Origin of the sequence: Accumulibacter sp., assembly GCF_036625195.1 — a bacterium.
In the GTDB taxonomy this organism is placed as follows: Bacteria; Pseudomonadota; Gammaproteobacteria; order Burkholderiales; family Rhodocyclaceae; genus Accumulibacter.
Genome location: NZ_JAZKUG010000001.1, coordinates 4,003,264 through 4,058,871, shown reverse-complemented (window position 1 = coordinate 4,058,871; position 55,608 = coordinate 4,003,264). Strand labels below are relative to the sequence as shown.

General features: G+C 64.2%; 59 protein-coding genes and 4 pseudogenes (2 of these 63 cut by a window edge). 34 read left to right on the top strand and 29 right to left on the bottom strand.

The features are described from left to right. The 9 genes from nifU to nifE all read right to left on the bottom strand — a co-directional run. Positions 1–859, bottom strand: the 5' portion of a protein-coding gene (gene nifU / locus V5B60_RS17835) for a Fe-S cluster assembly protein NifU (RefSeq protein WP_332348770.1). 26 nt of this gene lie to the left of the window's left edge; the window shows 859 of its 885 coding nt (coding positions 1–859); the start codon lies at positions 857–859; its stop codon lies beyond the left edge, outside the window. Between the two features lie 10 nt (positions 860–869). Further along, a complete protein-coding gene (locus V5B60_RS17830; RefSeq protein WP_332350618.1) occupies positions 870–1,283 on the bottom strand; it encodes a HesB/IscA family protein in 414 nt (137 codons plus the stop codon). A 109-nt stretch (positions 1,284–1,392) separates the two neighbouring features. Further along, positions 1,393–1,689 (bottom strand): ferredoxin III, nif-specific, encoded by a 297-nt coding sequence (gene fdxB / locus V5B60_RS17825; protein WP_332348767.1) that lies wholly within the window; start codon positions 1,687–1,689, stop codon positions 1,393–1,395. A 4-nt stretch (positions 1,690–1,693) separates the two neighbouring features. After that, positions 1,694–1,903, bottom strand: coding sequence for a CCE_0567 family metalloprotein (locus tag V5B60_RS17820; RefSeq protein ID WP_332348765.1), 210 nt, complete (start codon positions 1,901–1,903; stop codon positions 1,694–1,696). Positions 1,904–1,912: 9 nt separating this feature from the next. Beyond that, positions 1,913–2,398 (bottom strand): NifX-associated nitrogen fixation protein, encoded by a 486-nt coding sequence (locus tag V5B60_RS17815; protein WP_332348763.1) that lies wholly within the window; start codon positions 2,396–2,398, stop codon positions 1,913–1,915. Next, positions 2,395–2,817 (bottom strand): SoxR reducing system RseC family protein, encoded by a 423-nt coding sequence (locus V5B60_RS17810; RefSeq protein WP_332348762.1) that lies wholly within the window; start codon positions 2,815–2,817, stop codon positions 2,395–2,397. The genes V5B60_RS17815 and V5B60_RS17810 overlap by 4 nt, the downstream gene beginning before the upstream one ends. An 11-nt stretch (positions 2,818–2,828) precedes the next feature. Next, a complete protein-coding gene (locus V5B60_RS17805; RefSeq protein ID WP_332348761.1) occupies positions 2,829–3,248 on the bottom strand; it encodes a NifB/NifX family molybdenum-iron cluster-binding protein in 420 nt (139 codons plus the stop codon). A gap of 13 nt (positions 3,249–3,261) precedes the next feature. Next, positions 3,262–4,668 carry a nitrogenase iron-molybdenum cofactor biosynthesis protein NifN gene (gene nifN / locus V5B60_RS17800; RefSeq protein WP_332348759.1) on the bottom strand — a complete coding sequence of 469 codons (1,407 nt, stop codon included), beginning with the start codon at positions 4,666–4,668 and terminating at the stop codon, positions 3,262–3,264. Further along, the gene (gene nifE, locus V5B60_RS17795; protein ID WP_332350616.1) at positions 4,661–6,085 is read right to left on the bottom strand and encodes a nitrogenase iron-molybdenum cofactor biosynthesis protein NifE; all 1,425 of its coding nucleotides are present in this window, start codon (positions 6,083–6,085) and stop codon (positions 4,661–4,663) included. The genes nifN and nifE overlap by 8 nt, the downstream gene beginning before the upstream one ends. A gap of 260 nt (positions 6,086–6,345) precedes the next feature. Here nifE and V5B60_RS17790 point away from each other — a divergent pair, with 260 nt between their 5' ends. The 14 genes from V5B60_RS17790 (at position 6,346) to V5B60_RS17730 (ending at position 18,390) form a co-directional block, all read left to right on the top strand. Further along, positions 6,346–6,894, top strand: coding sequence for a nitrogen fixation protein NifQ (locus V5B60_RS17790; RefSeq protein ID WP_332348757.1), 549 nt, complete (start codon positions 6,346–6,348; stop codon positions 6,892–6,894). Between the two features lie 77 nt (positions 6,895–6,971). Further along, positions 6,972–7,712: a molybdate ABC transporter substrate-binding protein gene (gene modA / locus V5B60_RS17785; protein ID WP_332348755.1), complete on the top strand. Its 741-nt coding sequence runs from the start codon at positions 6,972–6,974 to the stop codon at positions 7,710–7,712. A gap of 94 nt (positions 7,713–7,806) precedes the next feature. After that, complete coding sequence (modB, locus tag V5B60_RS17780; RefSeq protein WP_332348753.1) at positions 7,807–8,478, top strand: molybdate ABC transporter permease subunit; 672 nt, start codon at positions 7,807–7,809, stop codon at positions 8,476–8,478. Continuing rightward, entirely contained in the window at positions 8,475–9,545 is a 1,071-nt protein-coding gene (modC, locus tag V5B60_RS17775; RefSeq protein ID WP_332348751.1) for a molybdenum ABC transporter ATP-binding protein, read from the top strand. The genes modB and modC overlap by 4 nt, the downstream gene beginning before the upstream one ends. Positions 9,546–9,843: 298 nt before the next feature. Then, positions 9,844–10,998, top strand: a complete 1,155-nt coding sequence (gene nifV / locus V5B60_RS17770) for a homocitrate synthase (RefSeq protein WP_332348749.1) — start codon at positions 9,844–9,846, stop codon at positions 10,996–10,998. Beyond that, positions 10,991–11,518: a hypothetical protein gene (locus V5B60_RS17765; protein ID WP_332348748.1), complete on the top strand. Its 528-nt coding sequence runs from the start codon at positions 10,991–10,993 to the stop codon at positions 11,516–11,518. The genes nifV and V5B60_RS17765 overlap by 8 nt, the downstream gene beginning before the upstream one ends. Positions 11,519–11,532: 14 nt before the next feature. Continuing rightward, positions 11,533–11,847, top strand: coding sequence for a nitrogenase-stabilizing/protective protein NifW (gene nifW / locus V5B60_RS17760; protein ID WP_034895634.1), 315 nt, complete (start codon positions 11,533–11,535; stop codon positions 11,845–11,847). 4 nt (positions 11,848–11,851) lie between these two features. Then, on the top strand, positions 11,852–12,313 hold the full coding sequence (locus tag V5B60_RS17755; RefSeq protein WP_332348743.1) for a nitrogen fixation protein NifZ: 462 nt from the start codon (positions 11,852–11,854) through the stop codon (positions 12,311–12,313). Next, complete coding sequence (nifM, locus tag V5B60_RS17750; RefSeq protein WP_332348741.1) at positions 12,306–13,229, top strand: nitrogen fixation protein NifM; 924 nt, start codon at positions 12,306–12,308, stop codon at positions 13,227–13,229. Before V5B60_RS17755 ends, nifM begins: the two co-directional genes overlap by 8 nt. Before the next feature lie 262 nt (positions 13,230–13,491). After that, a complete protein-coding gene (gene ntrB / locus V5B60_RS17745) occupies positions 13,492–14,388 on the top strand; it encodes a nitrate ABC transporter permease (protein WP_332348739.1) in 897 nt (298 codons plus the stop codon). An 8-nt stretch (positions 14,389–14,396) separates the two neighbouring features. Beyond that, positions 14,397–15,224 carry an ABC transporter ATP-binding protein gene (locus tag V5B60_RS17740; RefSeq protein ID WP_332348737.1) on the top strand — a complete coding sequence of 276 codons (828 nt, stop codon included), beginning with the start codon at positions 14,397–14,399 and terminating at the stop codon, positions 15,222–15,224. A 1-nt stretch (position 15,225) separates the two neighbouring features. After that, a complete protein-coding gene (locus tag V5B60_RS17735) occupies positions 15,226–16,191 on the top strand; it encodes a GAF domain-containing protein (RefSeq protein WP_332348735.1) in 966 nt (321 codons plus the stop codon). Positions 16,192–16,300: 109 nt separating this feature from the next. Further along, entirely contained in the window at positions 16,301–16,609 is a 309-nt protein-coding gene (locus tag V5B60_RS22295; protein WP_434735344.1) for a (2Fe-2S)-binding protein, read from the top strand. Between the two features lie 515 nt (positions 16,610–17,124). Beyond that, positions 17,125–18,390, top strand: coding sequence for a CmpA/NrtA family ABC transporter substrate-binding protein (locus V5B60_RS17730; protein ID WP_332348733.1), 1,266 nt, complete (start codon positions 17,125–17,127; stop codon positions 18,388–18,390). 110 nt (positions 18,391–18,500) lie between these two features. Here V5B60_RS17730 and V5B60_RS17725 read toward each other — a convergent pair whose 3' ends face one another. Then, entirely contained in the window at positions 18,501–18,926 is a 426-nt protein-coding gene (locus tag V5B60_RS17725) for a GFA family protein (RefSeq protein WP_332348731.1), read from the bottom strand. Between the two features lie 76 nt (positions 18,927–19,002). Next, complete coding sequence (locus tag V5B60_RS17720; protein WP_332348728.1) at positions 19,003–19,941, bottom strand: LysR substrate-binding domain-containing protein; 939 nt, start codon at positions 19,939–19,941, stop codon at positions 19,003–19,005. Positions 19,942–20,077: 136 nt separating this feature from the next. Here V5B60_RS17720 and V5B60_RS17715 point away from each other — a divergent pair, with 136 nt between their 5' ends. From V5B60_RS17715 to hepT, 3 genes are all read left to right on the top strand, one after another. Then, positions 20,078–20,518, top strand: a complete 441-nt coding sequence (locus V5B60_RS17715; RefSeq protein ID WP_332348726.1) for a hypothetical protein — start codon at positions 20,078–20,080, stop codon at positions 20,516–20,518. A 424-nt stretch (positions 20,519–20,942) separates the two neighbouring features. After that, positions 20,943–21,350, top strand: a complete 408-nt coding sequence (gene mntA / locus V5B60_RS17710; protein WP_332348724.1) for a type VII toxin-antitoxin system MntA family adenylyltransferase antitoxin — start codon at positions 20,943–20,945, stop codon at positions 21,348–21,350. Then, a complete protein-coding gene (hepT, locus tag V5B60_RS17705) occupies positions 21,347–21,778 on the top strand; it encodes a type VII toxin-antitoxin system HepT family RNase toxin (RefSeq protein ID WP_332348722.1) in 432 nt (143 codons plus the stop codon). The genes mntA and hepT overlap by 4 nt, the downstream gene beginning before the upstream one ends. Positions 21,779–22,012: 234 nt before the next feature. Here hepT and V5B60_RS17700 read toward each other — a convergent pair whose 3' ends face one another. Genes V5B60_RS17700 through rsxA form a run of 7 tightly spaced genes read right to left on the bottom strand, consistent with a single transcriptional unit; the run spans position 22,013 to position 27,410 of the window. Then, positions 22,013–22,291: an RnfH family protein gene (locus tag V5B60_RS17700; RefSeq protein ID WP_332348720.1), complete on the bottom strand. Its 279-nt coding sequence runs from the start codon at positions 22,289–22,291 to the stop codon at positions 22,013–22,015. 18 nt (positions 22,292–22,309) lie between these two features. Then, positions 22,310–22,999, bottom strand: a complete 690-nt coding sequence (locus tag V5B60_RS17695) for an electron transport complex subunit E (RefSeq protein WP_332348718.1) — start codon at positions 22,997–22,999, stop codon at positions 22,310–22,312. Beyond that, on the bottom strand, positions 22,996–23,625 hold the full coding sequence (rsxG, locus tag V5B60_RS17690) for an electron transport complex subunit RsxG (RefSeq protein WP_332348716.1): 630 nt from the start codon (positions 23,623–23,625) through the stop codon (positions 22,996–22,998). The genes V5B60_RS17695 and rsxG overlap by 4 nt, the downstream gene beginning before the upstream one ends. Further along, entirely contained in the window at positions 23,622–24,704 is a 1,083-nt protein-coding gene (locus V5B60_RS17685) for an RnfABCDGE type electron transport complex subunit D (protein WP_332348714.1), read from the bottom strand. Before V5B60_RS17685 ends, rsxG begins: the two co-directional genes overlap by 4 nt. Beyond that, positions 24,701–26,227, bottom strand: coding sequence for an electron transport complex subunit RsxC (rsxC, locus tag V5B60_RS17680; protein WP_332348712.1), 1,527 nt, complete (start codon positions 26,225–26,227; stop codon positions 24,701–24,703). The genes V5B60_RS17685 and rsxC overlap by 4 nt, the downstream gene beginning before the upstream one ends. Positions 26,228–26,271: 44 nt before the next feature. Continuing rightward, positions 26,272–26,817 (bottom strand): RnfABCDGE type electron transport complex subunit B, encoded by a 546-nt coding sequence (locus V5B60_RS17675; RefSeq protein ID WP_332348710.1) that lies wholly within the window; start codon positions 26,815–26,817, stop codon positions 26,272–26,274. After that, positions 26,793–27,410 carry an electron transport complex subunit RsxA gene (gene rsxA / locus V5B60_RS17670; RefSeq protein ID WP_332348709.1) on the bottom strand — a complete coding sequence of 206 codons (618 nt, stop codon included), beginning with the start codon at positions 27,408–27,410 and terminating at the stop codon, positions 26,793–26,795. Before rsxA ends, V5B60_RS17675 begins: the two co-directional genes overlap by 25 nt. 267 nt (positions 27,411–27,677) lie before the next feature. On the opposite strand from rsxA, the gene nifL reads away from it, so the two are divergent. From nifL to V5B60_RS17630, 8 genes are all read left to right on the top strand, one after another. Beyond that, positions 27,678–29,237, top strand: coding sequence for a nitrogen fixation negative regulator NifL (gene nifL / locus V5B60_RS17665; RefSeq protein ID WP_332348707.1), 1,560 nt, complete (start codon positions 27,678–27,680; stop codon positions 29,235–29,237). After that, a complete protein-coding gene (nifA, locus tag V5B60_RS17660; protein ID WP_332348705.1) occupies positions 29,234–30,841 on the top strand; it encodes a nif-specific transcriptional activator NifA in 1,608 nt (535 codons plus the stop codon). Before nifL ends, nifA begins: the two co-directional genes overlap by 4 nt. 582 nt (positions 30,842–31,423) lie before the next feature. Further along, positions 31,424–32,941: a nitrogenase cofactor biosynthesis protein NifB gene (gene nifB, locus V5B60_RS17655; RefSeq protein ID WP_332348703.1), complete on the top strand. Its 1,518-nt coding sequence runs from the start codon at positions 31,424–31,426 to the stop codon at positions 32,939–32,941. Positions 32,942–32,951: 10 nt separating this feature from the next. Then, a complete protein-coding gene (locus V5B60_RS17650; RefSeq protein WP_332348701.1) occupies positions 32,952–33,230 on the top strand; it encodes a ferredoxin in 279 nt (92 codons plus the stop codon). A gap of 2 nt (positions 33,231–33,232) precedes the next feature. Continuing rightward, positions 33,233–33,724, top strand: a complete 492-nt coding sequence (locus V5B60_RS17645) for an ArsC/Spx/MgsR family protein (protein ID WP_332348699.1) — start codon at positions 33,233–33,235, stop codon at positions 33,722–33,724. Further along, complete coding sequence (locus V5B60_RS17640) at positions 33,702–34,976, top strand: FprA family A-type flavoprotein (protein ID WP_332348698.1); 1,275 nt, start codon at positions 33,702–33,704, stop codon at positions 34,974–34,976. Before V5B60_RS17645 ends, V5B60_RS17640 begins: the two co-directional genes overlap by 23 nt. A 30-nt stretch (positions 34,977–35,006) precedes the next feature. Next, a complete protein-coding gene (locus V5B60_RS17635; protein ID WP_332348696.1) occupies positions 35,007–35,294 on the top strand; it encodes a 2Fe-2S iron-sulfur cluster-binding protein in 288 nt (95 codons plus the stop codon). 38 nt (positions 35,295–35,332) lie between these two features. Then, the gene (locus tag V5B60_RS17630) at positions 35,333–35,707 is read left to right on the top strand and encodes a 2Fe-2S iron-sulfur cluster-binding protein (protein WP_332348694.1); all 375 of its coding nucleotides are present in this window, start codon (positions 35,333–35,335) and stop codon (positions 35,705–35,707) included. A 261-nt stretch (positions 35,708–35,968) separates the two neighbouring features. On the opposite strand, the gene V5B60_RS17625 is transcribed toward V5B60_RS17630, so the two are convergent. Continuing rightward, positions 35,969–36,826 carry an SIR2 family protein gene (locus V5B60_RS17625; RefSeq protein WP_332348692.1) on the bottom strand — a complete coding sequence of 286 codons (858 nt, stop codon included), beginning with the start codon at positions 36,824–36,826 and terminating at the stop codon, positions 35,969–35,971. Positions 36,827–36,980: 154 nt separating this feature from the next. Here V5B60_RS17625 and V5B60_RS17620 point away from each other — a divergent pair. Next, a pseudogene (locus V5B60_RS17620) lies at positions 36,981–37,526 on the top strand (IS3 family transposase); the annotation flags it as partial. Positions 37,527–37,964: 438 nt separating this feature from the next. Here the strand turns inward: V5B60_RS17620 and V5B60_RS17615 are convergent. Further along, a complete protein-coding gene (locus V5B60_RS17615; protein WP_332348690.1) occupies positions 37,965–38,246 on the bottom strand; it encodes a hypothetical protein in 282 nt (93 codons plus the stop codon). 90 nt (positions 38,247–38,336) lie between these two features. Here V5B60_RS17615 and V5B60_RS17610 point away from each other — a divergent pair, with 90 nt between their 5' ends. After that, on the top strand, positions 38,337–39,326 hold the full coding sequence (locus tag V5B60_RS17610) for an IS630 family transposase (protein WP_332350382.1): 990 nt from the start codon (positions 38,337–38,339) through the stop codon (positions 39,324–39,326). A gap of 11 nt (positions 39,327–39,337) precedes the next feature. Here V5B60_RS17610 and V5B60_RS17605 read toward each other — a convergent pair whose 3' ends face one another. From V5B60_RS17605 to V5B60_RS17595, 3 genes are all read right to left on the bottom strand, one after another. Beyond that, positions 39,338–39,739, bottom strand: a complete 402-nt coding sequence (locus V5B60_RS17605) for a hypothetical protein (RefSeq protein WP_332348688.1) — start codon at positions 39,737–39,739, stop codon at positions 39,338–39,340. Between the two features lie 93 nt (positions 39,740–39,832). Beyond that, on the bottom strand, positions 39,833–40,156 hold the full coding sequence (locus V5B60_RS17600; protein WP_332348686.1) for a DUF6794 domain-containing protein: 324 nt from the start codon (positions 40,154–40,156) through the stop codon (positions 39,833–39,835). A gap of 166 nt (positions 40,157–40,322) precedes the next feature. After that, a complete protein-coding gene (locus tag V5B60_RS17595) occupies positions 40,323–41,039 on the bottom strand; it encodes a hypothetical protein (protein ID WP_332348684.1) in 717 nt (238 codons plus the stop codon). A gap of 272 nt (positions 41,040–41,311) precedes the next feature. On the opposite strand from V5B60_RS17595, the gene V5B60_RS17590 reads away from it, so the two are divergent. After that, positions 41,312–42,532: an IS4 family transposase gene (locus tag V5B60_RS17590; protein ID WP_332350614.1), complete on the top strand. Its 1,221-nt coding sequence runs from the start codon at positions 41,312–41,314 to the stop codon at positions 42,530–42,532. A gap of 560 nt (positions 42,533–43,092) precedes the next feature. After that, positions 43,093–43,806: pseudogene (locus tag V5B60_RS17585) on the top strand (IS1634 family transposase); the annotation flags it as partial. A 392-nt stretch (positions 43,807–44,198) separates the two neighbouring features. Here V5B60_RS17585 and V5B60_RS17580 read toward each other — a convergent pair. Then, entirely contained in the window at positions 44,199–44,450 is a 252-nt protein-coding gene (locus tag V5B60_RS17580; RefSeq protein WP_332347471.1) for a hypothetical protein, read from the bottom strand. A 208-nt stretch (positions 44,451–44,658) separates the two neighbouring features. Here V5B60_RS17580 and istA point away from each other — a divergent pair, with 208 nt between their 5' ends. From istA to V5B60_RS17555, 5 genes and pseudogenes are all read left to right on the top strand, one after another. Then, positions 44,659–46,158: an IS21 family transposase gene (gene istA, locus V5B60_RS17575; RefSeq protein WP_332346455.1), complete on the top strand. Its 1,500-nt coding sequence runs from the start codon at positions 44,659–44,661 to the stop codon at positions 46,156–46,158. Next, entirely contained in the window at positions 46,145–46,906 is a 762-nt protein-coding gene (gene istB, locus V5B60_RS17570) for an IS21-like element helper ATPase IstB (RefSeq protein WP_332347472.1), read from the top strand. The genes istA and istB overlap by 14 nt, the downstream gene beginning before the upstream one ends. Then, on the top strand, positions 46,903–47,145 hold the full coding sequence (locus tag V5B60_RS17565) for a hypothetical protein (RefSeq protein ID WP_332346452.1): 243 nt from the start codon (positions 46,903–46,905) through the stop codon (positions 47,143–47,145). Before istB ends, V5B60_RS17565 begins: the two co-directional genes overlap by 4 nt. A gap of 123 nt (positions 47,146–47,268) precedes the next feature. After that, positions 47,269–48,240, top strand: a pseudogene (locus V5B60_RS17560) (IS1634 family transposase); the annotation flags it as partial. Positions 48,241–48,388: 148 nt separating this feature from the next. Beyond that, positions 48,389–48,613 (top strand): annotated as a pseudogene (locus V5B60_RS17555) (AAA family ATPase); the annotation flags it as partial. Here V5B60_RS17555 and V5B60_RS17550 read toward each other — a convergent pair. The 5 genes in view from V5B60_RS17550 to V5B60_RS17530 are tightly spaced (at most 10 nt apart) and all read right to left on the bottom strand, a layout consistent with a single transcriptional unit that may run on beyond the window. Continuing rightward, complete coding sequence (locus V5B60_RS17550; RefSeq protein ID WP_434735343.1) at positions 48,564–48,749, bottom strand: NAD(P)-binding protein; 186 nt, start codon at positions 48,747–48,749, stop codon at positions 48,564–48,566. The pseudogene V5B60_RS17555 and the gene V5B60_RS17550 sit on opposite strands and share 50 nt — an antisense overlap. 10 nt (positions 48,750–48,759) lie before the next feature. Further along, positions 48,760–50,865: a DEAD/DEAH box helicase gene (locus V5B60_RS17545; protein WP_332348682.1), complete on the bottom strand. Its 2,106-nt coding sequence runs from the start codon at positions 50,863–50,865 to the stop codon at positions 48,760–48,762. After that, the gene (gene brxD / locus V5B60_RS17540; RefSeq protein WP_332348681.1) at positions 50,862–52,181 is read right to left on the bottom strand and encodes a BREX system ATP-binding protein BrxD; all 1,320 of its coding nucleotides are present in this window, start codon (positions 52,179–52,181) and stop codon (positions 50,862–50,864) included. Before brxD ends, V5B60_RS17545 begins: the two co-directional genes overlap by 4 nt. Beyond that, on the bottom strand, positions 52,178–55,027 hold the full coding sequence (gene pglZ / locus V5B60_RS17535) for a BREX-2 system phosphatase PglZ (protein ID WP_332348679.1): 2,850 nt from the start codon (positions 55,025–55,027) through the stop codon (positions 52,178–52,180). Before pglZ ends, brxD begins: the two co-directional genes overlap by 4 nt. A 4-nt stretch (positions 55,028–55,031) precedes the next feature. Next, a protein-coding gene (locus V5B60_RS17530) for a phage resistance protein (RefSeq protein WP_332348677.1) crosses the window boundary here: on the bottom strand, positions 55,032–55,608 show its end. It continues 3,104 nt past the right edge of the window; 577 of the gene's 3,681 nt are visible here — the last part of the coding sequence; its start codon lies beyond the right edge, outside the window; its stop codon occupies positions 55,032–55,034.

Here is a 55,608-nt window from a genome sequence, read left to right as displayed (position 1 = left end):
GCAGTACCTGCACCAGTTCGCCCAGCGCTTCGCTGAGTTTCTGTTGTACGCCGCCAAGGGTGGCGGCCTGCATCGCGCATCCCTGGCAGGCACCGCTGAGTTCGACATAGATGTTCCTGCCATCGATCTCGATCAGGGCGACATCGCCGTGGTCACGTTGCAGCAACGGGCGGATCGCCTCCAGAGTCTCCTCGATCCTGCGGATTCGCTGGTAGTTGGTCAGTTTCGGTTTGCCAGGCGATCCGCTGGTTGCCGCAGGCGCCTCGGTTGGCTTCGCCTCCTTGGTGTAGAGCCGACCATTGACCGCAAGCAGGATGTCCTCGATCTGCTCGTGACACGCCGAGCAGCCACCGCCGGCCTTGGTGTAGTTGGCCACCTCCTCGATCGTCCGCAAGCGATTGGCACGCACCGTGTCCTCGATCATCACGGTATCGATGGCGAAGCATTTGCAGACCAGTTCGCCCTCCTCGTGATCATCCGTCCAGCTCTCACCGCGATAGTTGGCAACCGCGGCCTGCAGTGCCTCACGCCCCATCACCGAGCAGTGCATTTTCTCCGGCGGCAGTCCATCGAGATAGTCGGCAATGTCCTGGTTGCTGACCTGCAGCGCTTCATTCAGCGTCTTGCCCTTGATGATCTCGGTGAGCGCCGACGAGGAGGCGATCGCCGAGCCGCAGCCGAAGGTCTGGAATCGTGCATCGTCGATGACCTCGGTCTCCGGATTGACCCTGAGCATCAGGCGCAGCGCGTCACCGCACTTGATCGAACCGAAGTCACCGATGCCGTTGGCGTTGTCGAGGGGCCCGGAGTTTCGCGGGTTGAAAAAATGCTCTCGCACCTTCTCGGAGTAGTCCCACATGGCGGTCTCCTCAGGCGGTGAACGACTGGCCGCAGGCGCAGGCGCCGACGACATTCGGATTGTTGAACTTGAAGCCGGTGCGGGTGAGGCTGTCCACAAAATCGACGCTCAGACCGTCGAGCATCGAGTGGCTTACCGGATCAACGAGCAGCGGGGCAGCGGCACCCACCTCGAGTGCCAGGTCGTCATCGGCCTTGTCCTGCTCGAGACGAAGGCCGTATTGCAGGCCGGCGCAACCACCGCCGGAGACAAAGATGCGCAGGCCGGCAACGGGAGCCTCGGTGGCCTTGATGAAGCGGCCGATTGCCTTCAGCGCGGCAGGGGTCAGGTGGATCATGAGGTGCTCTCCTTGAGAAGGGGTGGGGTTCCCTGGGCTGTTTGCAGCAAGCTTCGTGCCAGCTCGGTAGATAACGCGCAACACCATGAATTTCAACGACTCATTCGATCTCAACCGAGGCCCGGAGGGTGTCGCAAAGCCGACACGCCGAATTGCGACACGACAGCAGGCGACGACACGGGCAGTTGCCCCGAGCTCACCCGCCTGCAGCCTCGTAGGTGTAGCAATCCTTCGGGCAGACGCGACCGCAGGCACCGCAGCCGATGCAGTCGCCGGCGTTGACGATGGTCATCACCATCATTTCGTCATCTTCATCGACATCCTCGTCCGCCTCGGCCAGCAACTGCTCGCTGCGCTCGACCAGATCGAGAACATTGCGCGGACAGACCTTGTAGCAGCGGCCGCAGCCAATGCACTTCTTCCCATCGAGAAAACTGACAAACTGCGGGATCCACTCGTCCCCGCCACGGGTGCGTCCGGTGATGATGCCCATGCGCCTATCCTTTCAGTGCCACCTGCAGGCGGGCATTGGCTTCCGCCCAAGCCTGGCACGCCAGGAGCGTTGCCTGTGAGATTTCCGGAAGCTCCGGCCAGGCGGCCGGCAGCCGTTCCTCGACCAGATCGTGGAGTCGTGCAGCCTGCTCGCCGGCGAGTCGCTTCAGTCTCTTCACTTCCCGATCGAGTTCCCTGAGTTCATCGTTGCTCATGTCCCGCCCTCACATGCCGGCGGCTTCAGGAAAGCTGCCGATGATGCCGAGCGCGACGGCGAGATGCCTGTCGGCTTCGCTCTTCATCTGCGTCAGCGACTCGAAGCCGAAGCGATGCACGTCGCGCAGTGTCCGATCCATGGCCACCAGCTTGCCGACAGTGATCAGCGCACGCCCAAAGCCCTCGTGGGTGATGTGCACAAAGGGCACGGCCATTCGTCCACATTCCTTTTCGATCAACACGGCAATGGCGTTGTGGAACGCCCTGACGCGTGCCAGCGTCAGCTCGTCCGGGTCGCCGACGGTCGGCAGAGCGCGCTTCTGTGCCTTGCTCAGGATGTAGCCGGCGAGGATCGACGGCACCGGCTTGCCGTCCCACTGGCCATAGGTGTCGAGCGCCCGTGTCTGGCGCAGCATTTCCCGGATGAAATCGGTGCCATAGATTGGCGCATCTGCGGGCTCGATGGCGGATGCAAGGGCAACACCGGGGGTCATGGGCTTTCTCCGGAAACAGACTGGCTTGGACAGGTGAGGGAAGCGGTTGGCTGCAGGCGGTCGGCGAGCAGCCTGCGGTGCAGCAGTCGGACCAGCACCAGTCCGATGCTCAGGCCGACGGCGGCACCGAGCGCAGCGGCGGTGTCGCCGGCGAGAGACGACACGGCCGCACCGAGCAGCAGCGTCAGGGCCGGGAGCAGATAGCCGATCGCCACACCAAGCGCAAAATTCGCTTGATCGAGCTCGAGCAACACCGGGTCACCGACTGCCGTGTTCGCCGGTGCGACGATGCGGATGACTTGCGCGCCACGGTCAGCGCAGACGGCGCGTGCCCTGCAGCCATGACAGCTGGGGGCGACGGCAACGCGTACGTCGGCCACGTCGCCGTGCACCTCGACTACCCGGCCGCGGGCTTGCATAGGGCCCGCGATCATTCGTCCCAGCCTTCGTCGAGCATGCGATCGAAGCGCGTGTCGTCGCTGTCGTGCCGGCGGCTCGCCTTGTCGACCCAGCCAATGCCGCCGGCGCGGATTGCCCCGCTGAGCTGCCGCAGCAGCAGCTCGATTTCCGTTTGATCGTCGGTCCGGATCGGCCGTACGCCAGCGGCCAGCAACTGCTTCACGGCCGAAGCACCGGCTGCCAGACAGTACACGGCGGCGCAGCCCACCAGTGCGGCAACCCGTGCCGGCAGTCTGCCTTCGTTTGCCTCCACGGCGGCCGGCGGAAACTCGACGATTTCAATCAGGCGCGCCCGCTCACCGTCCACGGCATAGACGGCAAAGCCCGCGGCGGCGCCGAAGTGCTGATTCACCCTGCTGCGGTCGCTGCTGGCGAAGGCGACTCGGATCATTCCCGGCGCCTTGCTAGTGGTGGACCAGGCCAGCGTCAGACGGCGCCCTCGGCGCTGCGTCGCCGTCGTCGCCGACCCGGTAGATCGATCGATGGACTGGGATGCCATGGTGGTTCCCGAGGAAGAGATTGGCGATGTCGAACAAGGCCTGACGCGCGCCGCGATAGCCGACCCAGGTCCGCGCATAGCCGCCGACCCAGTCGTACTGGGGGAATCCAGCCCGCAACAGCGGCACTTGCAGGCGTAGCGCGATGGGCGCGGCGTGCGAATTGGCGACGATGATCTGGGCGCGTTGCGCTCGTGCCGCACGTTCCAGATCCTCGAGATCGCCGATGCAGACGCAGGCGGCCGGCAGATCGGCCAGCACCTCGGCACGTGTCGACGCCACCGCGGCGACCACTTCGCCGCCGACGCCGGTGAGAAACTGGCCCAGCGCCAGCAGCAGATCGGGGTCAGCGGCGATGCCGATGCGCAGAGAGCCGGTCATGAAATGGGTATCGACCATCGCGTCCTGCAGTTGCGCCCGTTGGCGCTCGATGGCGGGCGGTACCGGCTGCCCCGAGATTTCAGCCAGTGTGACCGTGAAGGCGTCACAGGCATCGAGGCCGAGCAGATGATCGAAACGGAAATCAGGAACGCCACTGCGTGCCTGCAACAGATCGGCGGCCTGGTGCAGCGAGCGGCCAATGACGACGGTGGCAACCGCTCTGCCGAGCGTTGCGATGGCAGCTTTCGACGTCCCCCCGAGGGTCAGTGGCGTGCTCTCCTGATCGATCAGATGGCCATCGAGCGAATCGCCGAGGTCGGGCAGAACCACCGGCTGCAGACCGAAGGCCTCGATCCATTCCTTGATCGCTTCAATGTCTCCCGGCGTCAGCATTGACGACGCGAGGACGTTGAGCTGCCTCCTGACGCCCTCTGCCGGTGCTGGCACGGGGTCGGCGGCGAGCAGCGTGTCGATGATCGCCTCGACGGCGAGAGCAAAGCCGGACTCGAGGCAGCCACTGTAGTCCGGCGTGTTCACCGGCACCACCGCGGTGGTCGAGAACTCCGGATGCCGACGGCGGAACTCGCGCACCAGGCGCAGCATGTCGCAGCCCTGGGTCTCGGAAAGTCCGGTGGTCGGCAGGCCGATGATCTCCGGCCGACTCTTCTCGCAGAGCACGCGCAACCCCTCGATGACGTTCTCGTCCGCACTCATGATGCTCGAGACCTGATCCATGGCCGTCGTCTGCAGCGGGATCGGCTCGCGGAAATGGCGTACCAGGAACACCTTGCCGAAAGCCGTACAGCCCTGCGAGCCGTGCAGCATCGGAATCGTCCGCCGCAAGCCGAGAAAAGCCAAGGCGGCGCCGATCGGCTGACTGGCCTTGAGCGGATTCACCGCCAGTGGCTTGGCGCGCTTGAGGATTTCAGGCATCGGGCGCTCCGGCCACCGCCAGCGCGTCGCCCGCGACCGGCGTGGCATGCCATGGCGCCGGCGCCCGCACCTTTTGCCACACCGGCGATTCCAGCGTCAGCGCGAGCTGGCGCACCAGCTCCAGCATGCCGCCGTAGCCGGCGTAGCCGAACTCCCTTTCCTGATTGATGTCGAGAAAAGGGATGCGGGCCTTCAGGGCAGTGTACAGGTTGCGCCCGCCGGCGATCAGAATGTCCGCCTGATGGTCGCGGTAAGCCTGCAGCAGTGCCTGCGGGCTGCCGTCGGTGATCATCTTCGTCGCCTCGCCCATGATCTCGCGGATGCGCGCCTTGTCCTCCTCGGTCGACTTCTTGGTGCCCGTGGCAACCACCGTCATGCCGAGCTCCTGCAGCGCCGACACCACCGACCAGCTCTTGACGCCGCCGGTGTAGAGCAGCACCCGCTTGCCGGCGAGCCGCGATCGCCAGGGTTCGAGGGCGGCGCGAACGGAGCGCTCCTCGCGGGCAATCATCGCCTCGGTGCGCGCTGCGAGATCGTCATCGCCCAGCAAGCGGGCGAAGTCGCGGAAGGCCTGCGAGGTATCGGTGATGCCGTAGAAGCTGCCCTCGAAGAAGGGCACGCCGAAGTCGCTTTCCAGTTTTCGCGCGACATTGAGCAGCGCCTTGGCGCAGACCACCATCGATGCCTGCGCCCGATGCATGGTCTGCACCTCATGGAAGCGTGCGTCGCCGGAGAGCGTGCACAGAATGCGCAAACCCAGTTCGTCGAACAGCGGCGCCACATGCCAGAACTCCCCGGCGATGTTGTATTCGCCGATGAGGTTCACGTCGTGCACCCGAATACCCGGCCGGTGTGCCGAGGCCGCGACCGGTGCCGGCTCGCGCGTGCCGATGACGTACTTGAACATGGCTTCACCGGCGATGCGATTGCCGAGATTCTTGGTGCCGTAGAAGCCGGCGCAGTCGACCGGCAGCACCGGCACGCCCCAGCGCGCGCTGGCCGCTCTGGCCACGGCCTCGATATCGTCGCCGATCAGCGCCGGAACACAGGTGGCGTAAAGGAACACGGCCTTCGGCGCGTAGTCGTCGATCGCCTGCTTGATGGCCAGGAACAGGCGTTTCTCGCCCCGGCCCATGATCACGTCCTGCTCGGTGAGGTCGGTGGTCATGCCGATGCGATAGAGTGTCGGGCCCGACGAGCGCGCGCCGCGGTTGTCCCAGGAAGCGCCAGCGCAGCCGATCGGCCCGTGCACGATGTGGGCGACGTCGGCAATCGGCAGCAGCGCAATCTGCGCGCCATCGAACGAGCAGCCGCCGGCGGTTGCGCCGGGTTTGGTGCGCGCGCAACCGGATTTTTCATTCCTGTTGTGAGCACAGGCGGGCTCGTTCAGCAGTTCAGCGATTTCGGCTGTCTTCATGGCGTCAGTCCTCTGTTCCCGCTCATGACGCAAGGGCCGTGCCACCGCTAAGCGCCTGATTCCGCATCCTTGTGTCTGGGCCGGGCGTTGTCGGGTTCGCGACATTGTCGCGTCGAACGCAGCGGAGGAGCGCCACCGGCCGGTCCAGGCACGAGCGCGGCTGGCCAGGGCCCGTGGATCGGTCGTGGTTCGGTGTGACTGCCAGGCAGCTTGGCGTGGATCCTGCTTCAAGTCCCTCATTCGCCACTTGGGAGCCCTGCATGCTCGACGCGACCGACAAACTGCCGAGGATGCGGCTCGGCGAAGACCAGCGCACACTCGCCTTGCTTGGCGTCGTCGGTCAATCGCTGCAGGCGGGCCGCTGGCCGTTGATCCGGGGTTTTCCGGAAGAGCGGCTGCAAGCGCTCCTGGCGACTCTTTGCCCCGGCAGCAGGTTCGCGGTGGCCCCCGGCGTGTGGACTCCCGACGATGACGGCGACGAGTTTGCCGATCTCCTCGATCTGTTGCTCGAACACCTGGCGCTGCCCGACGAGTCTGGCATCTGCCTGTGTCATGCCATCGCGACGGCGGCAATGGGCGCGAACCACCTCTGGCAGGACATGGGGCTGCCCGACCGCAAGGCGTTATCGGACTTGCTGTGTGAGAACTTCCCCGTCCTTGCGGCGAAGAACGTCGGCGACATGAAATGGAAGAAGTTCTTCTACCGGCAGCTCTGCGAGCGCGCTGGTGTGCCGATCTGCAAGGCTCCGCACTGTGCCGAGTGTTGCGACCGCGCGCTCTGCTTCGACCCGGAGGAAGACTCGGGGTGATGCTGGCTTCCTTCTTGCTTGAGTTCTCCACTGCGCACAGCATCCCGGCCGCATCGACCTGACCACAAGGACTTGACATGCTCCGTCAGCTTTCTCTCGCCGTTGTCCTGTTGAGCGCGGCATCGGTCCGTTCGGACGAGATCAGCGTCGCCGTCTCGGCAAATTTCGCCTCGCCGATGCAGAAGATCGCCACCGAATTCAAAAAGGACAGCGGTCACACCGTCGTTGCGTCGTTCGGTTCCACCGGCAAGTTCTACGCCCAGATCAAGGCCGGCGCGCCCTTCGAAGTGCTGCTCGCGGCTGACGACGAAACGCCTGCGCGTCTGGAGAAGGAAGGCGACGGCGTTGCCGGCAGCCGCTTCACCTACGCTATCGGCAGACTCGTCCTCTGGAGCCGGAAAGAGGGCTTCGTTGACGCCAATGGTGAAGTGCTGGGCAGGAACGACTTCCAGTACCTCGCGCTGCCCAATCCCAGGCTCGCGCCCTACGGCGCAGCCGGCATCCAGACGCTGCAGGCGCTTGGCCTGCTCGACAGACTGCGGCCGAAATTCGTCATGGCCGAAAACGTTCCGCAAACCTACCAGTTCGTCGCCTCCGGCAACGCCGAACTCGGCTTCGTCGCACTCTCTCAGGTATTCAAGGAGGGTCGCATCGCCGAAGGCTCGGGCTGGATCGTGCCGCAGCAGCTCCACGACCCGATCCGCCAGGATGCGGTACTGCTCGCCACGGGGAAAGGCAGCTCAGGTCCCGCAGCACTGCTGAAGTACCTGCGCGGCGACAAGGCCAGGTCAATCATCAAGTCCTTCGGTTACGAGTGATGCGCATCGCCGATGCAGCGACCGGAGCCCATCTCCCGCTTGCAGGCGCGGCGTTTTCCCAGCCTCGGCGCGCCATTGTGGTGTTTCGAGCCTCATGCTGAACGCGGCCGACCTCGCTGCAGTCTGGCTCACGCTCAAGCTGGCCGGGACGGCGACCGCCGTGCTGCTCCTCATTGGCACGCCGATGGCCTGGTGGCTGGCGCGCACCCGGCACTGGGCGAAAGGAGTGATCGGCGCCCTGGTGACCCTGCCGCTGGTGCTGCCACCAACGGTTCTCGGCTTCTACTTGCTGGTGCTGATGGGGCCGGACGGAATGCTCGGCCGCTTGCTGGCGGCGGGCGGGCTGCAGCCGCTGCCCTTCACCTTCGCTGGCCTCGTCGTCGCCTCGGTGATCTACTCGCTGCCTTTCGTCGTTCAGCCCCTGCAACAGGCCTTCGAAGCCATCGGCGAGCAGCCCCTGGAGGCGGCAGCCACGCTGCGTGCCAATCCCTGGGATACCTTCTTCGCGGTGGTGGTGCCGCTTGCCCGACCGGGGTTCATGACCGCAGGAATCCTCGGCTTCGCGCACACGGTGGGTGAGTTCGGCGTGGTTCTGATGATCGGTGGCAACATCCCGGGCAAGACACAGGTGCTGTCGATGGCCATCTACAACCATGTCGAAGCGCTCGAGTACGCGGCCGCACATCGGCTCGCTGCCGGCATGCTGGCTTTCTCGTTCACCGTCCTGCTGCTGCTCAACGCGCTGAAACCGGATCGGGTCCGGTGAGCGTCCGGGCGCGCTTCCACCTGCCGTACCCAGCCTTCACGCTGGACGTCGATGTCGATCTGCCGGGACAGGGCATCACCGCCCTGTTCGGACGTTCAGGGTCGGGCAAGACGACGCTGCTGCGCTGCATCGCCGGACTTGAGAGAGCCGCCGCCGGCTTCCTCGCGGTCAATGGTGAAATCTGGCAGGACGGCGCACGGCGGCTGCCCGTGCATCGCCGCCCGCTCGGCTATGTCTTCCAGGAGGCGCGACTATTCCCCCATCTCGACGTCGCCGCCAATCTCGATTTCGGACGCCGCCGCATCGCCGCGCAGCAGCGGCGCGTTTCGCTCGCACGGGCCGTCGAGTTGCTCGGCATCGGCCACCTGCTCGACAGGCGGTGTGATCGCCTCTCGGGTGGCGAGCGTCAGCGCGTGGCCATTGCACGTGCGCTTGCCACCAGCCCACGCCTGCTGCTGATGGACGAACCATTGGCGGCGCTCGACCACGCGCGCAAGCAGGAGATTCTGCCGTACCTGGAGCAGTTGCGCGACGAACTGGAGATGCCCGTCCTCTACGTCAGTCACGCTCCCGACGAGGTGGCGCGACTCGCCGACCACCTCGTGGTCATCGACGAGGGCCGCGTCGTCACGCAGGGTCCACTGACCGAGGTCCTGGCGTGCGTCGACCCGCCGCTGCGCCTGGGCGACGACGCCGGTGTCGTCTTCTCCGGCACGGTGGTCGAACGGGATGGCGAATGGCATCTCTCGCGCATCGTCTTCGCAGGTGGCCAGGTCTGGGTGCGCGACGGCGGTGTCGCCGTCGGGCGTCGCGTGCGCCTGCGCATCCTGGCGCGCGATGTGAGCATTGCGCGCAGCCGTCATGGCGACTGCAGCATCATGAACCGGCTGCCCGCGACGGTGATCAGTCATGTTGCCGAAGACCACCCGGCGCTCGCGCTGGTGCAGCTGCGCGTCGGCAACACGCCCATGCTGGCACGCCTGACCCGGCACTCGGCGTGGCGCCTCGAACTCGCGCCGGGCCAGCAGGTATGGGCTCAGATCAAGGCGGTGGCGGTGGTCGGCTGAACTCGCGACAACCGCCACGCGAGTGCCGCGAGTTCAGAGTGGGCGCAGGACCTGGTCCAAGCGTGCCTGGTGGACAGCAGGAACAGTCAGCTCGAGTTTCTGCATATTGCCGCGTCTGTCGGGCTGGTGAGGCCGCGACACCGGCCAGGGCGATGAAGACGCAAGACCTGTACGGGTGCCTCCCCGGCGCAAGCCCACAATCGCGTCGCAAACCCGACAATTCTCCAGCCAGCCGCTGCAAGGCACTGATTTGGAATGGCTTGATTGCTGGCACTGGAATTGCAGGTTGCTGAGTGCCATGAACCGCAACCTTCCCACCGATATCGTCATCAACGACACCACCTTGCGCGACGGCGAGCAATCGGCAGGTGTCGCCTTCAGTCTGGAGGAAAAGACCGACATCGCGCGCCGCCTTGACGCTGTCGGCGTTCCCGAGCTGGAAATCGGCATCCCCGCGATGGGCGAGGCCGAACGCGAGAGCATCCGGGCGGTTGCCGCGCTGCGACTGACGGCGCGCCTGATGGTGTGGACACGAATGAACCGCGCCGACATAGCGCTCGCGGCGAAGCTCGGTGCGCAAATGATCGACATCTCCGTACCCGCCTCGGATCAGCACCTGCAGGCAAAACTGCGACGTCATCGGAAGTGGCTGCTGACGCAGATCGGCGAGCACGTGCAACTGGCACGTGACTTCGGTTTCGGCGTCGGCATCGGTGCCGAGGACGCCTCGCGTGGCGACCCGGACCTGCTGGCGGCGATTGCCGAGGCCGCGCAGGCCGCCGGTGCGCAGCGCATCCGCTTTGCCGATACGCTGGGCGTGCTCGATCCATTCGCCACCTTCGAACGCATCCGCCACCTGCGGTCACGATGCGATCTCGAAATCGAGATGCACGCCCACGACGACCTCGGGATGGCCACGGCCAACACGCTGGCAGCCGCCCGCGCCGGCGCGACGCACCTCAACACGACCGTCAACGGGCTTGGCGAACGCTGCGGCAACGCGCCACTGGAAGAGGTGGTACTGGGTCTGCACCTGTGCCAGGGAATCCGGACAGGGATCGATCTCGCCGGCTTGCACGCGATCTCGCAACGCGTGGCCGTCGCCTCCGGGCGCCCCCTGTGCTGGCAGAAGAGCGTCGTCGGCGACGGTGCCTTCACCCACGAGTCCGGGATTCACGTCGACGGCCTGATCAAGGATCCGGCCAACTATCAGGGCTTTGATCCGCGTCTGGTCGGCCGGCGCCATCGCGTGGTTCTCGGCAAGCATTCCGGGGCGCGCGCCGTACAACAGGTGATGGCCGGCCTCGGTCATGAGCTGTCGGATGCCTCTGCGCGCGCTTTCCTGCAACGGCTGCGAAACTTCGTCGTCGAGAAGAAGCAGACGCCGTCGGCGGCCGATCTGCTGGCCCTGCTCGGCCCTGAGCCGATGCAACGGGAAGATGGCGATGGCTGACCGACTCGAGCTGCTGGAACCTGGCGACGACGTGCTCTACTTCGACGAGCCGTGCCAGCCGCGCGTCGCGGCCCAGATCGACGCGGCGGCGCGTGACTACGGCCAGCCGGCAGCCGAGCAACGGCTGCTCTTTGCCTATTTTCTGGCGCCCGAGCAGCTCTCGGTCCTGGTCGCGCTGTACCGCTACTACTTCTATCAGCATCGCCTCGACGATGCGCTGCTCGTCGCCGAGCGGGCGCTGGAAGTCAGTGCGCGCCGCCTGCAACTGGCCGGGGGCTGGCGCAACCTGGGACCACACACGCTTGGCGAGGCGGCCATGCGCTCGATGGGCATGCTGCGCTTCCATCTGCTGGCGCTCAAGGGATCCGCGGTGATCCTGTTGCGCCTCGGGCAAGTCGGCGAGGCGTGCGCTCGCCTGCGGACGATTGCCGGAGTCGACCTGCGCGACGCCCTCGGCGCTCGGCCGCTGCTCGAAGTCATCGATCGCCACTACGCACCGCTCAGCGAACCCTTGGATTGAAAGAGGAGAAAGCCATGGCTTGCGCCAACGACACCTTTGCCGACGACCTCGCCGAGCTGAGTTCGGCGGAAGAATTTCTCGACTACTTCGGTATCGACTTCGCCGTGCCGGTGGTGCAGGTCAATCGCCTGCACATCCTGCAACGCTTTCACGATTATCTGGCCAAGCAGGAAGCCGGCAAGGCGCCCGACTACCTCGCCTATCGTCACTGGTTGGCACGCGCGTACGGCGACTTCGTCGGCTCCAGCGCGCAGGCCGAAAAGGTCTTTGCCGTCTTCCAGAAGGCCGAGGGCTCGTCCTTCGTCCCACTTTCCTCGCTGACGGACTGAACCCGTGTTGCCGCGCTGGGACTACGGCGACGCGGTACGGGTGACGCGCAACGTGCGCAACGACGGCACCTTCCCGGGCGTCCCGACCGGCGACCTGCTGGTGCGACGCGGGCGCATCGGGCATGTGCGTGATGTCGGCACCTTCCTCCAGGACCAGATCATCTACTCTGTCCACTTCCTCGACGAGGGGCGCGTGGTCGGCTGTCGTGAAGAGGAACTGCTCGGCGTCGACCAGCCGTGGATCGAAAGCCGCTTCGAGGTGCGCGAGAGGGTGCGCGCGCTGCGCCCGCTGGCCGTGTGTGGGGAAATCCGGGTGCCTCCCGGCAGTCGTGGGGAAATCCTGAATCTCGAAAGATCGGAGACCGGGGGCGTCGTCTATCGGACGCACTTCGACTGTCTCGCGGGCATCCCCGTGTGGGTACCCGAGGCCGCTCTGGGTGAATGGCCGCGGTCCGGCGATGCCTGAAGCGGGCGGCATCTACCGCTCGATCAAGCTCGCCGCGCAATTGTTCGGCAAGCCCCTGGAGTCTCTCGCACCGGCAGAGCTGCAGCGGCTGAGCCGGGTCGCCGACCGGCAGCAGGAGATCGAGACGCTGATCCTGGAGACACCCGAAGCGGCCCGCGTGCAGCTCCCGGTGGCCGCGATCGACGCCAGCCTGATGGAAATACGCGGTCGCTACGGCGACGATGAGGAGTATCACACGGAGCTTCAGCGCGTCGGCCTGGACGCGTCCTCGTTGCGCCAGGCGGTGGCGCGCGACCTGTTGGTCGAGGCAGTTCTGGAAACGGTCGCGGCAGCTTCGGCGGCGGTCAGCGATACCGATGTCGAGATCTTCTGGTACATGAACCGGCAACGCTTTCGCCTTGGCGAAACGCGCGTGCTGCGACACCTGCTGGTGACCATCAACGACGGTCTGGCGGGCAACGAGCGAGCGGCCGCACGCGCCCGCATCGACGCCATCCACGCCCGCTTGCTCAGGGAGCCGCAGCGCTTTGCGGAGCAGGCCCTCAAGCATTCCGAATGCCCGACGGCGTTCCATGGTGGCCTGCTCGGCCGCGTGCCGCGTGGCCGCCTTTATCCGCAACTCGAGGCGGTCGCTTTTTCGCTCGCCGAGGGGATGCTCTCTGGCGTGATCGAGAGCGAACTCGGCTACCACCTGGTGCGCTGCGAAGCCATCCAGCGCGAACGGCTGCTGAGCTTCGTGGAAGCCCGCCAGACGATCCGCGAACATCTCGCAGGGCAACAGCAGGCCCTCTGCCGGAACGCCTGGATCAGGGCGCTGCGCCGGCAGGGGGCCGAACGGTCATCCGAGGCGAAGCGCAGGTCAGCACCGACGCCGCCGACAGAGAGGCCGCCCAAGCCACCATGGCGATCAGTTTGAGCTCGACTGCTGCCACCTGTCACGTCAGCAGAGCGATTCCACCATCTCCTTGCGCCGTGGCAAGTGCTGCATTGGCCGTTCAGCGACTCCGAGCTGGTGCACAGGGAGGCGCCTGCTGCACCAGTCTGGCGCCCTGGAACTTGCCATGATGCTCGGGGTGATCGGCAATGCATTGAATTCAATGGCGTGGATTGTATGGTACGAAGTTTGCTTTTGACTCAGCACAAGCCAATTGATCGTTTTCACTTTTCAGGACACCGCCATGGGCAGAGCCCTCTTGGACACCCCGCGCGACGTGGCCCCGCCCGCCGACACGCCACCGGTGCGCCGAGCCACTGTCGTTGCCGTGGGCACCGCGACGAAAGCGGCCCCTGCGCCGCGCGAGCCCTTCGACTGGCGCGGCCTCGGCGCGCGGGTCTTGCCGCCTCTGGGCGGCGTGGCCCTGTTGATCGCCGTCTGGGCGCTGGCGACGCAGAAGAGCGCCAGCTTCCCGACGCCACTGGCCACCTTCGACGCGGCGGTCAAGCTCTTTTCCGACCCGTTCTACAGCAACGGCCCCAACGACCAGGGCATCGGCTGGAACATCCTGTTCTCGCTGCAGCGCGTGGGCCTGGGCTTCGGCCTGGCAGCGCTGGTCGGCATACCGCTGGGCTTCATCATCGGCCGCTTCACGCTGTTCAACCGCATGCTCTCGCCGCTGATCAGCGTGCTCAAACCGGTGTCGCCGCTGGCATGGCTGCCGATTGGCCTGCTGGTCTTCAAGAGCGCCAACCCGGCGGCGATCTGGACCATCTTCATCTGCTCGATCTGGCCGATGGTGATCAACACCGCGGTCGGTGTACAGAAGGTGCCTGAGGACTACCTCAACGTCGCTCGCGTGCTGAAGCTCAGCGAGTGGAAGATCGCCACCCGCATCCTGCTGCCGTCGGTGATGCCGTACATGCTCACCGGCGTGCGCTTGAGCGTGGGCACCGCCTGGTTGGTGATCGTCGCGGCCGAGATGCTGACCGGCGGCGTGGGCATCGGCTTCTGGGTCTGGGACGAGTGGAACAACCTCAACGTCGCCCACATCATCATCGCCATCTTCGTCATCGGCGCGGTCGGGCTGCTGCTCGAATGGTCGCTGCTGGCAGTGGCACGCCGCTTCGACTACAGCTGAGGTCCGCCATGCTTGTCAATGCCACTCCTTGCATCAACACCCGGCGGACGCTGCAGATCCAGGACGTCGGCATGGTTTTCCCCACCAAGCGTGGCCCCTTCGTCGCATTGCGTGACATCAACCTCGAAGTGCAGCGCGGCGAGTTCGTCACCCTCATTGGCCACTCGGGCTGCGGCAAGAGCACGCTGTTGAACCTGGTGGCCGGCCTGACCACACCTTCCAGCGGCATCCTGCTGCTCCAGGAACGCGAGCTGACGGGGCCCGGGCCAGATCGTGGCGTCGTTTTCCAGAATCACTCGCTGTTGCCGTGGCTGAGCTGCCTGGACAACGTGCTGCTGGCCGTCGAGCGGGTGTTCGGCGAAAAGGAAGGCAAGGCGCAGCTGCGCGAACGCGCGCTGGCGGCGCTGGACCTGGTCGGCATGAGCCACGCGGTGGCCAAGCGCCCGCAGGAGATCTCCGGCGGCATGAAGCAGCGCGTGGGCATCGCGCGCGCTCTCGCCATGGAGCCGAAAATGCTGTTGATGGACGAACCCTTCGGCGCGCTCGATGCGCTCACGCGCGCGCGGCTCCAGGACGAACTGATGAAGATCGTCGCCACCACCGGGGCGACGGTCATGATGGTGACGCACGACGTCGACGAGGCGGTGCTGCTCAGCGACCGCATCGTGATGATGACCAACGGTCCGGCCGCCACCATCGGCGAGGTGCTGCGCGTGGACCTGCCGCGCCCGCGCGCCCGCGTGGTGCTGGCGGAGAACCGCGACTACGTCCAGTACCGCAAGGAGGTCATCGACTTCCTCTATACGCGGCACAGCCATGTGGAACGGGTTGCATGAGATGGACGTCGCCGTCGTGACCAGCAAGAGGACCTTCATCCGCGTCGTCGAAATCTGGGTACCCGGCAACGACCGCAGCACGCTCGAGTTCAGCGCCGGCCTGTACGGCAGCGCAGAGCGCTTCGGCGCCACCAGCCGGCAGATGTGCTTCGGCCTCGGCGAAGGCCTGCCGGGCCAGGCTTGGCTGGAGGGCCGGCCGATCGTGTTGAAACAGTTCGCAGGTGCGAACTTCCGCCGCACCCAGGCGGCGCACGCCGAAGGCCTGACCTGCGGCATCGCGCTGCCCGTGTTTGCCGGCGACTTTCTCACCGCGGTGCTGGTCATCTTCTGCGGTGACGACGAAGCGCATGCGGGTGCCATCGAGCTGTGGTGCAACGACCCGGCAGCATCGAAGGACATGACGCTCGCCGATGGCTACTATGGCAGTACCGCCGACGCTTTCGAGTTCATCTCGCGGCGCACCGCGTTCCGTCAGGGTCACGGCTTGCCGGGCCTGGCCTGGGAATCGCGGCTGCCGGTGTTCCAGGAAGACCTCGGCAAGGGCGAACGCTTCCTGCGCGCCGACAGTGCGATCAAGGTCGGCATCAACCGCGGTTTTGTCCTGCCATGCGCGACGCGCGGCGCCTCGACCTACGTGATGGCCTTCCTGTCGGCGATGGCCACGCCGATCGTACGGCGTTTCGAAACCTGGCTGCCCGACGCCGATGGCGAGCGCCTGAGCCGTGCCGGAGGCTTCTGCGAGGCAACCGGCACGGTGCCGGCCGGCGACAGCCGTGACTGCATCGAACGTGGCCAGGGCACGCTGGGCCGAGCTGCCTTCACCGGCGTGCCGATGATCGGCGAGAGTGCCGCCAGCGAACCCGGACTGGTCGGCGGCGCGGCCACTGCTGCCAGGCTTGACGCCGTGGTCGCGGTGCCGGTGCTGCACGAAGGCCGGCTGCGCGCCGTCGTCGCCTGGTACTTCTGACCCCCTGGCCATTCCCAACCCTGCGAGAGGGCTTCGACGATGGACACAAAGACCGTCCTTGAGCAGCCCCGCCAGCCCTCGGCCGACTTCTCGGCCAGCCCCGCTCGTCGTGGCTGCTCGACTGGCTGCCGCAGCGTCGCCGGCCGCCGAACCGGGCCGTGCACTGTCGGCCGCGCGAGCCGCGCCGCCGGTGGCCAGTGCGCCGCGCAGTTGGCCGGGCAGTGCGCAGCTCTGCGCCTGCGACGACGTCAGCGAAGACCGCATCACCCACGCCTTGGCCACCACCATGCCGGGTGAGGATAGCGAGCGACTGGTGGCCCTGCAGGCACGGCTGCGCTGCGGCAGCGAGTGCGGCTGGTGCCTGCCCGCTGTGAAGGCGCTTGTGCGACACGCGCGGCGGCCGGTGCCGGCCTCCTGAAGGAAGCCCCCGCGACAAGCTCAGCCAACGCGCGTCGCCCCGTGACCACCCTCGGAGCCGGTTCGGGCAGGCGAGCGATCGCCCGGCGCTGCGGGCCAGGTACGTGAACTGTCCGCGACGCCCCGCAGCGGGTTGGGGTCATGGGCGTCGACGACCAGATGGTCCAAGGACCCTTCCACAGGCGGGCGGCGAACCGCCTGCAGTCCGGCCGGGCGCAGGGCGCCCAAGGCCGCCGGATCTCGGCATGTTTCGGTCGTTTGGATGGTTTCCTCCTGCGCTTCGCGGTTCTTTCCCCTTTGCTGTGCAGGCAGGTTGCGCTGCTGCACCAAAGCAGGGAATCCCGGAGACACACCCATTGCCTCTGAGATGCAAAACAGGTTCCGCATATCGGATGGTTGAAGAGAACCGATCTCGAACATGGAACTGGCACGAGGATTGCTTGAGCCTTCTTGAGAAGCACGGTCAATGGTGACCGTGCAAAAGTTCTATCGATTCGATCGATTGCGGAGCAAGAAATGGAAGACCACAACCTGAAACCAGAATCCAAGCCGTCTTTCTCGCGTCGTGAGTTTGTTTCAGCCGCACTCGGTGCGTCGCTCATGTCCATTGTCAGCCCCGGCCTGCGCAGCGGTGCCTGGGCCGCCGGATCGGACGCACCGGAAAAGAAGGAAGTCAAGATCGGTTTCATTCCGCTGACCGACTGCGCCTCGGTAGTCATGGCTTCGGTCATGAAGTTCGACGAGAAGTATGGCATCAAGATCATCCCGACCAAGGAAGCCTCGTGGGCTTCGGTGCGCGACAAGCTGGTCAATGGCGAGCTCGACGCCGCCCATGTGCTGTACGGCCTCGTCTATGGTGTCCAGATGGGCGTCGGCGGGCCGAAGAAGGACATGGCCAACTTGATGACCTTGAACAACAATGGCCAGGCGATCACGCTTTCCAACCAGATGCGCGACAGGGGCGCGACCGACGGCGCGAGCCTGGCGAAACTGATCGCCAAGAAGGAAAAGGAATACACCTTCGCCCAGACCTTCCCGACTGGCACGCACGCCATGTGGCTGTACTACTGGATGGCCGCCAACGGCATCAACCCGATGCGGGACGTCAAGACGATTACCGTGCCACCTCCACAAATGGTCGCCAACATGCGCGTCGGCAACATGGACGGTTTCTGTGTCGGCGAGCCTTGGAACAACCGCGCGATCATTGACAGCATCGGCTTTACCGCCGTGACCTCGCAGGACATTTGGGTCGATCATCCGGAAAAGATTCTCGGCACCACTGCCGACTGGGTGAAAAACAACCCAAACACGGCACGCGCCATGGTCGCTGCGATTCTCGATGCCAGCAAATGGATCGACGCATCGATCGCGAACAAGCAGAAGACGGCCGAAACCATCGCCCAAAAGGCCTTCGTCAATACCGACACCGAAGTCATCGTCGCCCGCATGCTCGGCCGTTACCAGAACGGCCTCGGCAAGAGCTGGGACGACAGGAACCACATGAAGTTCTTCAACGACGGTCTGGTGAATTTCCCCTACCTCAGTGACGGCATGTGGTTCATGACCCAACACAAGCGCTGGGGGCTGCTCAAGAGCCATCCGGATTATCTGGCGGTCGCGAGGCAGGTCAATCGCATCGACGTCTACAAGCAGGGTGCCGCTGCCGCTGGAGTCACGCTCCCCAAGAGCGACATGCGCAGCGGCAAGCTGATTGACGGCATCGTCTGGGACGGCAAGGACCCGGCCAAGTACGCCGACGGGTTCAAGATCAAGGCCTGAACACCAGCAGCCGGTCGGCTTATGGCTCACCGCCTGCTGAATGGGCCGCAATTATCCCAGGTACGTATTGCCGTTTTGGCGACGACAGAGAGTGGCAAGCCCTGGGGCGGTCAGGGTTGGCCGGAGAACCGTGTGGCGTCAATCGGCAGAATGATTCCAGGCAGCATGCGCGAAGTCCAAATGTGAAGGGCGGACCTCAGATCGATCGCGTCATCCAATGATCCGCCCTTGACGCTGATGGTTTCAGCCGAACCAACGCGCTGATGCCACAAGCGTGATCCACAGTTTGGACAGAAGGCGCATTCCAGCTCGTGCCCGCTGTCGGTTGGGCGAATCCAGAGCTTTGGTGAGCCGCGCGTCAGCCGCAACCGCTCGCGCGGTACGAACACCGAGATGCCAAATGCCGAGGCTGACTGCTTTCGGCATTCTCGGCAGTGGCAGATGACCACCTTGAGCGGGTCGCCTGACAACTCATAGCGAATCGCTCCGCATTGGCAGCCACCCAGACGAGGAGTTTGGGGGGGGCTATCGTTCATCTCGTCTCCTTCCCTGACCATGCAATCGGACTGCGTGGATGAGTGATAGGTTGCGGTTCGTGTAGTCCTGGGACGTTCAGTCCCGTTTCTTGGCCAGGGCCCGCTCATCACGGCGCACTTCACTTCGCAGCCAAGCCACGAATGCTTCACCCACGGCGCCGCGGCCGGTCGCAGAAGGCGCCACAACAACGTGGAAGCTGCCAAGTGTTGCCACGCCGTCCGTCCCGAAGGGCGCGCAAAGAGTGCCGGCCTGCAGCTTGCCATTCAGATGTGGTCGCTTCCCGATGGCGACACCGCTACCGGCCAGCGCCGCCTCGACGACTTGGTCGTAGTGAGAAAACCGTTGCCTCCCGGCAGGCTTGAATTTGGCAGTCTTCACCGCGCTGAACCACTGCTCCCAGTCGTACCATGGACGTCCATGCACAGTGGTCTCAAATTCGAGCAGTACATGCTGCGCGAGATCGGCAAAGGTTCGCAGCGGGCGAGCAGGGTCGCGCATCAGCGCCGGTGTGCAGACTGGAAAGGTGCTGTAGTCGACCAGCGGCTTGCCAAGGGGACTGGCTCCGCCGAGACTTGCGTAGCGGATGGCGATGTCCACCTGCGCCTGCACGAGATCAAGCACGTCGTTGCTGGCTGCAATCCGAATGTCAATTTCGGGATGCTGTTGCGTGAATCGCGGTAACCGTGGTACGAGCCACAGCGACGCCAGTGGGATGGTTGTCGTCACAGTCAATGATCGCTCGACGCCGGCGAGGCGGTCCGTTGCTGCATCAATCAGCACCAGCGCCTCGCTCACCGCCCGGTAGAATTCTTCACCAGCCTGGGTCAGCTGCAACGTACGGTTCACGCGACGGAACAGCGGTTGACCGAGTTGCTCTTCGAGTTTCTTGATCTCGCGACTGACCGCCGACTGCGTCACGAACAACTCCGCCGCTGCCTTGGCAAAACTCAGCTGGCGAGCCGCCACCCAGAAGCCACGAAGCAAGTGCAGGGAGACTCGGGGCGTCGTGTTCATTCCGAAAACTCACGCGAGCTATGACAAAAGGTCGTTTGCGGTGTGCAGGTACATGGGCTGAAAATTCCTCATCAGATCACGAGACCCGAGCGGCGTTCAAGGTGAACGACCCGCCGTGGAACTGGAGGAGAGTGACATGAACGCACCCCTGATCCGATTGCGTCTTGAGATGGGCTCGATCGCCGCCGGGCTCGCCCTTGTTTTCCCGCTGTCGGCAAATTCGGTGGACACCGTGCCGGGAACGGTGGTTCAAGTGATGGTTCTTCCCGACTACTATTCGCTGAACAAGCAGCGGCTCGGCGACGTGGTCGCATTGGAGGCCGTATTGGGGCCGACCAACGACCGTGTGGTGCGTCTCGGCAACTGCGGGCCTGGGACCACTCAGGCGCTTCTTGCTGCTGTCGCAGCACTGAACGGAGTCCGTCCCGCTGTCATCGAGATTCGCGCCCTGCCCGAAGGTGATCCGGAATGCTCAGTAACCAGGAACGACCACATCGATCGAGGCGACGCCGGCAGTTCGGTGGAACACTCTGTATCCAACGGCACGGACTTGCGCGGGCGAATATTCATGCCGTGAGAATGAGGCGCAGCGCATGAGTGGCTGAGCGTCACCGCCGCGTGGTGGGGTCATGGCTCGACCGCTGGGGTAAGCGCGCTACTCGATGGCGCGGACAGAGGAGGGCGCGAACGATCGACAAGTCCGTTCTCCTCGGCAGTCATTCATCGGCAGGGTCGCGTTTCACGAAGGCGTTACCGTTACTGCCTGCCGTAGGCTGCCGGCAAGCGGTCTCCTGGTAAAGAGCTGGTTCGGTTGGCCGACGAACCCCATCAGAAAGCAGCGATGGCGGTCTGGGCGCGACCGAGGGTCAGTGCGTGGATGTCGTGTGAGAGGCGATGGAGCCAATCCATCTGCGCACCTGACCAGACGCTTGACCGTGATTGCTGCGGCCACCTATACTGTTCGCGAGTGAATTCCCGCCCGTTCCCTTGATCGTGACGCCATGCAGTCAGCCGCATTGATCGAGTCGCTGCGCCAGTTTTTCGCCAGCCGGGGTGAGGATCTGGCGTGCGTGTATCTCTTCGGCAGCCAGGCGCGTGGTACCGCCGGTCCGGCCAGCGACGTTGACCTTGGCGTGTTGCTCGTCGGCGATCCGCCGAGAACCCTCGAGGGGCTGGGTATCGACCTCGCCGCCGATCTGGAAGCAGCAATCGGTCGCCACGTCGATCTCGTCGTGCTCAACCGCGCACCGGCAGACCTGATCCACCGTGTGTTGCGCCATGGCGTCCTGGTTTGCGAACGCGACCGCTCGGCGCGAATCCGTTTCGAGGTTCAGGCACGCAATGCGTACTTCGATCTGCTGCCGTATTTGCGCGAGTACCGGCAAGCCGCGCGACAGCCTCTGCGATGACCGACATCGACCTCGTCGAGAAAAAACTCGCTTTCATCGAGACCTGTGTGCGCGAGTTGCGCGATCTGTGCGAGCCGGAGCGCATTCCGGTCGACATTCGCGAGGAACGATTTGCCGCCCACACGCTGCAGATCGCGATTCAAGCCGCCCAGGACGTCGCTTCGCACATCGTTTCCGAAGGCCGCCTGGGAGAGCCGGAGAGCAACCGCGACCTGTTCGCGCTGCTGTGTGCGGACGGCTGGATCGAAGCTGAACTGTCGGTGGTCATCCAGAGGATGATTGGCTTCCGCAATGTCGTGGTGCACGGCTATCAGCATCTGGACCAGGCGATCTTGGTCGACGTCGTGCGCAATCGTCTCGGCGACCTGCTCGCCTTTTGCAGCGCGATTCGCGCGCGGTTGCATGCGACCCAGGGTGCGGGTCGCTGATTCCCGGCCCGTCGGGCATGGCTGCTGGTCGTCCTGCATTCCGGTGTTGTCTGTTCAGCCTGCATTGGGAAAAGCGGCATCAATGCGATCAGGCAGCTTGCGCAGGAGCTGATGAATGCCGCCGAGCAGCGTCGCCATGAACTGGTCGCCTTGCGCGACCGCGCGTCGGCGCAGGCGGGAAGGCACTCGGCCAGAGGGCACTGAGAGCGACCAGAAGGCCCGGCGAACGCCAGCCTATTCCTCATCATCGCCCGCGCCATCGCGGCGCGGGACGGTTTGCGGGTCGCAGGTGATCGGACGGTAGATCTCGACCCGGTCGCCCGGCCGGAGGGGCGTGTCGAGTTTCACCAGGCGGCCGAAGACGCCCACCTTCTGCGTTTGCAGGTCGATGGAGGGAAACGATCGGAGGACGCCGGAACGGTCGATCACCTGGCGCACGGTCGACTCGTCAGGCACCTCGATGGTCAGCCAGATCTGCTGCCCGGCTTCGGAGTAGGCGACACCCACCTGCATGGCAAAATCCCTCTCGCGTCAGACAACCGGATCGGGCGAGAGCGGAGCCGGCGTGACGCTGCCGTTCCTTTCGCTGCGCGCGCGCAACTCGAGCGCCCGCTTGCCGGCCAGCAACAGGCCGAGGACGAGAAAGCCGCCCGGCGGCAGAATCATCAGCAGGAAGCCGCCGTAGCCGGGGATCACCGTCAGCTCGATGGCACGGAACGCCGGCCCCAACAGCAGGCTCGCCTGCGCGAACAGGGTGCCGCTGCCGAGCAGCTCGCGGATCAGGCCGATCAGCGTCAGGGCGCCGGTAAAGCCCAGGCCCATGGCCAGGCCGTCGGCGGCCGACGCGGTGACGCCGTTCCTTGAGGCAAAGGCTTCGGCGCGACCCAGGATGGCGCAGTTCACCACGATCAGGGCGATGAACAGCCCGAGAACCTTGTACAGGTCGTGCAACCAGGCATTGAGCGCGAGATCGACGAGCGTCACCAGCGTTGCGATCAGGACGACGAAGATCGGGATGCGCACCTGCGGACTCACCAGCGAGCGGATCGACGCCACCAGAACATTCGACGTGATCAGGACCGCCGTCGTCGCCAGGCCCATGCCGAGGCCATTGGTGCCGCTGGTGGTGACGGCCATCGCCGGACAGAGGGCGAGCATCTGGGCGAAGACGACGTTCTGCAGCCAGAGACCGTCCTTCAGCGTCTGCACGAGTCTTTTCACGGGCTCTTGCCTCCCTGCAGGATTTCCGCGCGGTGCGCGGCGAAGAAGTCGAGTCCCTCCTTGACCGCCTTGACGACGGCGCGCGGCGTGATGGTGGCGCCGGCCATCTGATCGAAGACGCCGCCATCCTTCTTCACCGCCCACTTCCCTGCTGGCAATGTGGCCAGCGACAGGCCGTTGAACGACAGGATCCACGGCGACTTCGCGAGATCGATCTTGTCGCCGAGACCCGGGGTTTCGTTGTGCTTGAGGACACGTGCGCCGAGCAGCACGCCGGCGCGGTCGATGCCGACCAGCACGAGCACATCGCCGGCGTAGCCGCGCGCCGAGCTCTGGAAAATGGCCGCGGCGACCTCGCCCTGGCGGCGGGCGAGGTAGACCCGCTTGCTGCTCCCGTCGCCGTTGCCGATCTCCAGCGTGTCGGCCAGCAGGTCGTTGTCGGCGAATCGCTCCGGCAGAACCTGTGCCAGCGAGGCCTGTAGATCGCGCGCTTCGGCGGCGACGATCCGCTCACGCGTGGCGCTGACGGCAAAGGCCAGGGCAGCGCTGGCGAGCAGCGCGATCACGCCGAGGGAGACCCCCTGATAGGCCAGGTGGTCGCGCAGCGCCGCGATGGCGCGCTTCACGACTCGATCTCCAGTGGCATGCCGCGCCGGTCACGACCATAGATGCGCGGCTTGACGTAGCGGTCGATCACCGGCGTCAGCGCGTTCATCAGCAGCACCGCGAAGGCGACGCCTTCCGGGTAGCCGCCCCAGGTACGGATGACGTAGCTCAGGAAGCCGACGCCGGCGCCGAAGACGAGCTGGCCGGCGGCAGTGTTGGGCGAGGTGACGTAGTCGGTGGCGATGAAGAAGGCTCCCAGCATGGCGGCACCGGACAGCAGGTGGGTGCTGACCGACAGGTAGCGAGCCGGATCCAGGCTGTGCATGAACGATGCGAACAGGGCAAGCGTCGCCAGCATGGCGAAGGGAATGTGCCAGGTGATGAGGCGCAAGCCGAGCAACAGCAGGCCGCCAGCAGCAATCAGCAGCGACGCGGTCTCGCCGAGGCTGCCGGCGCGTTCGCCCAGCAGATTGATCGTTGGCGCCTGCGTCGCGGCCAGCGACTGCAACAGATCGACGCCGCGCGACAGTTCGCTGCGGGCGTAACCGAAAAGGGTCGCGCTGCTCATCGCGTCGAGCGCTTCCGGCCGGGCACCGAAGGTGATCCACAGACCATCGACGAATCCCGGTGCGTTCGCCGAGCGCAGCGGCAGGGGCGCCGTCCACGCCGTCATCGGCACCGGGAAGGAGATCAGCAGCATCACCCGCGCCACCATCGCCGGATTGAAGAGATTCTGCCCGAGGCCGCCAAAGACCTGCTTGCCGATGACGGTGGCGAACAGCCCACCGACGACGCCCACCCACCACGGCGCCCAGGGCGGCAGCGAGAGCGCCAGCAGCCAGCCGGTGAGCAGGGCCGAAGCATCGCACAGCGACGGCAGGACCGCTTGCCGCCGCAGGCGCAGGCAGAGCGCTTCGCCGGCGATCGCCGAAGCGGTCGTGAGCCACCACAGATGAATCGCTGGCCAGCCGTACAGCCAGAAGCCGAACAGCGTTGCCGGCAGGAGCGCGGCGCAAACCCAGAGCATGACGCGGGTGACGTTGGTGCCGGCAGTCGCGTGCGGCGCCGCGACGGGGCCAGCCGGGCGCGGCGGGATCATGTCGCCGCTTCGCTGGTGGTATCGGCGATGCGCGTCGACAGCAGGCGGCTGCCGCCTCCGACGGCAGCCTTGGCGGCATCGCGCTCTGCCTTTCGCCTGGCGTTCGCGGCGGCCTTCTCCTGCGCCTCGCGGGCCAGGCGCGCGGCGCGGTCTTCGGCCAGGCGTCGGGTCGCGTCGTTGCGCAGCCGGCTGCGCTCGCGCGCCGACAGTTCGCCCTTGGCGTGACTGAAGAACTGCACCAGCGGGATATGTGCGGGGCAGACATAGGCGCAGCAGCCACAACCGATGCAGTCCGACAGTCCGAGTCCGGCAGCGCTGTCGAGATCGCCGACGCCAATGCGGCTGGCCATCTCCAGTGGCAGCAGACCCATGGGGCAAGCCCGCGTGCAACTGCCGCAGCGGATGCAGGGGCCGGCTGGCGGCGTCCGCGCTTCGGCGGCGTCGAAGGCGAGGATGCCCGACGCCCCCTTGACGATGGGTACGCGGGCGTGCGGCAGGACGATGCCCATCATCGGTCCGCCGAGCACCAGCCGCGCCGGCCGCTCGCTGACGCCGGCAAAGCGCAGCAGATCGACCACCGGGGTGCCGATCGGTGCCAGCACGTTGCCGGGCCGCGTCAGGGCGCCGCCGTTCAGCGTGACGATCCGTTCGACCAGCGGCTCGCCGCGGCGAACGGCGCGGTGCACGGCGGCACAGGTCGACACGTTGTGCACCAGCACGCCAACCTCGGCGGCACGCGCATCGGCCGGGACCTCCTTGCCGGTGAGGGTCTGGATCAGTTGCTTGTCCGATCCCATCGGATAGCGCGCCGGCACCACCCGCAGTTGCACATTGCCGAAAGCCGCGGCGGCCACCCGCATCGCGGCGATCGCCTGCGGCTTGTTGTCCTCGATGCCAATCAGGGCCTCGCGGGCGCCGATGGCGTGCATCACGATGCGCAGGCCGTCGACCACTTCGGCGGCACGGTCGCGCATCATCCGATCGTCCGATGACAGGTACGGTTCGCATTCGCCGCCGTTCACGATCAGCGTGCCGACCTGCAGGCGGCGACCCAGATTGAACTTGACTGCCGCCGGGAAGGTGGCACCACCGAGCCCGACGACACCAGCCGCCGCCGTTCGCCGGGAAATCTCCTCGGGAGCCAGTGCGAACGGATCGGCCACCGGCACGCGTTCGCACCAGGCGTCGGCGCCGTCGGCGGTGATCGTGATCGCCAGTTGCGAGAGGCCGGAGGGATGTGCTGCGGTGATCTCGCCGATCGCGCTGATCCAGCCCGAGGTGGGCGCATGCACGGGCGCCGAGATGTTGCCGTTCGGTTCGGCAATCAGATCGCCCTTCAGGACACGTTCGCCGACCAGTACCACCGGCCGTGCCGGATTTCCGACGTGCTGCTGCAACGGCACGTGGAGTACTTCCGGCAAGGGCAGCGAACGCAGCGGCGCGTCTGCCGCAGGCCGCTTGTGATCGTCCGGATGGACACCCCAATGCGGGCGGCGGCCGAGAATCTTTTCCAGGATGCGCACGTCGTGCCTCGTCTTCGGTCGATGACAGTCGATCCGCTCGCCGGCTAGGCGGCGAGCGCAGCTGGCGTCGCAGCCGGCCTTGGCCAGACCCAGTGCTGCACGGTGACCGGCATTGTCTGCAACAGCAGCGCCTCGGTCGGACAGCGGTCGATGCAGCTGCCGCAGCCGGTGCACGCTTCGCGAATCACGTTGTGAATCTGCTTCGCCGCGCCGACGATGGCATCCGTCGGACAGACCTTGCTGCAGCGGCAACAGCCGATGCAGATCTCTTCGGCGACGCGGGCGACCTGCGGCCCGCGGTCGACGACGGCATCGAGGTCGATGCTGATTCCCAGCTTGGCCGCAAGCGCCTTCGCCAGCGCCTTGCCACCCGGTGGGCAAAGTGTGACCGGGGCGCTTCCCTCGGCGATGGCCGCCGCCGCGCGCGGGCAACCGGCAAAGCCGCACTGACCACAGTTTGAGCCGGGCATCAACGCTTCGATCTCGGCAGCGAGCGGGCTGCCTTCGACGTGAAAGTACTTCGCCGCCACGCCGAGGGCGAGGCCCAGCAGGGTGCCGAGAACGGTCAGGGACAGAATGGCGAACCACATGGCGAGGACTCCTGTGAAAAACTGAGGCCGGCAAAACCCATGAACGCCAGAGACAGCAGGCTGGCGAGGATGAAACTCACCGGCGCACCAGCAAAGGGGGCCGGCACGCGCGCCAGCGCCAGGCGCTCGCGCAGGCCGGCAAACACCAGCAGCACCAGGGTGAAGCCGAGGGCAGATCCGAATCCGTAGACCACGTTCTGGAGGAAACCCATCTTCTCCTGCGCGGTGAGCAGCGCCACGCCGAGCACCGCGCAGTTGGTGGTGATCAGCGGCAGATAGATGCCCAGTGCCTGATACAGCGCCGGCGCCGATCTCCTGACGACCATCTCGACGAACTGCACCGTCGCCGCGATGACCAGGATGAAGCTCAGAATGCGCAGGTAACCGAGGTCAAAGGGCAGCAGCAACCAGTGCTCCAGCATCCAGGTGGCGGCGCAGGCCAGGGTGATGACGAAGGTCGTGGCGAGCCCCATCCCCAGCGCGCTGTCGATGCTTCGCGAGACCCCCATGAAGGGGCACAGTCCGAGAAACTTCACCAGCACGACGTTGTTGACCAGGGCGGTGGCCAGCAGCAGCAGGAAATGGGTGGTCATTGTCGGCAATCTCCTTGAGACGGGTCACGCACGAACCGTGCCACGGCTTGCGGCACGCCACACCAAAGCCGTGCCGGCGTTGCCAAGTGCGCACCGGCATGGCGTTTTTTCTCTCTCCAGCGCGACCCGGCGAGCGGTGCGCGGCAGCCGCCAGCGTTGTCGCAAAGCCGACAAATCGCCACGAATGCAACCAGAAAGGGCTGGCTATTCAAGGGCGGCACGAAAAATGCTCCGTATTTGCCAAACACTTCGAAAGGGAGGCGCGCGATGACCAGCAATCAATTCCAGGCAGCGACCGACGGCGCGCCGCGGGCGGCGGAGGTGCTGCTGCCGAGCGTCCATCCACAGGTGTTCCAGCAGACGGTCAATCAGGCCGACATGGCGATCTCGATCACCGATGGGCAGGGCAACATCCTCTACGTCAACCCGGCTTTTACCCGCGTCACGGGCTACGCGAGCGAGGAGGCTGTGGGCCGGAACCAGTCGATCGTTTCCCACCACAGCATGCCGCCTGATTTTTATCGCGCTCTTTGGCAGACGATTTCCCATGGCGAACCCTGGAGTGGGCACCTCGTCAATCGGCGCAAGGACGGCAGCAAGTATCTTGCCGAACTGAGCATCTCGCCGGTAGTCAATGGCAGCGGCGAGGTCCTCAACTACCTCGGCATGCATCGCGACATCACCGAGCTCCACCGCCTGGAATCCCAGGTACGGAATCAGAAGGCGCTGATCGAGTCGGTCGTCGACGCCGCGCCGATGGTCATCGCGCTGCTCGACGGCGACGACCGCGTCGTCCTCGACAACCATGAGTACAAGAAGCTTCAGGCCGACCTGGGGATGGCAGAGCCGGCACCGATGATCATGTCGTCGGTGCGCGCCAGCCTCGAACCGGAGGCGGGGCGTGGCCGCCGACCGTCCGGTTACCTGTTTCTCGACCGCGAAGTGCGGCTCGATCCTCCTGGTGGTCGCTCCCCGCGCTGGTTTTCGTGCTCGGGAAGCCGCGTGCGCGAGGACGACACCTCTGCCGATGCCGTTCTCGCTGATCAGGGGCGCGACTACCTGCTGCTGGTGGCGAAGGAGATCACGAGCCTGCGTACGCAGCAGGAGAAGGCGCGCGTCGCCGCACTGCAGGCGGTGATGGCCGACGAGGATCGCGCGTCCGGTTTGCGCGAGAGCCTCGCGGCGGCGATCTTTCGTCTCGAGGGGCCGCTCAACATGATGGCCTCCGTGGTCGGCATGCTGGCGCGGCGGCAGGGCGAGACCGACCCGATGTCGACCGCTCTCGCGGAGGCACTTGCCACCGGCCAGCAGGCACTCGCGGACCTCCGTTCGATGATCCCCGCCAAGACGCGCGAGCCACTCGGCGCCGTCAACCTCAACGAACTGCTGCGCGATGTCCTCGATCTGTCCACCGGCCGCCTGCTCGCCGCCGGCATCACCGTGATCTGGCAACCGCAGGCGATCTTGCCGGCCCTGCTGGGTGCACCCAACCGGTTGCGCTCACTGTTCAAGGCGCTGATCGACAATGCCATCGAAGCGATGAACATCCGTGGCTGCCGTGAGCGCGAACTGACGGTGCTCAGCCGGGCGCGTCTCGGTGGCATCGAAGTGGAGATCGCCGATAGCGGACCAGGTATCGACCGAGCCCAGCTGCTGAAGGTGTTCGAGCCGTTCCACACCACGAAACGCGGAGGTGGCCATCTCGGCACCGGCCTGTCGGCGGCGCAGCAGGTCGCCGCCGAGCACGGTGGCTTCCTCGAGATCGAGCCGACGACGACTCGCGGCTGTCGCGTACGCGTGTTGCTGCCGCTGCGTCGACGATCATGAACGAGCGCTCGGCATCGCTGCTGCAGTCCCAGTTTGCGATCCTCGCGCGCGTCGGACAGTTGCTGGCGCGCGCGCTCGATGCGCCGCAGACCCTGCGCGAAGTGCTGCGCACACTGGAGATCAGTGGTCACTTGAGTCGCGGCCTGATCGCCGTCGCCCATTCCGAGAGCGGCGACCTGCGCGTGCACGCCGCGCATGGTCTCGATCACGATGATCTCCAGGCGGTCTCCTACCGGGCGGGCGAGGGGCTGCTTGGCCGCATCCTTGAGACCGGCAAGTCTTGTGCGATCGCACAGGTCGGAGCGGATCCGTGGTTCCTGAACCGGCTCGGCCTGTATGAGCGCGAGCTGCCATTCATTGCCGTCCCGATTCGTCTTGGTGGGACGCTGCAGGGTGTGCTGGCGGTGCAGCCCGATGCGCCGGACGATGGCTTGCTCGACGAGCGGGTCCGCTTTGTCGAGCTGCTCGCCGATCTGATCGCGCAGCACGTCCGGCTGTCGCTCGCCGTCAGCCAGGAGGGCCGCCCGCTCGACGAGGAGCGCGAGCCACAGCGCCACGCCCTGCGTCACCGTCCGGGCTTCGGCAACCTCGTTGGCCACTCGCCGGTCATGATGCGCGTCTTCGACCAGGTCCGCATGGTTGCCAAGTGGTCAACGACGGTCCTGATCCGCGGCGAGACCGGTACCGGCAAGGAGCTGATCGCCAACGCCATCCACTACAACTCACCACGTGCACGCGGCCCCTACGTGCGTCTCAACTGTGCCTCCTTGCCCGAGAACCTGCTGGAATCGGAACTTTTCGGGCATGAGAAGGGTGCCTTCACCGGCGCCGTGAGTTCGCGCAAGGGGCGCTTCGAGATGGCCGACGGCGGCACGCTCTTTCTCGACGAGATCGGCGACGTCTCTCCGGCCTTTCAGGCCAAGCTGTTGCGTGTCCTGCAGGAGGGCGAACTCGAGCGGGTTGGCGGCGGTCGGACACTGAAACTCGACGTGCGGCTGCTTGCCGCCACGCATCGCGACCTCGAAGTGGCGGTCGATGCCGGTCAGTTCCGCGAGGACCTGTACTACCGTCTCAACGTGATGCCCATCGTGTTGCCGCCGCTGCGCGAGCGCATCGAGGATCTGCCGAAGATCGCCAGACACCTGCTCGAACGTCTGGGTACCCTGCAGCGCCGGCCCTTGCGCCTCACCGGCGGCGCACAGCGGCGCCTGATGCAGCACCACTGGCCAGGCAACGTGCGGGAGCTGGAGAACTGCCTCGAGCGTGCCGCCGTGATGTCGGAAAGCGGCGAGATCGACGCCGACCTGATCCGCATCGACAGGGTGCGCGAGCGCAGCGGCAGACGCCCGACTGGCGCGGCGCCGGCGCCTCTGCCCAGTCACCCTAGCAGCACCGTCGCGCTACCGAGTGCCGGCGCCCAGGCGGCCGCTGGGGCCGACGACGACAGCGAGCCCACCGCCGAACCCAGCGAACGCGAGCGCGTGATCGCTGCGCTCGAACGCGCCGGCTGGGTGCAGGCACGCGCCGCCCGCCTGCTCGGCATGACGCCGCGGCAGATCGCCTACCGGGTGCAGATCCTCAACATCGAGATGAAGCAGATCTGATCTCGCGGCCACATTTCGTTCATGTTATGGAAGTCGCCGCGTAACGGGCGGACAACCGCGCTCTGTCCCCGACTGCTTCGCTAAAAGGGCAGGGTTTCTCCATATCCCGTAACCCGGCATCGCACTGCGGCAAGAAGAAACACCCCACCACAATTGTACGCGGGCTGCCCAAGCGTCCCGAGCACACCGGCATCGGCCATCTTGTGATAGTCGCCAACGCTGATGCGGTGTCGTGCTCGGTCCATGAGTTCGCTCATAGAGCCCATGCTTGGTCTCTCCTGCGAAGTAGCTTGCGCCAGATTGGCGACGAGGGATAGGGAATCCAACGGTTGTTCAGCGAGTGTAGGGACCTCGCCAGACGGCGTCAATCTCCAAGCCTGTTCCTTCTCGGCTGTCGCACGGGCGCAGGCGACGCGGGTCGCCGCCGCAGGTCGTCATTCCGCCATTGTCGTGTTTGCAACATCGCGGGCGAATCTGGACGGAACTGGATTTTCAATGACTTGAGCGAGCCGACCGGCCTGGCACGCCAGTTGCTGTATCCCTGGTGCCTCGAAACCCGAGAAATCACCAGGGAAGCTCGCCATGGATCTGCCTGTCATCGAACCCTCGCCGCCCGCGGCCGCCAGCTGCAGCGCCGGTAGTTGCGGCTCCACGGCCCGGCAGATGGACGCTCTGTCGGACGCCGTCCGCGCCCGGGTGCAGGATCACCCCTGCTACTCGGAAGACGCCCACCACTACTTCGCGCGCATGCACGTGGCCGTGGCACCGGCCTGCAACATCCAGTGTCACTACTGCAATCGCAAGTACGACTGTGCCAACGAGTCGCGGCCGGGCGTGGTTTCCGAGGTGCTGACGCCGGACCAGGCGGTCAGGAAGACCCTGGCGGTGGCGGCGACGATCCCGCAGATGAGCGTGCTCGGCATCGCCGGTCCCGGCGATCCGCTCGCCAATCCTGAGCGCACCTTCGAGACCTTTCGGCAGTTGGCGCTGAAGGCACCGGACATCAAGCTTTGCGTGTCGACCAACGGCCTCGTCTTGCCCGACTACGTCGAGGAGCTCGCCCGCTGCAACATCGACCACGTCACCATCACCATCAACTGCGTGGACGCGGCGGTCGGCGCCAGGATCTATCCGTGGATATTCTGGAAGAACCGGCGCGTCTTCGGCCACGAGGCGGCGGCGATCCTCATCGCGCAGCAACAGAAGGGCCTGGAGATGCTGACCGCGCGCGGCATCCTGGTGAAGGTGAACTCGGTACTCATTCCCGGCGTCAATGATGCCCATTTGCCGGAGGTGTCGAGGATCGTCAAGGCCAAGGGTGCCTTCCTGCACAACGTCATGCCCTTGATCGCCGAGGCCGAGCACGGCACCTTCTACGGGGTGATGGGCCAGCGCAGCCCGCAGCCGGCCGAACTCAAGGCCCTGCAGGATGCCTGCGCCGGGGACATGAACATGATGCGCCACTGTCGTCAGTGCCGCGCCGATGCGGTCGGCCTGCTCGGCGAGGATCGCGGCGCCGAGTTCACGCTCGACAAGATCGAGGCCATGGAGATCGACTACGAGGCGGCGATGGTCGTGCGTGCCGAGTTGCGCGCGCAGATCGCCGCCGAACTGGCCGAGAAACGCGCCAGAGCACACGCGCCGGCGGCCGCGACAGCACCGCAGGTGATCAGAATCCAGCCGCACGTCGCGAAATCGGCGCCGCCGGTCGGCCGGCCGGTGCTGATGGCGGTGGCGGCGAAGAACGGGCTGGTCGCCGTGCACTTCGGGCACGCCAGGGAGTTCCTGGTATACGAAGCCTCGGCAGACGGCGCCCGCCTGGTCGGTCACCGCAAGGCGGAGTCGTATTGCGCCGGTGACCAGAGCTGTGGCGATGCCGAGGCGGTGCTGGCAGCGACGATCCGGGCGCTCGCCGACTGCGAAGTCGTCCTCTGCTCACGCATCGGCTTTGAACCCTGGGGGCAACTCGAGGCGGCAGGAATTCAGCCGAACGGCGAGTACGCCATGCAAGCGACCGAGGAGGCCGTCATGGCGGTGTGGAACGAGATGCTGGCGGCCGGCAAGTTGGCTGTCGGGCAGATCGCGGCAAAGCGCGCGTGAGGAGGCGAACATGGCCCTCGAAATCATCGAAGGCTGCGTCAATTGCTGGGCTTGCGAACCGCTCTGCCCGCAGCAGGCCATCCAGGCGGCGACCCCGCACTTTCTGATCGACGCCGACAAATGCACCGAATGCAGCGGCGATTTTGCCGAAGCGCAATGCGCCAGCATCTGCCCGATCGAAGGAGCGATCATCAACGAACTCGGCGAAGCACTGAACCCGCCGGGTTCGCTGACCGGCATCCCGCCGGCGCGCTGGGCCGCGGCGCAGGCCGAGATTGCGGGGCGCTGAGCATGGCCGAGATCATTTTCTACGAGAAGGCCGGCTGTGCGGGCAACGCCCGCCAGAAGGCCCTGCTGGTGGCTTCCGGGCACCAACTGGTGGTCCGCGACCTGCGCGGGCAGTTCTGGAGCAATGTGCGCCTGCTCGAGTTTCTCGCCGACTTGCCGGTCGCCGAGTGGTTCAACCCGGCGGCGCCAGCGATCAGGGCCGGGACCATCGTGCCCCACGAACTCGATGAGCGGAGCGCACTGGCGCTGTTGCGGCATAACCCCTTGCTGATCCGGCGGCCGCTGCTGCAGGTCGGCGAAGAACGGCAGGTGGGTTTCGACGTAGCGGCAATCGACGCCTGGATCGGCCTGCGCGAGCTGCCGGCCGGCGACCTCGAAGCCTGCCGGCGCAATCGCGGCGGGGTAACTACCTTCCATGCGCAGACGGCTGGTGGCGCCGCCCATCCCTGCCGCTTCGACGACCAACAGGCCGATGAGTCCCGCTGCCCACCTTGAGCGAGCGGTGCCCGTCGCCGCCGGGGTGCACTGGATCGGCGCCTTCGATCCCGACCTGCGCCGCTTCGACATCATCCTGCGCACGGCCAACGGCACCACCTACAACGCCTATGCGGTGCGTGGCAGCCATGGTGTGGCGATCATCGACACAGTCAAGATCGGCTTCTCGGAAACCTTCTTTCGCCGCCTGGAGTCGATTGCCGACTACGACGAAATCACCACCATCGTCCTCAATCACCTTGAGCCGGATCACTCCGGCGCCCTGCCGGAGCTGCTGCGGCGCGCCCGGCGCGCGACGCTGCTGGTTTCGCCGCAGGCGCGTCTGATGCTGAAGGGGCTTTTCGACCCGGCAGATCTGGCGGGGCGGATCGCTTTCGTCGGCAGCGGCGACCGGGCCGATCTTGGCGATCGGCAACTCGCATTCCTCAACACGCCGTACCTGCACTGGCCGGATACCCAGTGCACCTGGCTGGCGGCCGAAGGGGTCCTGTTCTCGGCCGACTTCCTCGGCTGCCACTATTGCGACAGCCGTCTGTTCAATGACGCGGTCGGTGATTTCCGCTTCTCCTTCGATTACTACTACGGACACATCATGCGCCCGTTCCGCACCTATGTGCGCGAGGCGCTCGACCTGATCGAACCGCTGCCGTTGCGTATCATCGCTCCCGCGCACGGCCCGATTCTGCGGCGCGATCCCCGCGAGTACGTCGCCCGCTATCGCGCCCTTGCCGCGCCCGCTGCGCACGGAGTTGCGACCAGGACCCTGTTGGTCTTCTACATCTCGGCCTATGGCGCCACGCGCCGCATGGCGGAAGCCGTGGTGGCCGGAGCCGAATCGGCGTCGACGGCCGCCGGCGAGGTGCGTGTCTCGCTGTATGACCTGGAAGGTGGTGATGCAGGCACTTTCGTCGACCTCATCGAGGAAGCCGACGCGCTCGTCTTCGGCAGTCCGACGATCAACGGTGATGCGGTGAAGCCGGTGTGGGACCTGCTGTCCTCGCTGACCGTGGTGGATCTCAAGGGCAAGCTGGGCGCGGCCTTTGGCTCGTACGGCTGGAGCGGCGAGGCGGTACCGATGATCGAAGACCGCCTGCGCCGCCTGAAGCTGCGCGTTCCCCTGCCGGGTGTCCGGGCGCGCCTGGCGCCGACCGGCGAAGACTTTGCCGCCTGCCACGATCTCGGGCGTGAGGTTGCGCTCCACCTCCTGGGCCGCCCGACGCCACGTACCGTCGATCTCGCGCAGCTCTCATGATTTCCCAGTCCACCCAGCGGAGAAAACCTCATGCCCAAGGCCAGCATCACCTTCCAGGATATCGGCGTCACCGTCACCGTGCCGGCGGGAACCCGCCTGATCGAGGTTTCGGAGAAGGTCGGCGCCGGCATCCCTTACGGCTGTCGCGAAGGGGAGTGCTGTACCTGTCTGACCAGGATCGTTTCCGGCCATGAACACCTCGCTGCCCCTTCGGTCCTCGAGCATCAGGTGCTCCGGGACAACCTGGCGCCGCGCCGCCACCGTCTGGCCTGTCAGGCGCAGGTGCTGGGTGGTTGCATCGTCGTCCAGCCCGCTTGAGCTTTCGTCCCACCCCTTGTACTCACCAGGAGCCTGCCATGCCCAACATCACCTTCTCCAGTCCGCTGCACCGGGACAAAACGGTCTACGCCGTCGCCGGCAGCCACACCCAGACCATTCTGAAGCTCGCCAGGGAAAACCATGTCCCGATCGATTTCTGCTGTGGTGACGGCGAGTGCGGTACCTGCCTCGTCAAGGTCAGCAGTGTCGACAAGGCCAGCCACAGCAAGTACGGCCACATGGGTGGTCCGCTGAACGCGCGCGAGGTCGCAGTCCTCAAGGAACTGGGCAAGATCAAGCAGGCACAGATCGAACAGATGTACGTCGATGACCTGCCGCCGACAGAATGGCGCCTCGCCTGCCAGTACATCGTCCGCGACGAGGACATCGTCGTCGAATACCCGAGCCGCTGACCGCGTCTCCGGTTGCCGGGGCCGGCACGGTCCCGGCGGCTGCGGTGGCCATCGGTCGCCGGCGGCAGTCGCGGTGACGGGCCAAGTGCCGCGGTCGGGTAACGATGTCCGTGCGAGATCAGTCGTCGCTGTGTCCGTCGCACGCGACCGGCGGCGGTGTCCGGCTCAAGCCCGGGGCCGGATGGTCGACAGGTCGCGCTCGTTGTCGCGAGGAGGCCGGCTCTCGTATACCGATCGCCGTTGGACTGCTGCGCCGGCGAGTCAGCTGGTTGCGGCGCCGGCAAGCAGCGCCCGCACATCCGCCTCGACGATTTCGATGCCGATACGCTGGCAGAGACGCCGTTCCTTGTCGTTCGCCTCGGGGATCAGCGCCCAACCGGCGGGTCCGACTGCAGCGTCGTGCACCAGGTCGGCCAGGATCATGCGTTCGGTATCACGATCGAGGCGCACGCCGAGCAGGAGATAGCGCCTGCCGCGACGGCGCACCTTGACGAACGAGGGAACGGCAAAGCCACCCATCAACTCGGTGATGTAGTCCACATAGTCGGCATCGGAGGCGATGTAACTCGCTTGCGGCAGTGGCGCGCCCATCGGCTTGAAGAGCAGCGGCAGTTCCGTGTCGGCCTCCGTCGGCGAGATGGCGCGGTAGCCGCTGCCGTCCGTGGCGTAGAGACGGAAGCGATGGTCGGTGCCGCCAAGGCGCGCGCAACCGAGGATCAGCACGTGCGGCGTCCCGGCATAGGAGTCGAGCAACTGGGTGTCGCGGTTGGTGTCGATCACATAGCCTGGTCGGAGCGTCGCCAGCCACTCGTGCAGCGCTGCGCGTGTCCAGTGCGACGCAGCGTAAATGCTGTCGAGAAAGCGCGTCACGGCACTCCGGCCGCGCTTGAGCTCGACATTCATCGCTGCGCGAGAAAACTCATGCATCAGCTTCGGCGCCATTGGCCGGCCACCATTCATGGCGAGGATCAGTTGCTCGCTGGTGGCGGGTATGGCACGGCCGTCGACGAGCGAGGTGACATCGGCGAGAACGCCCGGCCCGAGGTAGGGGACGATGCTGCCGTCGGCGAGGCCAGATCGCCAGGATGCGAGGAGGGCGCTTGAGGGGATTGTCGGCATGGCGTGTTCTCCGCGTGAATGCAGCCTTTCCATGCAAGAAGCGCGCCGGACCAGCCAGCAAGCTCGCGACCGTGGGCCGGCTGCAGCGAGCAGCATCCTGCATCGTGCTCCTGCGGGCAGCGGTGGTGACTGCCGGGACATCCCGGATCACTCAGGTGATGACCGTCACCCTTACCAGAAGACGTCGCCATCCTTGTCGGGAGCGCGACAAAGGTGGGCGGCGGACATCACCTACATTCCGATGCGCCGGGGCTTCATCTAGCTGTTCGCCGTGATCGACTGGTACTCGCGGCGGGTGCTCGCCTGGCGGCTGTCCAACACCTTGACGACCGACTTCTGTCTGGACGCGGTCCGGGAAGCCATCCACCGGCACGGCTGCCCAGAGATCTTCAACACCGATCAGGGTTGCCAGTTCACCAGCGGCGACTTCACCGGGATGCTCAAGGCGCATGGCATCCGGATCAGCATGCACCGCAAGGGGTCCTGGCGAGACAACGTCTTTGTCGAGCGCCTGTGGAAGACGCTCAAGTACGAGGAAGTGCATCTCAAGGCCTATGACAGCGTCGCCGATGCGAAAGCCCACCTGAGTACCTATGCACGCTTCTACAACGAGCGACGGCCTCATCGCGCCCTGGGTGGCAGGACGCCAGACGCTACCTACTTCGTGGCACTCGCGTCGGCCATCCGAGCCGCCGCATAAAGAATGAGGAACGGTCTCCGTGGACTTGTGGACGATGCGCTCACGCGCAGCGGGCCGCTTGCCGTGGAAAAGTCTGGCGACTTTCCCACCGCGCGTCCCTTCGCCCACAAGCTCCACCGAGCTCTATTCGGTTCGGATAAAATTCCAGAAGGTCAAAACCAATCGTATCACCGGTCAACCCGACCACAGCCGGCAGGGCTCCACTTATCCTCGAGCATTTCCTGTCCAAACAAACGGCGCCACCTCTCCACAGAGCATCACTACGCGACGCAAGCTGACAGCAAACCAAACTGAAACTCCCGGCTGATTGAGTGCCAAGGAAATGCGCCCGGTTTGGACTGTTTCATTTAGTCTTCGGAGAAAGTTAAATCTATCCTCGCCACCACCAAAATAATTCGGCGAAGAATGGTGACGCAATGGGCATACTAAAGAATCGGCTTACTTGACCTCGTATTCAATCAGTTCGGTGCGTGTCTTGTTTCCTCCCTTATCAGAATCATCAAACTCTAGCTTTACGAACTTCTTCACCTCTGGCGAGTACCAAACAGTTTGCGCCGAACGTCCGTTCCATGCTCCAGACAGTATTTTGGTGCTGTAGAAGCCTGAGTGCGCCACCTTTAATGCTTTGAATTTTCCGGAAGGCACTTCGACTTCCTCCCAACCCTCAACCTTGACTGGCGAACTAAAAGCAGTACTAAGCAATAAATAAATTGCGTGCATTGAGTTCTGGCGCGCGGACGAGTTTCATGTATAATGCTCGCCATGAACTTTCATTCGATTCCCCCAAGGCCGGTTTTCACTTCTCGCCGCATGGAACAGCAATGGATACGCATGCAAAGCGTCAAAATGGTTCGGTCTGGTATGCCGGCGAGTGACGTGGCGCGCCATTTTGATGTCTCGGTGCGCGCGGTTTTCAAATGGGTGGCGGCATTTTACGACGGTGGTCAGAACGCGTTGCTTGCCCGAGAAGGCGCGGGTCGGCCGCCGAAGGTCAGCCCGGATCAGTTGCGCTGGATTGCCGATACGGTTCGCGACCGCACGCCCGACCAGTTGAAGTTTGACTTCGGGTTGTGGACCTTGCGCCTGATCGGCAGCCTGATCGAACGGCAGTTTCAGATGACGCTGAGCCTGCCGACCTTGGGCAAGGTCATGCGGCAACTCGGATTCACTGCCCAGCGCCCGCTGTACCGTGCCTATCAGCAGGATGCGGCGCTGGTGCAGCGCTGGCACACGGAGGAGTACCCCGCTCTCCAGGCACGTGCGAGGGCTCGTGGGGCGTTGATCATGTTCGCTGACGAGGCTGGGATGCGCTCGGACTACCACGCGGGCACGACTTGGGCGCCTCGCGGCCGGACGCCGGTGGTACGCACCACAGGCCAGCGCGTCTCCGTCCAGATGCTGTCGGCAGTTGGCACGGGCGGGCAACTTCAGTTCATGCTTCACGAGGGTCTGGTCAACGCCGCGGTGTTCCGTACCTTCCTCGAACAACTCATGCTCGGCGCGACGCAGCCCATTTTCCTGGTTGTCGATGGTCATTCGATTCACAAAGCGAAGCTGGTGAGCGAATACGTCGCGTCCACCAACGGCATGCTGGAACTGCACTTCCTGCCGCCTTACTCGCCGCAACTCAATCCGGACGAGCAAGTGTGGAAGAGCGTCAAGGAACGCGTGGCGAAACAGAAGCCGCTCGACAAAATCAGCCTGCGGCGTCTCATTGAGGGGGCGCTGGAGCACCTTCAAAATCTTCCAGAGATCGTGCGAGGGTTTTTTCGGCATCCGGATTGCGCTCGTACAATATGAACAGCAGACGTTTATTGCTTAGTAGTACCTGAATCATTGCGTCTCCTTTGGTACTCATTTTTCCAGGTTTTACCCACTTCAAGAGGGAAAGCCAAGAACACAAAACTACCCTCAAAAATTCTACTGTCTGGAAATGTCCACGTCGCCCGGTCAGCCTTGCGCCTTGCTACGCTGCCAACGTTGTCCCCAGCATTGGAAGAAAACGTCTTCTGGTCGAGTTTAATTTCGTCTCCATTAACCTCGGTGATTATCTGCTCGAACTCTGAGGTTGCTTCGTTGTTGTACATATTCACTACTCGATACATCCATCGGTCACCAACCTTGATATCTGGCTTGTTCACAGGGGCAGATTGAGCAAGGACGGGGGAAATTTGGGCAAGCATGAAGCAAAAGAAAACAATTACAGGTTGCATAGCGGATGCTCCTTGGCAATTAAATCAAATAGTGGCAATGCGACTAATGGTTATTCGCGTGCGATTAACTGAGCTGCAATGGTTTCCTGTTGGTCACGTCAAACAATGACGGTCCGTGGCCCTAAGCCACTCCTCCTCAATGCACCTTCGGCACCGTCTCCCGCACCGCCGCCACGCCGCCTCAACGATCACCTTCGACGCATCGTACGCATCTGCCTCGCCCGTCGCCTCGAGCAGCGCCCGGCTGCCCTTCCACAAACCCAGATTGTTCCGCATCCAGCCTCCCAACCCGAAGTGTAGCCCGATCAGTTCAGACTCCGCCATGGCCGCGATCGCCGCTTGATCCTCGTCCGACAGCGTGGCGATCACTACGCCGACCGCCTCATCGATCGTCGACGGCCACTGCTTACGTCCCATCGATGGCCGCACCGCCTACCCACGCGGGACCCGCCGATTTCGACGTGCTGCCGCGGACCGACACACTGGTCCGCGACATCAGATCCCGCGTCTCCGACGTACCGCCGTCGCCCAACCTAGCCGGATGACTAAACCGCACGCGCCAGTCAACCAGTGCCTAGCGAAACTAAAGCCGAAAATACTTGCAACGATAACAGGCGAGAGCAAGCGCCCCTGACAAGAGCATCAAAGCGGTCGGTGGCTCTGGCACGGCACCGCCTTGTCCCGACACGGCACTGGTTTGCAGTCCATCCAGATGGTTCCAGCCGTCGCCTGTAATCCCGTCGAACACTATTTTGGCGACGGGGACGCTGGAAATGAATCCAGCAAAAGTATCATGGAAAGCGCCAATTGTTCCCAAGAGGTTGTCAGAGGAATCATAAGCTCTAGCCACGAGAGTGTCGGCCTGGCCGTCGCCATTCCAATATGCGAGCGCCGTCAATGTTGCCCCAGGAAGCGGATAAACGACGATATCGTTCCATTGATTGACCCAGTTGATCCCATTTGGAAAATTCCCGAGATGGGTCGGGCCGTAGGGTGTGGTTCCAAAGACATACGCCTGCGGGTACCCACCTCCTGCAAGCTCATCAAACCTAATTCCGAGTGCTGGCAATGACTGAATCGCAGTACCATCCGGATAGGACTCAAAGCTCTCTAGAGCAAATGTGCCTACCGCGGAACGCCAAGCTGCCTCCTCGGACAGCCCACCGGAAAATGTTTGAAAGCTAGCCGATGCACTGCCCGCAGCGAGAACCAGGCCAAGGCCAATCAGTGTCGGGATATACCCTGGACGATCCTTGCATCTATCTCTTCCCTTCGGTACGACGGGGTTGTCCAATTTCATCGAAGCCTCCAATATGACTGACCGAGAAACAATAAAATCGCGAGCAAAAGACTTTGCTTAATGCATATAGCTTCTCTTCGCGACCGCGATGATGATGATTCAAAATGCAATCGTCATCAAGATGGATTCGCCGGACACGCTCCCAATCCTCACAAGTTAGCATATCAGCATATTGCGCGGCAGGCCTTGTGTCGGCTGCGCTCCTGCGGCAAAATAGAGCTGTAACCAATTGTTTATAAAGGAGAATCGCATGACGGCCTGAATATGCCAACATACTTGGTAAGCTCTCCAAGTATCTGTTTTCTCAAGAGTTGCTCCAAGTGGCTCGCCTCGACCCCAAACACTTCACCCGCTGCCGTACCCTCACCCTGCCAACCGTCCTCAGTTTTCTGCTCTCCAGCGTCCACGCCGCCGTCCAGTCGGAACTCGATCAGTTCTTCGCCAACCTGCGCAATCGCGCCGACTCGGTCCGTGAGGTCACCGCTCAAGCCTTCTACCAGGCACGTTACAAGATCAACGCGCTGGTGTTCGGCGAGGTCAATCAGCACCTGATGGGACTGGTGGAGGAACACTTGCCGATCCCGCGCTGGAGAGGCTTTCGGGTGGTCGCTGTGGATGGCAGCGCGGTTCGCCTGACGATGATGAAGGACAACGTCCGGTCGATCGTCACAGGCATGGCTTTCGGCCTCTACCTGCCGGGGATCGAGCTGTTCCTGAACTTCCGCCTGCATGAGCCTTTGTCCGATGAGCGTCAGATGTTCTTCGAGGCGATCGATTGTCTGCGCTCCGACGATGTGCTCGTGATGGACCGCGGCTTTCCATGTCGTTGGCTGGTGTCGGCGCTGACGGCACGTCGCATCCCCTTCTGCATCCGCTGCGATTTGTCTCAAGGATTCAAAGTGGTACGCGAGTTCCTGCAGTCCGGTCGAAGCGAGCAGGTCGTCGTCTTGCGCGCGCCCAATGCCCGTGATGCCGAGGACTATGAATGCCCGGCCACGCCGACCACGGTTCGCTTGGTGCGGGTGACGACACCGAACGGACGGGTGCATGTGGTGATGACCTCGCTCCTCGATCCAGTGACCTTTCCCGCCGCCGCGTTTGCCGAGCTGTACCACGGCCGCTGGCGAATCGAAGAGGCGTTCAAACGGATCAAGCACCGGCTGCAACTGGAACATACCTCCGGCTTGTCCTGGCATGCGGCGCGCCAGGATTTCGGCGCCAAGGCGGTCTTCGACAACCTCAACGCACTGGCCGCCTATGTCGCGACCCACACCCTTCTCGACCCCGGTTCGTCCTACAAGATCAACCGCACCTTGGAAATCGACAAGATCAAGCGACAGATCGGTCGTTGGCTCCTGGCTGCAACCGCCACCACTCGCCGCCTCAAGCCCATCCTCGAGGAAATCGCCCTGAACCTCCAGAAGTTCGTCCCCAATCGCTCCCAACCGCGAAAACCGCAGCCGAAACCGCACCTGTCGCACGCCTATAAGTGATTATGCCTATATGCTAACTTGTGAGGATTGGACACGCTCCCTGATGGACTGAATCAGGAGGTCATTACCTCTACAAAGCCCCTGTCAATCGCAAAGGATAGCACTGGAAACGCTGTGCGTCACTCCCGCTCAGACACTAGGTGACTTGGCGAGCGTACAGGCCGCAACGTGAGTGAACGCTGAGCAAGCCTCGAAAAGGGTGATGCACGGGCCGACCTGCCAGTCGATGCCGGGAAGGCTGACACGACCTGGGAAGAGAGCGGAACGAGCACCGGGTAGCCGTGCCGGGGTATTGGCCCGCGGGAATGTCCGACATCAACGCTTCCCCGGCCCTCTCGGGAATCTCTGCAAGCCTTGCCACGTCAGGGTTTCAGCGGCCACGGCGGGAACTGGCACGCTCTGTGCACCCGAGTTCGACACTTTTCGCGTGCCATACGCATAGACGGGGCTTCGGCCCCAATAAAAACAAGGGGTTGGCGCGCAGCTGGAAATTTCGTGTAGTGACACGTCTGGCGTAAAAGACTATTGCGATCATGTCTGTATGAGGATACAGTAGCGACATGTTCGTGAAGATCACCACGTCCGGCCCGCGCCAGTACGTCAAGCTCGTCGAGGCCTACCGAGACCCCTCCGGGGTACCTCGCCAGCGGGTCATCGCCACCTTGGGGCGCATCGAAGCGGTGCGATCCGGCGAGACCGACTCGTTGCTCAACGGTCTGCTGCGGGCGGCGGGCAAGCCCTCCCTCGAGGAAGGGACCGGCGAGGTCGCCTTTGCACCGGCGCTGTCGGTCGGCGACACCTGGCTGCTGACCGCCCTGTGGAAAGAGTTGGGCTTCGCCGACGCCTTTCGCCGGCTGCTGCGCAATCGCCACCAGTTCGACGCCGAAGGTCTGCTGCGGGTGATGGTGTTCAACCGGCTGTGTGATCCGGAGTCCAAGCTGGGGATCCTGCGCTGGCTGGAGGGCACCCGTGTTCCCGAGGTCAGCGCCGATTCGGTCACCCACCAGCACCTGCTGCGCACGATGGATACTCTGGCGGAGGGTGCCGACCGGGTTGACGACGCTCTGGCAGCTCTCCTGCGGCCGTTGATCGATCAGGAGTTGGCGATCGTCTTCTACGACCTGACGACGATCCGTGCCGAAGGATGCACCGATGAGTCCGAGGACCTGCGGCACTTTGGCCATGCCAAGGAGGGTGGGACGGTACGCCAGGTGATGCTCGGGGTGGTCCAGACGGCGGACGGCTTGCCGATCCATCATGAGGTCTTTGCCGGTGTCAATGGTGGTCAAGAAGCGCCGATAACTGGCTGCGAGCGGTCGAGGATGTGACCGGGGAGGGATGGTCCATGGTCGAGACGGATTGGGGTTTCGGGGCGGCTGGGCGACCGATGGTGCGGCAGGAGGGCGCGTCGGAAGGAGCCCGAAGGGCGACTGGAGACGCGCCCTCCTGCCGCGCGGCGGCCATCGGGGAAACCTGCCGCGGATGCGGCCAAGGGTTGCAGGCGGGGATGATAAGCCCGCTCGCGATGCGGTAAAAAGGACCCGCCAAGGAGAACGGGCACGACACCGGCCAAACCCGCAAAGTCCACGCCGATGTCGTGCCCCACACCGTGCTGGGCACGGGTGCAGGGAGAGTATTTCACGAGCGGCGTCTTCCTGTCGATAGCTCATTGGCGTGACGGGAACCGCCAATGGAAGCCACCGGCCGACTCTTCCTGTGCCATTGCTGCCGCACCCAGGTCGTCGTCTGCAGCCGCTGCGACCGGGGCCAGATCTACTGTGCTGCTGGCTGCGCCGAGGCGGCCCGCCGCGCTTCCCTCCAGGCAGCCGGCCGCCGTTACCAGAAGAGCCGGAATGGCCGCCTCAAGCATGCCGAAAGAAACCGCCGTTACCGGCTGCGTCAGCAGAATGTGACGCATCAGGGTTCTATGCCACCGGCACCAGATGATTTACTGCCGGCGAACTCGGCAGTGGGCCCGGAACCGGCGGCAGTCGGTTCGACCGCCCCTTCCCGGACGGTGCGCTGCCATTTCTGCGGGATGCGCTGTTCGGGCTGGCTCAGGCAGGGCTTCCTGGGCAGCTGCCGGGTTCCATCCGCTATCTCACCTGATCGAAGAGGAACCCGAGTTGAGCATTTCCACTGATACGCAAGCGCAGATTCTGCGCTACTACCATGCCGAGCGCTGGCGCATCGGCACCATCGCCAGCCAGCTGGGCGTCCATCATGGCACCGTCCGGCGTGTCCTGACGCAGGCGGGTCTGCCACGCACCGGCATCGCGCCGCGGCCTTCCCGCATCGACCCCTACCTGCCCTTGATCCACGCGACCCTGGCGCAGTTTCCGACCCTGACGGCCAGGCGGCTGTACGTCATGGTCAAGGAACGCGGCTACTCCGGCGGTCCCGATCACTTTCGTCATCTGGTCGCCTTGCATCGTCCGCGACCGAAGGCGGAAGCCTACCTGCGGCTCTCGACGCTGCCCGGCGAACAGGCACAGGTCGATTGGGGGCACTTCGGCCACCTGGAAATCGGCCGCGCTCGCCGGGCACTGCTGGCTTTCGTGATGGTGCTGGCGTGGTCGCGCATGATCTATCTGCGCTTCTTTCTCGATGCGCGCATGGAGAACTTCCTGCGCGGCCATGTCGGAGCGTTTGACGCCTGGAGGGGTCTGCCGAGAGTGCTGCTGTACGACAACCTCAAGAGCGCCGTCCTCGAGCGACAAGGGCAGGCGATCCGTTTCAATCCCACCCTACTGCAGTTCGCCGGTCATTATCGCTACGAGCCTCGCCCGGTGGCGATCGCGCGGGGCAATGAGAAGGGGCGCGTGGAAAGGGCCATTCGCTATGTTCGCGAAGCCTTCTTCGCCGGTCGCAGCTTCCTGGATCTGGCGGACCTCAATGCACGGGCGGAAGCTTGGTGTTCGGGAGAGGCGGCGGACCGGCGTTGCCCCGAGGACCCTTCGCTGAGCGTGCGCGAAGCCTTCGCGCTGGAAGCCGCCCATCTGCTGGCGCTGCCGGAGCATGCGTATCCGACCGATGAGCAGGTGGCGGTGAAGGTCGGCAAGACGCCCTATGTGCGCTTCGACCTGAATGACTATTCGGTGCCGCCGGAGCAGGTGCAGCAGACGCTGACGGTGGTCGCCGACCCGCTGCGAGTGCGCATCGTCGATGGGCCGACGCTACTGGCGACGCACCGGCGCAGTTATGACCGGGGGCAGTGCATCGAGGATCCCGCCCATATCGCGACGCTGGTCGAACAGAAGCACCAAGCGAGTCTGCACCGGGGGACCGACCGGCTGACGCGGGCGGTACCGGAAAGCCGGGAGTTGCTCGTCCAGGCGGCCGGCCGGGGGGCGAATCTGGGAACGATCACGGCGGCGCTGTTGCGTCTGCTCGATCGCTACGGTGCAAGCGAGTTGCGGGCGGGCATCGAGGAGGCCTTGGCCCGTCAGGTGCCGCACCTGAATGCGGTGCGCCTGGCGCTGGAGCGCCGGCGCGAAGCGACCGACCGGCCGCCACCGGTCGAGATCCCCTTGCCCGAGCACCTGCAGCGCCGCGATACGCCGGTCCGGCCGCATCGGCTGGAACCCTACGACCGGCTGACGGGGGCGACCGATGATCCCGAGTGAGGCCTTGCGCAAACGGGCGGAAGCCTTGCATCTGCACGGCTTGCTGGCGCATTGGTCGGAGCTGGCCGAGTGCGCTTGGGTCGAGCCCTTGCTGACTTGGGAGGAGACCGAACGGGCCCGGCGCAGTCTGGAGCGCCGTCTCGCCGAGGCGCACATCGGTCGCTTCAAGCCGCTCGCGGATTTCGATTGGGACTGGCCGGAGCAGTGCGATCGGACAGCGATCAGCGAGTTGATGAGCCTGGAGTTCCTGAAGAGCGCGAGCAATGCCATTCTGGTCGGGGCGAGTGGGCTGGGCAAGTCGACGATCGCCCGTAACATCGCACACCGGGCCGTCCTGTCCGGGCATACGGTGCTGTTCACCACCGCCGGTCAGCTCCTCGGCGACCTGGCAGCGATCGACAGCGATTCGGCTCTGCGCCGGCGACTGCGTCATTATGCGGCGCCGGCGCTGCTGGTGATCGACGAGGTCGGCTATCTGTCGTATTCGAACCGCCACGCCGATCTGCTCTTCGAGCTGGTCAACCGGCGCCACGAGTGCCGCAGCACGCTGATCACGACCAACCGTTCGTTCTCCGAGTGGTCGGAGGTCTTCCCCAATGCGGCCTGTACCGTCGCCCTGATCGATCGTCTCGTTCATCACGCCGAGATCGTCGCCATCAAGGGGGAATCCTATCGGCGCAAGGAGGCGCAGGAACGGACGGAGCAGCGCACCCAGAAACGTCGATCCACCGTCGGGGCTGCCGCATGAAGCCTTATCACCTGCCTTCCGGACTGGGCGCTGGGCTCGATTTCCTGATCTGTGCCGACTGGACCCCGGAGCAGGCGCTGGCCGTCGTCGAACTGCTCGAAGATCTGCGTGACCGCATCTGGGCCCACTACGACCTCGCGCTCCTCGATCTGCTGCGAGATGAACGCACCGGTCCGGGCGAAACACTTCCCGGTAACCACAGCACAGCCGACGACTGGCCTGACGAACCCCCATTCTGAACATCGCCGGTCGCTCAGACTTCAAGGGGCCTCAGCGGCCCCTTTTTATGTCGACCTCAACAGTCAACCATTCTTCGCCATCTTTGCGCGCCAGATATCCGCGGTTCTTCGCAGCCACTAACAGCCGGCAATACCGGCGAGACGACGACGCTGGTGCCGACGATCGAGAAAGTGTTGGCACGCTATCCGATCAAACGCGTGGTACTGGTCGCCGATCGGGGTCTGCTGAGTCTCGACAATCTCGAAGCCATCCGGGCGCTGCGCGTCGGCGATCAGCCGTTGGAGTTCATTCTGGCCGTCCCGGCGCGGCGCTACGGGGATTTTGACCGCCTGCTCACCCCGTTCCACGAGAAGAGTTGCCGGCCGGCGACGGCAGAGGTCTTTGGTGAGCTGAAGTGGGAGGGGTTTCGTCTGATCGTTGCCCATCGCCCCGATAGGGCCAGCGAGCAGGGTCGCGTACGCGATGAGCGCATTGCGGCGCTGGAGAGGGATGCCGCGCAGTGGGCGGAGAAACTCGATGGCCAGGAGGCCGGCCAGAAACACCCGGGCAAGAAGCTGTCAGACGCCGGCACGATCGCCCGTTTCTACAAGGCGGTCGCTGACGCGCATCTGGCGCACATCATCAAGGTCAATCTCGCCTCCGAGGTGTTCACCTACGAGATCGACGAACGGGCGCTGAGGCGCGCGCGGCTCATGGATGGCAAGCTGATCCTCGTTTCCAACGTTCCGGATTCTCCCCCGGCCGAGATCGTGGCGCGCTACAAGGCGCTGGCGGACATCGAACGAGGATTCCGTGTTCTGAAGTCCGAGATCGAAATCGCGCCGGTCTTCCACCGCCTGCCGGATCGCATCCGGGCGCACGCCTTGATCTGCTTCCTGGCATTGCTGCTCTATCGGGTGCTGCGCCTGCGCCTCAAGGCGAAGGCCAGCCCCCTCTCCCCGGAGCGCGCCCTGGAGATCGCCCGCCACATCCAGTACCACCAGGTCACGCTGCATCAACGCCAGTCAGCCTCCGGCCTGTCCGCCATCACCCCCCAACAGAAGGAGCTGTTCGACACCGTCGCCCTGCCCGAGCCCTCCGCTAGACGTCTGTAGTGCCAATTCCGAACCGGTGAATTGCGCACAAACAATCACTTAGCCGTATTTTTGTCGAACTCGGGTGTGCACAGCTGTCGTCAGGAGCGCGGGATTCTTCCTTGCTTCAGATGATTTCAACGCAGGACTTCAACAAGGAGATTGCATCATGGGAAAACTTCGTCAGGGCGCCATCTATGGCAAGGGCGGTATCGGCAAGTCCACCACGACCCAGAACCTCGTCGCCGCGCTGGCGGAGATCGGCAAGAAGGTGATGATCGTCGGTTGCGACCCGAGGGCCGATTCGACGCGACTGATCCTGCACAGCAAGGCGCAGAACTCGGTCATGGGCCTGGCTGCCGAGGCCGGTTCGGTCGAGGACCTCGAACTCGACGCGTCCTCATGCGTCCGCCCGCGCCGCGACTCTTGTCCAACACTTTGACCTGGGGGTCAGCCTGTTGCAGCGCCGTGGCGCAGGACAGGCCAGCGACGCCGGCACCGATCAGCGCCAGATGGGGAGCCGGATTCATGGCTTTCCAGTCAACCTTCCCCGGACACCACCACTATTTGTTCCATAATGGATGCAGCCCCTCTCCAGTCGAGCAAGCGAGATTTCACCACGCTGGAAACATCATCGTCCTCAAGGCACAAACTGAACTTCAGATCCTTGCCGATTTGCCTTATCCGCTTTTCTCCCTGTTGCGTCAGCTCGGGAGGCAATGTCATTCCCTCTGCCACGTTCGCTGGGCAAGTCAGCTTGATAGACAAATTGTCGTGAGTGTTTGACTTGTTCCCGGCGAAGCTCATCATTTCGGCCAACAAGAAATTGGCCGCGTTGCCCGCAAATGTCCACCATCGCCACTCCGGTCGGTTACCGGCAACCGTTTTTTCAACGGTAGTCCTGCCGGTCTCGAGGAAGGCAAACGACGATGACACATGGTCGAGTCGATTTCGTGCCCGACTCGAGAGAACGGCCGGGACTTTGCGATCAATCAGGAGCGCCTTCATTTTCTGGCAAAGTTCAAAGCGAAGTGCTCTTGACGATCCCAGCCACGAGGCCTTCCCCCTGTTTTCGCTCGGCTCGACATGGACGACGCGCGACTTCCAGTCCGAAGTCACCACTCGCCAATATCGGCCAGCCAGAATCAGCGTCGGCGCCGATTCCTCATTTGCCCGAACGCTCACTGGGTCAACAAAACCCAATTCGCGCCGACCATGCAGAACGGTCAGTAGCAACGGAGAATTGAAGGTGGAAACGATCGCCTCAAAGTGGCGTCGGCCGAATTCATCTTCGCCGGTTGCGCCCAAACCGATCAAGCCGCCGATTGCTTCATCCTCCCAGAGAATGGAACGAGAAAGCATCGTGCCGATGATCCGCGAAATCCTGTTCGAGTCGAGGTCAAAAAAGAGATCAGTCAATTCCGCTTGAAGTTCAGCTCTCGCCAACCCACGGTGCTGCAGGATCAGCGCAATTGCCTGTTGTGCGACCAAATGCCATGGCGTGACAGGAGGATTTATCGGTTCGACGAAGTCTTCGCGCCAGAGGCGAACGATCGCACTGGCGATCATCAACCCCTCGTCGTCCGTCGCCAGGAACAAACAGTTCCGCATCGTTCCCTTGCGCCGACCCGTTCGCCCCATGCGCTGGAGAAAGGACGCTACTGAAGCAGGGGCGTCGATCTGAATGACCCGATCCAGGTCACCGACATCGATTCCGAGTTCCAAAGTGGATGTCGCCACGATGACGCAATCCGGCTCCTCGGCAAATGCCTTCTCGGCTTGCCGGCGCTCGTCCGTAGACAACGAGGAATGAGAAACAAAGGTCCGGACGCCCAGGTCGCGAAGCAATGCCGAGAGTTCTTCGGTCTTCGCCCGGCTATCGCAGAAAACCAGGCGCTTTTCGCCAGCATGCAATCTGGAGATTACTGTTGCCGCATTTTCGAGCGAAGCAACAAAGTCGATGGTGAGATCCGCATCGTATCCGGATTGCCCATCGCCGATGACTGTGGTTGCTTGGCCTGGAAGCAGCCAGTCGATCAATGATTTCGGGTTGCCGACGGTGGCGGTCAAGCCCAGAACCTGGATTCGCTTTCCAGCAAGTCGTTGCATTCGTTGAATCAGACATCGCAAATGCCATCCGCGATCATCACCGCAGAAGGCGTGCAGTTCATCGACGATAATCAAGCCGACGTCAAGAAGCAGGTTTCGCTTGTCGTCGTTCGCCGAAATCAACATCCCTTCGAGAGACTCGGGTGTCGTCAGCAAGAGATCCGGAGGATCCTTGATCGCTCTTTTCTTGATCGAGTCACTGATGTCGCCATGCCAGACGCCGACACGTCGTCCCAGCAAGCCGAAATAGTACGAAAGGCGAGGTTCCAGGTTGTTCAGGAGTGCGCGAATCGGGCAAACATACAGCACGGACAAGCCGCGCCAGTCTTCCGACAGCATCCGCGAGAGAACGGGGAATATCGCCGCCTCGGTCTTCCCACCGGCCGTGGGGGCCAAAAGGATGCAGTGCTGCCCATCGAGAATAGGGCCTACTGCCGCCTGCTGCGTAAGACGCAGCCCATTCCACCCCAGCGAATTGACGATGTGATGCTGAACGGCTGGATGCAGGCGATCAAAGGCTGCTGGCTCCTCGCTCATTCGACGTCGAGTTCAATGGCATCGATGCTGGAAAGTCCCGAGGCTGCGGCCTCGGAACGAGTCAATTCGTTGGGCGCAAGCGTCAGCGCGTAGTGCTGACGGGGAGCAAAATCAGCAAACTGGTCTACACGGTCCAGAACGTCAGCGACCAGTTTTTTCAGGAAGATCCGTGGCGCGACCCCGACCCTTCCACCAAGCTTTCCTGCGACGGCGACGGCCAGGTCATGCACATAACGGTCGTCTACGAGGGATCGAACACGGTCCGCATCGACGGCAACCTCGGCAAAGATGTCGCGAACCTTGCAACCCACCTGCGACAGCAATGCCAGGTCAAAGTTGGGCAAGCGGATTTGCACTGCGCGCGGATTGTCGAAACGCGCCTCCGTGCTGAAATCAACATGCAGGCGCTGCGCCAGGGGTGCCAGCCGCTGCACCCCTTGCGGACCATCGTAGAACGCAGGCGTGCCGTTGATCATCAGGTACAAGCCGGGGAAGCGCCCCGCATCAATCTCGTCGATCCATTGGCGCAGGCCATTGAGCCCTTTTTCCCGGGTGTCAGCCCGCATTCGCTGCAAGGTCTCGACCTCATCGATGACGAGGATCAAACCGTGGTAGCCCGAATCGCGAAGGATCGCCAGGACCCCGGCGATGAAGCTTGCCGCACCGAAGTGATCGATATCGCCCTTGAGGCCTGCCGCCCGCTTGATCTGTGCTGCCACGTTCGGTTGTCCGGATACCCAGCTCACTAGGCCTTCGGCCAAGGCCGTGTCGCCGCGCGCCACCGCTTCGCGATACGCGCGCAGGGCTGCCGAAAACGCGGGAGCCACCTTGTTGATACTTGCCAGTCGCTGTTCCATGAGCACGCCGGTAGCGGCCATCAGCCCTTGCGCATCGTTCGGGTCAAGCTGGCCAGCGGCCAGCACATCCTGCTCGAGAACGTAAAACCAGCCATCGATGATTCCGCGGAATGCCCCTTCCCCGGCGTCGGCCGTGGCAAGCCGCTCGATCAGGCGACGATAGATCGTTTCCATTCGATGCAGAGGGGTTTCTGTCTCCGAGATCTGCACCTCGCTGCTGGCGAAGCCGGCGGCACGCGCGCGTTCCTGCAACCAGCGACCGAAGAACGTCTTGCCGCTGCCATATTCGCCGCGCAGCGCCTTGAACACGGCGCGCCCCGAACTGACCGACGCGAGTTCGTCGTCGAGCGTCGCCTGCAAGCGCTCAACGCCGACTGCGAAAGCATCCAGGCCATTGCGCGGCACCGTACCCCGACGCAAGGCATCGATGATCTCCGAGCGACGGGCCGGACTGATCATTGTGCTCTCCCGGTGCGCCCACCAAACTGCGTCTCAAGGAGCGCTCGATTCAGCCCGACCGTCCCCTCCGCTTCATCGAGGGTCAGCACAGGAGCCTGGTCTACGTTCAACAGGCGACGCGCTGCACTGACGAAGCCCGAAACCCGCAGCAAAGGCATGCCCAAGCGTGCAGCCAGCGCTTGCTTGGACACTTTTCCGCCTCGCTCCGACAGGGCTTCAAGCAGCGAACGGATCTCTTCATCCGTCACACCAGATCGAGCCACCCACTGTTTCTGCGACAGGAATGCCGTTGATTCAAGCAACGCAGAAATCCAGTCCGGCTCGACTGCCGTGGCCTGAACCACCTCAAGCGCTGGCAGTTCGAACAAGGACTGCTGTCCCGAGGCTACTGGTGTTTGCGGTTTGGTCTTCCTGCTGAGCGCTTTGGCCAGAGGCTGCGAGCCGGGGGATGCAGGGCTTGTCTCGGCAGCAAGCTCCCACCAGGCGGGTGCGGTGCTGGGTGCATGGCGCAAACCCTCTGGCAGCACACTGCCAGTAGTCAGAAGCGTGATGGGGACCAGCATTTCCTGGAGACTGATGCCGCCGTGGTAGCCGTTTTTCCGCGAGCCATAACGCAGCGTCTCGCTCCACGGAACGACGACCTGCCGTTGCCCATGCGGTGTCATCACCCGCCCGCCGGAGAGCATGATCTCTTCGGCAGAGACAGGAGCGCCGGCAACAGTCCGCCAGCGATCACCCGTTGCGGGATCTGAACCGCTCGCAACGGTCTTGTCCTGCGCCGGATTCGCCAGGGCATGTGTAGCCTCGTCGATCACATGGCCATGATCGGCAGTGATCAGAACCAGGCGCCCGGCGTTGCGTGCCTCGTAGAGCAGTGGCTTGATCAGGCGCAGATCATCCAGCGCCCAGCGGTGGTTCAGTTGAGCCGAGCCCGACAAGTGATCATCGACACCATTGAAGACAACGGCCACGACTTTTCGCTCGCGGCTGCCGATGGCATCGCGCACCACCTCGGACAGGGTGACGCCATCGCTGGCCGATGTCAGCTCAGCTTTATGGAACAAGACCGGTCTGGCACCAGGCCGGTTCGATGCGACGAGGGGGACGAGTGCGGGATGCTGGGCAAAGCCGGTCTTCTCGTTGGCTGCCTGACCTTGCAGCAGTTTTCCGCAAAACAGGCTGGTGCGGGAGATCTCGGTGATGGATGGAATGGTGGTCAGGCCAACCGATGCCTTGTCCTGCGCACTCGGCAAGACTTCATTCCAGCCTTGTCGCTGTGCATCCTCAAGCAGTTCCCGATAAATCGGAAACGACAGGCCATCGACGACCAGCAGCAGCACCGGCGCCAGCGTTGCCACGGGAGCGAGCACGTCGGCGATGATCTGCTCTACCGGGACGATAGGGTCGAGCTTTGGGCATCCCCCCTGATTCCAGGCCGACAGAGCCACCGCAAACTGCCTGTTCGAGGACTCGCGTCTGACCCGGGCCGCTTCGCGCAAGGCACTGTAGGCACGAGTCACGACAGCCAGGTCATCGCCTCCCATCAAGGCAAGGCGAGCCCAGTCGGCAAATGCGCCTTCGTCGGCATGGGACTTCGCCAACGAATCCAGCCCGATGTGTGGGCCGGGCTCAGCGTTCGACAGCCAGCGGACCAGCCGCATGGCCATCTCGACACGGCGCACACGGTTTGCCTGATGAACTGCGAGGCGATGCTCCCTGACGGCGCCGCCCGCGACCAGCACCGCGGCCGTGGCAGCCGCGCGAGCAGCCGGCTTCTTCTCGGGCCCTGTTGCGAGAAATTCTGTAATTGCGTTGGCGAAAATGCTCAGGCGTGCGCTGAACCCCGAAGGCAAGTCGCTGGATCTTTCGGCGAACGCCATCAGGTGAAGCGATGCCACAAGCTGGTCTGCCACATCGAGGACAGGCATCAGAGTCGAGGCATCCATGGCTTTTGCGACCTGGACGGCCGCCGCATGCAAACGCAGTCCCTCCCGCAGCGGAATTGGCGTCCCGCCGGTGTAGCGCTCCAGACGCACAGCCGCGGCCAGCAATTCCGGTGCAAGCGGCGTATCGTCAGGCCGCTTGAGGACCATGCCGCACACCAGGGCGATCGGCATCAACTCGCCGCCGTAGCCCGCCTCCAGCACCTGGGCGACCAACCGTCCACAGGAACCGAGAATCTCGATCAGCCATTCACCGACCTGTTGGCGTGCCTTCTCATGAAGATCGCCATAGCGACGTGTTGCCTCGGGTGAGAGGGTCCAGCGCAAGACCGAAGCGAGGTCGGGACGCCCCCCATGTTCGGTGGTCATCCCAAGAACGCAGCGCAAGACCTGCGACCAGGCCGCGTCAACATCGAGAACGCCGCCGGCGACTGGCGGATAGCCCCCTGCCGGCAGATTCTCCAACAGTGCCTCGGCAACCCAGGGCCAGCGAGCAAGCCGCGAATCGATTGCCCTGGCCTGAAACGCATGGCGCAACATATCCCACGCTTCAACCGAAAAAACCTTGCCACGCGAAAACCGTGCAAGCACGTCGGCGCCCAGCACATGATCGGGCAGAGGCGTCAATACCACCAGACCAGGCAATTTTCCGGGCGATTCGCTGGACACCGGGCCTGGATCGTCCATCGCCCCGTCAGCAAGCGCCAGCAGCTGCTCCCGGACGGCAATCGGCGACGGGCACCAGGCCACTGAAAACTCCCGCTCGCCAACCGCCAACGTCGATGGCCAGCTTTCGTCGTGCTGCGCACGAATGGCGATCACCGCTGCCGTTCGATCGTGGCGCAGAACCGCATCGACCTGGGCGACGATCTGGCGCACCGACGGGTTGAGCAATACATTCACCGGCTTAGCCCTTCCTCGTGATTTTCCACGAGATGCTCAGTCGATAGTCGGCATCCTTGGCAAGCTCCGCGCGAATTTCATCCAGGGAATTGATCGCATCAGCAAGAGCAAGGTCGCTCCTTGCGACTTCACGCACGACGCGAACCCCCGGCGTTGGCGGTATGGGCAGTATCGGGGGTGATGGTGGCACGACCGGCGCGGGCGGGGGCGGAGGTGCTTCCGTCAACAGCTTCAAAGCCTTGTTCTTTTGCTCGGCCAGGGCAGCCCTGAGGCCGATGGCGTGCTCGTCACTCGCCAGGATCTCCGCCAGCCGTTCCCGCATCGCTTGGGCGGCAATCCTGCGGTGATCCACGAGCGCGATCACGGCGGTGAAGAGTTCCCAGTCCGTCGTCTTCAAAGCTTCGTCAAGCGCTTTCGCCTTGCCGATGGTCTGCCCATAGGCTGCCTCGGTCGTCGCGATCGCCGCGCCCGCAAGGGTGCTGATCACGTCGGCATTGGGCGCCGTCATGCTGAGGAGCAGGGCGGCGGCACCTTCGGCTGTCTTGATCCGATCAGAATCCTGCCCGGCAATGCCGAAGGTC

Coding starts and splice junctions, on each gene's coding strand:
- V5B60_RS17805 (WP_332348761.1), bottom strand. CDS start 3,248: ATGATCCGAGTCGCCTTCGCCAGCAGCGACCGCAGCAGGGTGAATCAG.
- V5B60_RS17550 (WP_434735343.1), bottom strand. CDS start 48,749: ATGAATCCGGCTCCCCATCTGGCGCTGATCGGTGCCGGCGTCGCTGGC.
- V5B60_RS17685 (WP_332348714.1), bottom strand. CDS start 24,704: ATGATCCCGCCGCGCCCGGCTGGCCCCGTCGCGGCGCCGCACGCGACT.
- V5B60_RS17830 (WP_332350618.1), bottom strand. CDS start 1,283: ATGGTGTTGCGCGTTATCTACCGAGCTGGCACGAAGCTTGCTGCAAAC.
- V5B60_RS17700 (WP_332348720.1), bottom strand. CDS start 22,291: ATGCAGGTGGGTGTCGCCTACTCCGAAGCCGGGCAGCAGATCTGGCTG.
- nifN (WP_332348759.1), bottom strand. CDS start 4,668: ATGCCTGAAATCCTCAAGCGCGCCAAGCCACTGGCGGTGAATCCGCTC.
- mntA (WP_332348724.1), top strand. CDS start 20,943: ATGCAGTCAGCCGCATTGATCGAGTCGCTGCGCCAGTTTTTCGCCAGC.
- V5B60_RS17630 (WP_332348694.1), top strand. CDS start 35,333: ATGCCCAACATCACCTTCTCCAGTCCGCTGCACCGGGACAAAACGGTC.
- V5B60_RS17740 (WP_332348737.1), top strand. CDS start 14,397: ATGCTTGTCAATGCCACTCCTTGCATCAACACCCGGCGGACGCTGCAG.
- V5B60_RS17545 (WP_332348682.1), bottom strand. CDS start 50,865: ATGAGCGAGGAGCCAGCAGCCTTTGATCGCCTGCATCCAGCCGTTCAG.
- V5B60_RS17610 (WP_332350382.1), top strand. CDS start 38,337: ATGGAACAGCAATGGATACGCATGCAAAGCGTCAAAATGGTTCGGTCT.
- V5B60_RS17820 (WP_332348765.1), bottom strand. CDS start 1,903: ATGAGCAACGATGAACTCAGGGAACTCGATCGGGAAGTGAAGAGACTG.
- V5B60_RS17720 (WP_332348728.1), bottom strand. CDS start 19,941: ATGAACACGACGCCCCGAGTCTCCCTGCACTTGCTTCGTGGCTTCTGG.
- V5B60_RS17625 (WP_332348692.1), bottom strand. CDS start 36,826: ATGCCGACAATCCCCTCAAGCGCCCTCCTCGCATCCTGGCGATCTGGC.
- V5B60_RS17600 (WP_332348686.1), bottom strand. CDS start 40,156: ATGGGACGTAAGCAGTGGCCGTCGACGATCGATGAGGCGGTCGGCGTA.
- hepT (WP_332348722.1), top strand. CDS start 21,347: ATGACCGACATCGACCTCGTCGAGAAAAAACTCGCTTTCATCGAGACC.
- nifE (WP_332350616.1), bottom strand. CDS start 6,085: ATGAAGACAGCCGAAATCGCTGAACTGCTGAACGAGCCCGCCTGTGCT.
- V5B60_RS17565 (WP_332346452.1), top strand. CDS start 46,903: ATGAAGCCTTATCACCTGCCTTCCGGACTGGGCGCTGGGCTCGATTTC.
- nifW (WP_034895634.1), top strand. CDS start 11,533: ATGGCTTGCGCCAACGACACCTTTGCCGACGACCTCGCCGAGCTGAGT.
- V5B60_RS17615 (WP_332348690.1), bottom strand. CDS start 38,246: ATGCACGCAATTTATTTATTGCTTAGTACTGCTTTTAGTTCGCCAGTC.
- brxD (WP_332348681.1), bottom strand. CDS start 52,181: ATGATCAGTCCGGCCCGTCGCTCGGAGATCATCGATGCCTTGCGTCGG.
- nifV (WP_332348749.1), top strand. CDS start 9,844: ATGAACCGCAACCTTCCCACCGATATCGTCATCAACGACACCACCTTG.
- V5B60_RS17635 (WP_332348696.1), top strand. CDS start 35,007: ATGCCCAAGGCCAGCATCACCTTCCAGGATATCGGCGTCACCGTCACC.
- V5B60_RS17790 (WP_332348757.1), top strand. CDS start 6,346: ATGCTCGACGCGACCGACAAACTGCCGAGGATGCGGCTCGGCGAAGAC.
- rsxA (WP_332348709.1), bottom strand. CDS start 27,410: ATGACCACCCATTTCCTGCTGCTGCTGGCCACCGCCCTGGTCAACAAC.
- nifB (WP_332348703.1), top strand. CDS start 31,424: ATGGATCTGCCTGTCATCGAACCCTCGCCGCCCGCGGCCGCCAGCTGC.
- V5B60_RS17815 (WP_332348763.1), bottom strand. CDS start 2,398: ATGACCCCCGGTGTTGCCCTTGCATCCGCCATCGAGCCCGCAGATGCG.
- nifA (WP_332348705.1), top strand. CDS start 29,234: ATGAACGAGCGCTCGGCATCGCTGCTGCAGTCCCAGTTTGCGATCCTC.
- modB (WP_332348753.1), top strand. CDS start 7,807: ATGCTGAACGCGGCCGACCTCGCTGCAGTCTGGCTCACGCTCAAGCTG.
- V5B60_RS17735 (WP_332348735.1), top strand. CDS start 15,226: ATGGACGTCGCCGTCGTGACCAGCAAGAGGACCTTCATCCGCGTCGTC.
- V5B60_RS17725 (WP_332348731.1), bottom strand. CDS start 18,926: ATGAACGATAGCCCCCCCCAAACTCCTCGTCTGGGTGGCTGCCAATGC.
- fdxB (WP_332348767.1), bottom strand. CDS start 1,689: ATGGGCATCATCACCGGACGCACCCGTGGCGGGGACGAGTGGATCCCG.
- V5B60_RS17730 (WP_332348733.1), top strand. CDS start 17,125: ATGGAAGACCACAACCTGAAACCAGAATCCAAGCCGTCTTTCTCGCGT.
- ntrB (WP_332348739.1), top strand. CDS start 13,492: ATGGGCAGAGCCCTCTTGGACACCCCGCGCGACGTGGCCCCGCCCGCC.
- nifM (WP_332348741.1), top strand. CDS start 12,306: ATGCCTGAAGCGGGCGGCATCTACCGCTCGATCAAGCTCGCCGCGCAA.
- V5B60_RS17580 (WP_332347471.1), bottom strand. CDS start 44,450: ATGCGTCACATTCTGCTGACGCAGCCGGTAACGGCGGTTTCTTTCGGC.
- istB (WP_332347472.1), top strand. CDS start 46,145: ATGATCCCGAGTGAGGCCTTGCGCAAACGGGCGGAAGCCTTGCATCTG.
- modA (WP_332348755.1), top strand. CDS start 6,972: ATGCTCCGTCAGCTTTCTCTCGCCGTTGTCCTGTTGAGCGCGGCATCG.
- V5B60_RS17675 (WP_332348710.1), bottom strand. CDS start 26,817: ATGTGGTTCGCCATTCTGTCCCTGACCGTTCTCGGCACCCTGCTGGGC.
- V5B60_RS17650 (WP_332348701.1), top strand. CDS start 32,952: ATGGCCCTCGAAATCATCGAAGGCTGCGTCAATTGCTGGGCTTGCGAA.
- V5B60_RS17595 (WP_332348684.1), bottom strand. CDS start 41,039: ATGAAATTGGACAACCCCGTCGTACCGAAGGGAAGAGATAGATGCAAG.
- V5B60_RS17645 (WP_332348699.1), top strand. CDS start 33,233: ATGGCCGAGATCATTTTCTACGAGAAGGCCGGCTGTGCGGGCAACGCC.
- V5B60_RS17715 (WP_332348726.1), top strand. CDS start 20,078: ATGAACGCACCCCTGATCCGATTGCGTCTTGAGATGGGCTCGATCGCC.
- nifL (WP_332348707.1), top strand. CDS start 27,678: ATGACCAGCAATCAATTCCAGGCAGCGACCGACGGCGCGCCGCGGGCG.
- V5B60_RS17765 (WP_332348748.1), top strand. CDS start 10,991: ATGGCTGACCGACTCGAGCTGCTGGAACCTGGCGACGACGTGCTCTAC.
- V5B60_RS17640 (WP_332348698.1), top strand. CDS start 33,702: ATGAGTCCCGCTGCCCACCTTGAGCGAGCGGTGCCCGTCGCCGCCGGG.
- V5B60_RS17605 (WP_332348688.1), bottom strand. CDS start 39,739: ATGCAACCTGTAATTGTTTTCTTTTGCTTCATGCTTGCCCAAATTTCC.
- V5B60_RS17810 (WP_332348762.1), bottom strand. CDS start 2,817: ATGCAAGCCCGCGGCCGGGTAGTCGAGGTGCACGGCGACGTGGCCGAC.